Annotated in this window: 48 protein-coding genes, 1 pseudogene and 1 riboswitch (1 of these 50 running past the window's edge); of the genes and pseudogenes, 40 read left to right on the top strand and 9 right to left on the bottom strand. The window is 45.2% G+C overall.

Annotation, left to right across the window (positions count from 1 at the left end; genetic code table 11):
* The 5 genes in view from FGT79_RS07645 to FGT79_RS07625 are tightly spaced (at most 55 nt apart) and all read left to right on the top strand, a layout consistent with a single transcriptional unit that may run on beyond the window.
* Positions 1 to 123: the end of a transcription initiation factor TFIID gene (locus FGT79_RS07645; protein WP_138752978.1), read on the top strand. 2,310 nt of this gene lie to the left of the window's left edge; the window shows 123 of its 2,433 coding nt (coding positions 2,311–2,433); its start codon lies beyond the left edge, outside the window; it ends in the stop codon at positions 121 to 123.
* A gap of 55 nt (positions 124 to 178) precedes the next feature.
* The gene (locus FGT79_RS07640; protein ID WP_138752111.1) at positions 179 to 1,477 is read left to right on the top strand and encodes a vWA domain-containing protein; all 1,299 of its coding nucleotides are present in this window, start codon (positions 179 to 181) and stop codon (positions 1,475 to 1,477) included.
* A gap of 17 nt (positions 1,478 to 1,494) precedes the next feature.
* Positions 1,495 to 2,130 carry a beta-mannanase gene (locus tag FGT79_RS07635; protein ID WP_138752110.1) on the top strand — a complete coding sequence of 212 codons (636 nt, stop codon included), beginning with the start codon at positions 1,495 to 1,497 and terminating at the stop codon, positions 2,128 to 2,130.
* 15 nt (positions 2,131 to 2,145) lie between these two features.
* Positions 2,146 to 3,405, top strand: coding sequence for a TRAFAC clade GTPase domain-containing protein (locus FGT79_RS07630; RefSeq protein ID WP_138752109.1), 1,260 nt, complete (start codon positions 2,146 to 2,148; stop codon positions 3,403 to 3,405).
* Positions 3,405 to 6,185: a GAP1-N2 domain-containing protein gene (locus FGT79_RS07625; protein WP_138752108.1), complete on the top strand. Its 2,781-nt coding sequence runs from the start codon at positions 3,405 to 3,407 to the stop codon at positions 6,183 to 6,185. Before FGT79_RS07630 ends, FGT79_RS07625 begins: the two co-directional genes overlap by 1 nt.
* 112 nt (positions 6,186 to 6,297) lie before the next feature.
* Here FGT79_RS07625 and FGT79_RS07620 read toward each other — a convergent pair whose 3' ends face one another.
* Positions 6,298 to 7,149, bottom strand: coding sequence for an aldo/keto reductase (locus FGT79_RS07620; protein ID WP_138752107.1), 852 nt, complete (start codon positions 7,147 to 7,149; stop codon positions 6,298 to 6,300).
* A gap of 216 nt (positions 7,150 to 7,365) precedes the next feature.
* On the opposite strand from FGT79_RS07620, the gene FGT79_RS07615 reads away from it, so the two are divergent.
* Complete coding sequence (locus tag FGT79_RS07615; RefSeq protein ID WP_138752106.1) at positions 7,366 to 8,259, top strand: AraC family transcriptional regulator; 894 nt, start codon at positions 7,366 to 7,368, stop codon at positions 8,257 to 8,259.
* A 74-nt stretch (positions 8,260 to 8,333) separates the two neighbouring features.
* Here the strand turns inward: FGT79_RS07615 and FGT79_RS07610 are convergent, their stop codons facing one another.
* Together FGT79_RS07610 and FGT79_RS07605 are read right to left on the bottom strand one after the other, a co-directional pair.
* Positions 8,334 to 9,170 (bottom strand): amidohydrolase family protein, encoded by an 837-nt coding sequence (locus FGT79_RS07610; RefSeq protein WP_138752105.1) that lies wholly within the window; start codon positions 9,168 to 9,170, stop codon positions 8,334 to 8,336.
* 247 nt (positions 9,171 to 9,417) lie between these two features.
* Positions 9,418 to 9,960, bottom strand: a complete 543-nt coding sequence (locus FGT79_RS07605) for an NADPH-dependent FMN reductase (RefSeq protein WP_138752104.1) — start codon at positions 9,958 to 9,960, stop codon at positions 9,418 to 9,420.
* A 318-nt stretch (positions 9,961 to 10,278) separates the two neighbouring features.
* Here FGT79_RS07605 and FGT79_RS07600 point away from each other — a divergent pair, with 318 nt between their 5' ends.
* Together FGT79_RS07600 and FGT79_RS07595 are read left to right on the top strand one after the other, a co-directional pair.
* Positions 10,279 to 11,013 (top strand): Imm51 family immunity protein, encoded by a 735-nt coding sequence (locus FGT79_RS07600; RefSeq protein ID WP_138752103.1) that lies wholly within the window; start codon positions 10,279 to 10,281, stop codon positions 11,011 to 11,013.
* A gap of 21 nt (positions 11,014 to 11,034) precedes the next feature.
* On the top strand, positions 11,035 to 11,319 hold the full coding sequence (locus tag FGT79_RS07595) for a DUF2277 domain-containing protein (protein WP_138752102.1): 285 nt from the start codon (positions 11,035 to 11,037) through the stop codon (positions 11,317 to 11,319).
* Between the two features lie 64 nt (positions 11,320 to 11,383).
* On the opposite strand, the gene FGT79_RS07590 is transcribed toward FGT79_RS07595, so the two are convergent.
* On the bottom strand, positions 11,384 to 12,235 hold the full coding sequence (locus FGT79_RS07590) for an arylamine N-acetyltransferase family protein (RefSeq protein ID WP_171056112.1): 852 nt from the start codon (positions 12,233 to 12,235) through the stop codon (positions 11,384 to 11,386).
* Between the two features lie 433 nt (positions 12,236 to 12,668).
* Between FGT79_RS07590 and FGT79_RS32725 the strand changes: the two are divergent.
* The 9 genes and pseudogenes from FGT79_RS32725 to cntE form a co-directional block, all read left to right on the top strand.
* Positions 12,669 to 13,478 (top strand): annotated as a pseudogene (locus tag FGT79_RS32725) (histidine racemase CntK family protein); the annotation flags it as partial.
* Between the two features lie 51 nt (positions 13,479 to 13,529).
* Positions 13,530 to 14,342, top strand: coding sequence for a class I SAM-dependent methyltransferase (locus FGT79_RS07580; RefSeq protein WP_138752976.1), 813 nt, complete (start codon positions 13,530 to 13,532; stop codon positions 14,340 to 14,342).
* Positions 14,343 to 14,354: 12 nt separating this feature from the next.
* A complete protein-coding gene (locus FGT79_RS07575; RefSeq protein ID WP_138752101.1) occupies positions 14,355 to 15,656 on the top strand; it encodes an opine metallophore biosynthesis dehydrogenase in 1,302 nt (433 codons plus the stop codon).
* Positions 15,657 to 15,720: 64 nt separating this feature from the next.
* Positions 15,721 to 17,328, top strand: a complete 1,608-nt coding sequence (cntA, locus tag FGT79_RS07570) for a staphylopine-dependent metal ABC transporter substrate-binding lipoprotein (RefSeq protein WP_138752100.1) — start codon at positions 15,721 to 15,723, stop codon at positions 17,326 to 17,328.
* An 81-nt stretch (positions 17,329 to 17,409) separates the two neighbouring features.
* A complete protein-coding gene (gene opp1B, locus FGT79_RS07565; protein ID WP_138752099.1) occupies positions 17,410 to 18,342 on the top strand; it encodes a nickel/cobalt ABC transporter permease in 933 nt (310 codons plus the stop codon).
* Positions 18,342 to 19,229: a staphylopine uptake ABC transporter permease subunit CntC gene (cntC, locus tag FGT79_RS07560; RefSeq protein WP_138752098.1), complete on the top strand. Its 888-nt coding sequence runs from the start codon at positions 18,342 to 18,344 to the stop codon at positions 19,227 to 19,229. The genes opp1B and cntC overlap by 1 nt, the downstream gene beginning before the upstream one ends.
* Entirely contained in the window at positions 19,210 to 20,019 is an 810-nt protein-coding gene (gene cntD / locus FGT79_RS07555; protein ID WP_138752097.1) for a staphylopine uptake ABC transporter ATP-binding protein CntD, read from the top strand. The genes cntC and cntD overlap by 20 nt, the downstream gene beginning before the upstream one ends.
* Positions 20,020 to 20,766: an ABC transporter ATP-binding protein gene (locus FGT79_RS07550; protein WP_138752096.1), complete on the top strand. Its 747-nt coding sequence runs from the start codon at positions 20,020 to 20,022 to the stop codon at positions 20,764 to 20,766.
* Positions 20,767 to 20,811: 45 nt separating this feature from the next.
* Positions 20,812 to 21,999, top strand: a complete 1,188-nt coding sequence (cntE, locus tag FGT79_RS07545; RefSeq protein ID WP_138752095.1) for a staphylopine family metallophore export MFS transporter CntE — start codon at positions 20,812 to 20,814, stop codon at positions 21,997 to 21,999.
* 149 nt (positions 22,000 to 22,148) lie between these two features.
* Here cntE and msrA read toward each other — a convergent pair whose 3' ends face one another.
* Complete coding sequence (msrA, locus tag FGT79_RS07540) at positions 22,149 to 22,670, bottom strand: peptide-methionine (S)-S-oxide reductase MsrA (RefSeq protein ID WP_138752975.1); 522 nt, start codon at positions 22,668 to 22,670, stop codon at positions 22,149 to 22,151.
* 153 nt (positions 22,671 to 22,823) lie between these two features.
* A complete protein-coding gene (locus tag FGT79_RS07535; RefSeq protein WP_138752094.1) occupies positions 22,824 to 23,303 on the bottom strand; it encodes a GAF domain-containing protein in 480 nt (159 codons plus the stop codon).
* Positions 23,304 to 23,574: 271 nt separating this feature from the next.
* A riboswitch (cyclic di-AMP (ydaO/yuaA leader) is annotated at positions 23,575 to 23,734 on the top strand.
* A 129-nt stretch (positions 23,735 to 23,863) separates the two neighbouring features.
* On the opposite strand from FGT79_RS07535, the gene FGT79_RS07530 reads away from it, so the two are divergent.
* Positions 23,864 to 25,681 carry an APC family permease gene (locus FGT79_RS07530; protein WP_138752093.1) on the top strand — a complete coding sequence of 606 codons (1,818 nt, stop codon included), beginning with the start codon at positions 23,864 to 23,866 and terminating at the stop codon, positions 25,679 to 25,681.
* Positions 25,682 to 25,727: 46 nt separating this feature from the next.
* Here the strand turns inward: FGT79_RS07530 and FGT79_RS07525 are convergent, their stop codons facing one another.
* On the bottom strand, positions 25,728 to 25,943 hold the full coding sequence (locus FGT79_RS07525) for an alpha/beta-type small acid-soluble spore protein (protein WP_138752092.1): 216 nt from the start codon (positions 25,941 to 25,943) through the stop codon (positions 25,728 to 25,730).
* Positions 25,944 to 26,055: 112 nt separating this feature from the next.
* Here FGT79_RS07525 and FGT79_RS07520 point away from each other — a divergent pair, with 112 nt between their 5' ends.
* From FGT79_RS07520 to FGT79_RS07500, 5 genes are all read left to right on the top strand, one after another.
* Complete coding sequence (locus FGT79_RS07520; RefSeq protein WP_138752091.1) at positions 26,056 to 26,640, top strand: GNAT family N-acetyltransferase; 585 nt, start codon at positions 26,056 to 26,058, stop codon at positions 26,638 to 26,640.
* 79 nt (positions 26,641 to 26,719) lie between these two features.
* Positions 26,720 to 27,445 carry an MORN repeat-containing protein gene (locus FGT79_RS07515; protein ID WP_138752090.1) on the top strand — a complete coding sequence of 242 codons (726 nt, stop codon included), beginning with the start codon at positions 26,720 to 26,722 and terminating at the stop codon, positions 27,443 to 27,445.
* A 162-nt stretch (positions 27,446 to 27,607) separates the two neighbouring features.
* Positions 27,608 to 27,865, top strand: coding sequence for a hypothetical protein (locus FGT79_RS07510; protein WP_138752089.1), 258 nt, complete (start codon positions 27,608 to 27,610; stop codon positions 27,863 to 27,865).
* Positions 27,866 to 28,008: 143 nt separating this feature from the next.
* Positions 28,009 to 28,623: a cyclase family protein gene (locus FGT79_RS07505; RefSeq protein ID WP_138752088.1), complete on the top strand. Its 615-nt coding sequence runs from the start codon at positions 28,009 to 28,011 to the stop codon at positions 28,621 to 28,623.
* Positions 28,624 to 28,905: 282 nt separating this feature from the next.
* Positions 28,906 to 29,166, top strand: coding sequence for a hypothetical protein (locus tag FGT79_RS07500; RefSeq protein WP_138752087.1), 261 nt, complete (start codon positions 28,906 to 28,908; stop codon positions 29,164 to 29,166).
* A 61-nt stretch (positions 29,167 to 29,227) separates the two neighbouring features.
* Here the strand turns inward: FGT79_RS07500 and FGT79_RS07495 are convergent, their stop codons facing one another.
* Positions 29,228 to 29,773 carry a TetR/AcrR family transcriptional regulator gene (locus tag FGT79_RS07495; protein ID WP_138752086.1) on the bottom strand — a complete coding sequence of 182 codons (546 nt, stop codon included), beginning with the start codon at positions 29,771 to 29,773 and terminating at the stop codon, positions 29,228 to 29,230.
* Positions 29,774 to 29,971: 198 nt separating this feature from the next.
* Here FGT79_RS07495 and FGT79_RS07490 point away from each other — a divergent pair, with 198 nt between their 5' ends.
* The 10 genes from FGT79_RS07490 (at position 29,972) to FGT79_RS07440 (ending at position 45,037) form a co-directional block, all read left to right on the top strand.
* A complete protein-coding gene (locus tag FGT79_RS07490) occupies positions 29,972 to 31,021 on the top strand; it encodes an NAD(P)-dependent alcohol dehydrogenase (protein ID WP_138752085.1) in 1,050 nt (349 codons plus the stop codon).
* A gap of 99 nt (positions 31,022 to 31,120) precedes the next feature.
* Positions 31,121 to 32,329 (top strand): multidrug effflux MFS transporter, encoded by a 1,209-nt coding sequence (locus tag FGT79_RS07485; RefSeq protein WP_138752084.1) that lies wholly within the window; start codon positions 31,121 to 31,123, stop codon positions 32,327 to 32,329.
* Between the two features lie 121 nt (positions 32,330 to 32,450).
* A complete protein-coding gene (locus FGT79_RS07480) occupies positions 32,451 to 32,660 on the top strand; it encodes a hypothetical protein (RefSeq protein ID WP_138752083.1) in 210 nt (69 codons plus the stop codon).
* Positions 32,661 to 32,835: 175 nt separating this feature from the next.
* Complete coding sequence (locus FGT79_RS07475) at positions 32,836 to 36,717, top strand: discoidin domain-containing protein (protein ID WP_138752082.1); 3,882 nt, start codon at positions 32,836 to 32,838, stop codon at positions 36,715 to 36,717.
* Positions 36,718 to 37,386: 669 nt separating this feature from the next.
* Complete coding sequence (locus FGT79_RS07465) at positions 37,387 to 39,162, top strand: sensor histidine kinase (protein WP_138752080.1); 1,776 nt, start codon at positions 37,387 to 37,389, stop codon at positions 39,160 to 39,162.
* On the top strand, positions 39,155 to 40,237 hold the full coding sequence (locus FGT79_RS07460; protein ID WP_171056111.1) for a response regulator: 1,083 nt from the start codon (positions 39,155 to 39,157) through the stop codon (positions 40,235 to 40,237). The genes FGT79_RS07465 and FGT79_RS07460 overlap by 8 nt, the downstream gene beginning before the upstream one ends.
* Before the next feature lie 112 nt (positions 40,238 to 40,349).
* Positions 40,350 to 41,621, top strand: a complete 1,272-nt coding sequence (locus tag FGT79_RS07455; protein WP_138752078.1) for an ABC transporter substrate-binding protein — start codon at positions 40,350 to 40,352, stop codon at positions 41,619 to 41,621.
* A gap of 30 nt (positions 41,622 to 41,651) precedes the next feature.
* Positions 41,652 to 42,539 (top strand): carbohydrate ABC transporter permease, encoded by an 888-nt coding sequence (locus FGT79_RS07450; RefSeq protein ID WP_138752077.1) that lies wholly within the window; start codon positions 41,652 to 41,654, stop codon positions 42,537 to 42,539.
* Positions 42,536 to 43,393, top strand: a complete 858-nt coding sequence (locus FGT79_RS07445) for a carbohydrate ABC transporter permease (protein WP_138752076.1) — start codon at positions 42,536 to 42,538, stop codon at positions 43,391 to 43,393. The genes FGT79_RS07450 and FGT79_RS07445 overlap by 4 nt, the downstream gene beginning before the upstream one ends.
* Before the next feature lie 21 nt (positions 43,394 to 43,414).
* On the top strand, positions 43,415 to 45,037 hold the full coding sequence (locus FGT79_RS07440; RefSeq protein WP_138752075.1) for a glycoside hydrolase family 5 protein: 1,623 nt from the start codon (positions 43,415 to 43,417) through the stop codon (positions 45,035 to 45,037).
* A gap of 85 nt (positions 45,038 to 45,122) precedes the next feature.
* Here FGT79_RS07440 and arfA read toward each other — a convergent pair whose 3' ends face one another.
* Positions 45,123 to 46,637 (bottom strand): arabinosylfuranosidase ArfA, encoded by a 1,515-nt coding sequence (arfA, locus tag FGT79_RS07435; RefSeq protein WP_138752074.1) that lies wholly within the window; start codon positions 46,635 to 46,637, stop codon positions 45,123 to 45,125.
* Positions 46,638 to 46,791: 154 nt separating this feature from the next.
* On the opposite strand from arfA, the gene FGT79_RS07430 reads away from it, so the two are divergent.
* The 7 genes from FGT79_RS07430 to lacZ all read left to right on the top strand — a co-directional run bounded on the left by FGT79_RS07430 (position 46,792) and on the right by lacZ (position 57,535).
* On the top strand, positions 46,792 to 47,694 hold the full coding sequence (locus FGT79_RS07430; RefSeq protein WP_138752073.1) for an ArsR/SmtB family transcription factor: 903 nt from the start codon (positions 46,792 to 46,794) through the stop codon (positions 47,692 to 47,694).
* A gap of 51 nt (positions 47,695 to 47,745) precedes the next feature.
* Entirely contained in the window at positions 47,746 to 49,326 is a 1,581-nt protein-coding gene (locus tag FGT79_RS07425; RefSeq protein ID WP_138752072.1) for a response regulator transcription factor, read from the top strand.
* Positions 49,327 to 49,329: 3 nt separating this feature from the next.
* Complete coding sequence (locus tag FGT79_RS07420; protein WP_138752071.1) at positions 49,330 to 51,105, top strand: sensor histidine kinase; 1,776 nt, start codon at positions 49,330 to 49,332, stop codon at positions 51,103 to 51,105.
* 177 nt (positions 51,106 to 51,282) lie between these two features.
* Positions 51,283 to 52,584 (top strand): ABC transporter substrate-binding protein, encoded by a 1,302-nt coding sequence (locus FGT79_RS07415; RefSeq protein ID WP_138752070.1) that lies wholly within the window; start codon positions 51,283 to 51,285, stop codon positions 52,582 to 52,584.
* Positions 52,585 to 52,770: 186 nt separating this feature from the next.
* Positions 52,771 to 53,610 (top strand): carbohydrate ABC transporter permease, encoded by an 840-nt coding sequence (locus FGT79_RS07410; RefSeq protein ID WP_138752974.1) that lies wholly within the window; start codon positions 52,771 to 52,773, stop codon positions 53,608 to 53,610.
* Positions 53,603 to 54,427: a carbohydrate ABC transporter permease gene (locus tag FGT79_RS07405; protein WP_138752069.1), complete on the top strand. Its 825-nt coding sequence runs from the start codon at positions 53,603 to 53,605 to the stop codon at positions 54,425 to 54,427. The genes FGT79_RS07410 and FGT79_RS07405 overlap by 8 nt, the downstream gene beginning before the upstream one ends.
* Positions 54,428 to 54,502: 75 nt before the next feature.
* Positions 54,503 to 57,535 (top strand): beta-galactosidase, LacZ type, encoded by a 3,033-nt coding sequence (gene lacZ / locus FGT79_RS07400; protein ID WP_138752068.1) that lies wholly within the window; start codon positions 54,503 to 54,505, stop codon positions 57,533 to 57,535.
* Positions 57,536 to 57,671: the final 136 nt, after the last annotated feature.

Below are 57,671 nucleotides of genomic sequence, written 5' to 3'. Positions count from 1 at the left end.
GGCGGTTTTCATATGGAGGACTTGATGTACTACAGAAACGGCAAGGTTTATTACGAAACCTACCTGCAGAACGGATATGAGCTGCATGCGCTTGAACCCATCCTTCTGCCGCCGCTTCGCTGATGGGTATGATGAATAATCGCCGAGGTCGGCTAGCAAGCGGGAAGGATGCGGTCATATGCAACGGAAAATAAATATGCTTCTGTTATTGCTCTGCTTAATCGGGGGCGCAATCGGATTTGCAATCGGCGAGCTCATACTGGGCAAGCTGCCCGTAGGGTGGCCGCGATTCGTTACGGTGGGCCTGTATTTCGGCATCATTGCCTTGTGTATTGGATTGTTCTGCTTAATTGCAGAATTAATCGCGCCGCACCTGAATGGTTCGTCTTGGCGGCAGCGGTACACCGATTTATCATGGAAGCTGCTCTTGCCAGCTACACTTGTGCTGTTATTCATAGTCGGCGGGTTAGTCCAGCTTGTGTACGGTTTGCAATTCGGAGGCACGAAGCCGGTGAAGGATATTGTACTTGCCATCGATAATTCGGGCAGCATGCTGGAGACTGATCCAGATAACGAGAGGTATGCGGCTGCGAAGCAGCTCATAAACAACATGGAGAGCGATAACCGGGTAGCAGTCATCGTCTTTAACGATTCGGCAGAACTGCTTCAGCCTTTCGCCAGCGTGGGCAGCGAAGCGGAGAAAAATACGGTCAATGCGGCTATTGATGCACTTGAGCCTACGAACGGCGGAACAGACTTCAGTCTAGCTTTGGATGAGGCGATGAAGACGATTGCCAGCAATGATAATACGAAGCGCGGCACGATGGTCATTCTGCTGTCAGATGGTTTCAGCGAATCCAGTCTTGATACGCAAATCGCCGCCTATCAAGAGCAGCAAATAGCGGTTAATACGGTAGGTTTGAGCGTTGTTGATGCCAGAGGAGCTGCCTTGCTGCAGCAAATTGCAGATGCGACGGGCGGGAGCTATTACGATGTGACGGAAGCGAACGGCATTTCACTTGTGTTCCAGAATATTTACAATAAGCTGGATAAACAGACGCTCCTGACCGAGCGTACGGGCAAAGCGGCCGAAAGTACGTATTACACGGTTATGCGTATTCTATCGCTGACAATTATCGGTGCAGCTATTGGACTTGCGCTTGGCTTGCTGTTTGATAACCGTTATTTAGCGCTTAGCTTCGGGACGGGCGGCATCGTTGGCGGCCTGCTTGCAGGGTTCATTCTCGACGCTGGCTTATCTGGAGATTTCCTATCAGATGGGCTGTCTCGGTTAGCTGCTGTGTTAGTACTTGCCTTTATAATAGGATTGTTTACGCTCATCGTACCCATTCGAGACCATAACGTGCCCAGGTCTAGCGGTGGCGGTAACAGAATTAGAAGCCACATAAAAAGCGGTGCAGCGACAGCCTTAGACGGACGGGCTAGGAAAAACGGTAATCATGAATTCAAATCATAAGCGGGAGGCTGACAGCCATGCGATTTGTTGTTGCAGAGGACGGTGCTCCAGCCATCAGCGGCTTGACTCGCTTCATTGAGGAGGATCACTGCACGCTGCGCTGGAATTGGCCGAGCGGCATAGACGCGGTCTATATTGAAAAAACAGCTGTGGACCATTCAGAGGATGCATCGGAAACCAAAAGTGGACTCAAGCTCTATACAAGAGCGGAGTACAAAGCGAATAACGGCTATCACAGCCGTATTGATGGTTTTGGCTTAGTTGCGTTTACGGTATATGCCTGTCAAGAGAGCAGCGATGGTCCACGGCTGCTTGAGCAGCCGAATCAGGAGAATCGGATCGAGATTAGTGCGGGTAGAGCGAAGATTCATTATTCTGTAGTAAGCAGAAGCGGGCTGTTCCGGAAGTTTAAGTCGGTTCAAATTCAAGTGACAGCCGAGGTGCCGATTGCTAAGGAGGTGCTCTGTTACGTGAAGAAGCAGGGTGGCTATCCTGCGAGTAAGGATGACGGTGTATTATATCCGTTTGTCGCACCGTTCACGGCAGGCAGGAACATACTTCCAGCGATTGAGATTGGCAAACAGGAGTTTATTCGTTTGTTTTTCACTGACGGGCGAATACACGGGCAAATGTATGAACTGATTTCAGTATAGTAGGAGGTAGATTGCATGGGCCTATTTGATCTTTTCAAAAAAAAGACGGAAGCGAAGCAGCGTCCGTTATTTTATGATATTGTTTGTCCTTATTGCTTTAGCAAATTTACGCCGGACGAGGTTGTATTCCGCGCAGCTCATTCACGTGAGGATGACGAGGATTATGCGCTCGGAGAAGACGAGGAGCTGAACAAATACCGCGAACGCTTCGGACTAGATTCTGTTCATGACATGGAAGCAGTGCTCCATCCGAATGATGTGCCCGAGGAGCACCGGGTTTATTCGGACCATGTGTTGATCGGACTCAACGACCGTTACGGAGAGCTGACCCGAAGAAGACTTTGTCCAAGATGCCACAACGAGATACCCGTAACGGCCGGGAAGGTGCCGAGCAACATTATTTCCATTATCGGGGCGTCCCAGGTCGGCAAATCCGTCTATATGACGGCGCTCATTCATACGCTGCAGAACACAACGGCGGATCATTTCAATGCAGCCTGTATGCCGCTGAATGCAGAGATCAGCCGCAAGTTCCGCACCAATTACGAAGAGCCTCTGTTCGAGCGCGGCGACTTGCTGGCCTCCACGCAGAAGGAGAAGATGCAGGAGCCATTCATATTCCAATTTGTATTCAAGGATGAGACAAAGCCGCCGCTTACGCTCGTATTCTTCGACGTGGCAGGCGAGGGTATGGTGGAACAGGACTACCTCGGTCTTCACGGCCAGCATATCAAAAACTCAGCTGGCATTCTGCTGATGGTGGATCCGCTGCAAATCCGCTCGATTCGAGAGAAAATTAGAATGAACCTGGGCGACAAGCCGGGTGAGTGGGTTTCCCAATATGACGAGCCGCGTGATGTCGTGCTTACGATGTTCGGCGATTTCATCGCCTATCAGGACAACAATAAGACGGATATACCGACAGCGGTCGTATTGACCAAAAGCGACATGCTTCATTCATTAAAGGATGAAGATGGCGAGTATATTAAGTCCAATAGCAATATCTTCAACAATATGGTGCATCGCGATTATTTTAACTTAACTGAATTTGAAAATATTGATGGTGAAATTCGCCGTTTTATTGAGAAGGTTGATCGGCCATTCAAAGGGACGATGGACGTTTACTTTAAAGATACAGCCTATTACGCGGTATCGGCGCTCGGCAGCAATCCGGTTGACCAGAAGCTGCAGACGGTCGTAAGTCCGATCCGCGTGGACGAGCCCTTCATCTGGCTCCTTTATAAGCTGAATTTCATTGAGGGGAGAAGAGAATAGTGCGCGATTCTACGCCCTCTAGCAAGATCCAGCAGCAGATGTACGCACGGGAGAGACGCGGTATTTTCAGATCCACGGAAGGCTATGACACGATTGCCAAATCGAGCGGCTTAGATCCAGCTTTTATCAAAAAGACGCTTCATCCTTTATGCGTGTATGATGCGCCTGTTGAGCTGGCGGTACGCGGAGAGAAGGATGCTGCTCTTTATCCAGAGACGATGCATTTGCTCCACTTGGATAACGGCGATGTACTTCTTGGGCGGAGCATCTACCAGCTGGCAGACTTCACCGGGCTTCGCAGCGCCTTCTTTACTCATAACTATCTCATTCCAAGCAGCAGCAAGGATGCCAAGGCTTATACAAGCTGGCTGCATGCCGTATTCGAAGGCGGTTACGATATAGAGAAGGGCATGGAGCTGCCTGAGCTTGAGAGCCTTCCGGTTGAGACAGTTCCAGCAATCAGGCCATCCAATCGTTCTGTACTGTCGCTGCTTAACATAGTGGAGAAGCCGTTCAAGCAGTTGTTGTACGCCGTATTATCAGCCATTAGCGGGAAGAAAAAAGTGTATGTTGCGCTTGACGTGTCGATTGTAGAGCTCCCTCATAAAGCCAAACAGCTGCTCGGGGTGTTGTATGCAAGCTTGCCGTATGCATTCCGTCAGCAGCTTGGTTTCATCACTTATGCGAAGGAGCCTCAAAGCCGCAAATCGGTCCATCTCACTTTTGTAGAGCAAGGAAGCCTACGCCTTGGAGATCGCAGCATTGAAAAGGAGTTTACGTTCGATCTGGCGAGTGGCCGTATTCAGAATGCTGAACTGGAAGGTACCGATCAGCCATATTTGGATTTCGTATGGGATCGTTTGGATCGCCAAGACAGCTTGGACAGCTTCTTTCTATTTGCGGAGCAGATGCTGGAGGGAATGGGACAGGAACGCCGTACCGCAGCAGCAAGCTATCATGAGCTGAGTGTGATGTATCAGATTGAAGAGGGCAACGAACCGCTGTATGAGAAGCATAAACGGGCGGTGCTTCGCGGATTGCTCGAATACATGCAGCCCACAGGTGCTTTGGATTCTAAAATCCGCTTAAATGATTTGTTTCTATCTCGCTTTGACTATGAGTTCGATCATGTCCGGCAAGGCATCGTGCCTGATGCGTTTCTCATCGATCTGTTCAGAGACTATTATCTCATCGCTGGACCCGACATCGAGCGGAAGCTCATTCTATTCTATATCCATGCGCTTCAGGAAGCGATTAAACAGAACAAGCTTGAAACGGTCGAAGCTATCTATGCTGCTGTGGAGAGCGAACCAGCGTTAAGCAAAGCGTTGTTCAGTAATCTGATGTCTGTCCCAAAGCTTGCAAGCCTCTTGTTCATTCCCTTTCTGAAGAGAAAGCTTGATGCTGCCCCAGGCGTTAGAAGCTTGCTTGAGCTAATCGAACGCTGGTCAAGTGTTCATCCGGCGTTATTAGGCTATGAGCCGTTTCACACACTTGCCTGCGAACAGCTGACAGCAAAGCTGGAACGGGAACGGTTCTCTGTCCTAGCGGTAAGCAAGGCACTAGAGCAGCTTCAAAAGCTGAAGGAGGAAGCTCGTCTGCATGGCAGCAGGACAAGAACCGTTTACGCTGGCGAGGATATGTACGAGGAGCTTGAGCTTGTTGCCTATCGCGGAATGCTGACGGAGCTTCTACTAGATGATTTGACCACTAATGAGCTTGGGCAAGCCCAATTTCTTAATCATAAAGACCAGCTTAAACGTTGGGACAGAAGAGTGCAGGATCCTCGTCAGCAATCGGCAGCGAGCGTGCTGCAAGCCGTGTATGACTGGCTGATGCTGCCTGAACCGACTGATGAGGTTTTCAAACTATTGACACCGGCTGAGATCGACCGCGCACAGCAAGCAGGAAAACAGCTGATGGCAGCGAGGTCGGAGTTTGCCGAAGCGCCTCGTATCGTGCTTGCCTTCCAGAGCAGCGCGGATTTGGAGCAGCTTGATTATTCAGGGCTGCTGGACTACTTGCAGCGTCATGCGCCTAACAAAGAATGGCTATATCGTTTTTTTCAATGGTCGGAGAAGCAGCCTACCTTCATGAAATATAAAGGATTCGTGCCAGCCTATGCTGCGGCTATCGTTAGTTATTTCAAAAACCATGATCGAACTGCATTCAAAAAACGAGCCACCCGAAAACAACTGTTCGAGAAAGCGGGCTCATCCTTGACGACTGTCTATAAGCAAGCCGAGCGGGAACTTGCTTCACCGCTCGCCAAGCTTTTTCGGAAGAATCGAAAAGGGACGCTAATGGTGTCTGTAGCTCTACTGGGCATCGTTCTTGTAACAGCGGGTATTATGCTCACCTTCAAGGACAAAGCGGAGTTGTTGCCAGAGATTCAACCCACTGCTGATGTGAAGGTAGATCAGCCGGATACGATTGTATATGCGGAGAACAGCAATGCTGCTGAGGGAAAAGAAGCAACGACCTCTTTAGTCTTTCGGTTCAAGGATGCAGCAGCATGTGCAGTGTTTGCGCCAACCTCGTTAACGATAGAGGCTCCAAGCTCCACAGCTGATTTCTATATGGATCTATCACTCACCTCTAATTGTGGTGACCCAGCTAACGATATTGCGCCTACGGACAATCAGGCAGCAACCGATGGACTCGAAGGCTATGACAGCCAAGCTGTCATCGACTTGGGCAAACAGGTCGAGATTCCTGTCGACAGTGTAGTGAAGATCGCCGAAGTTGAATATACAGTGGTCATGCTGCAACCAGAATAATAATCATGGAGGCAGGATCATACGCTGCTTCATTATGTTCTTCATCAAAGGCAGATAGAATACCAAAAAGGCTGCAGCTAGTTAATCGCTGCAGCCTTATGTTTTTTATCGATCAAATATCAAGTGTACGTTCACCAATCCATTTCACCATTGCGGGATCGCGATGCGAGAAGAACTGGCTCTCTTTCGTATCTAATGCAGCAATCGACTCCATATCCTGCTGACTTAGTTCAAAGTCAAAGATATTGAAGTTTTCAATAATTCTTTCATTACGCACAGACTTTGGTATCACAACAACCTCTCTTTGCGTCAACCAACGTAACACCAATTGAGCGACGGACTTATTATACTTTTGAGCGATAGATACTAACACTTCATTCTGGAACAAGTTGTTTTTCCCTTCAGCAAAAGGTGCCCAGGATTCGATTTGAACATGATTATCTTTCATAAATGCTGCATTTTCAATTTGTTGATTGAAGGGGTGCGTTTCGACCTGATTTACTGCCGGAATAATTTCATTATGAATAATCAAATCGATCAGACGATCTTCATGGAAATTACTGACGCCAATTGCACGGATTTTTCCTTCCCGATACAACTCCTCCATAGCACGCCAAGAGCCGTAAACATCGCCGTATGGTTGGTGAATTAAATACAAATCCAAGTAATCCAACTGCAATCTTTGCAAAGATCTTTCAAATGCTCTTTTTGTGCGTTCATAACCAGTATCCTGTACCCAAAGCTTCGTGGTAATAAACAAGTCCTCTCTTGCTACGCGACTTCGCTTGATTGCTCGGCCTACGGCTTCTTCATTCATATAAGATGCAGCTGTATCAATAAGACGATAACCTGCAACAATAGCGTCATGAACGCTTTGTTCGCATTCATTTGGATCCGCAATTTGAAAAACACCAAAACCTAGTACAGGCATCTCGACGCCATTGTTCAACATTACTTTTTGCATAATAATCCTCCTGTGCTTTATGTTATTAGGTTTAAAGCATTTCAATATACCCATAACATTAACCATTGTGACAGCTTTATTATGCACCTAATGAAAAAGGGACCGGTATCACGATCATGTCAAATGTTTGCCTAATCCTCTCAGGACTACTTATGTAGCAGAAGGTTATGGACTATAATCGAATGTATAGAAGGTGACGGAACAGGGGAGGATTCAATGACTATAGCAATCATTAAGCAGCAAAATGAACTTGCCAAAATAATTAATCGTCATGCAAAAAACGAGGGTGTTCACCATACTGCTATTCCGTCTTTAGTGTTCGTACGCGACTCTAATGGAGCTGTACCACGTCATGGTGTCTACAAACCTTCCTTTTGCATCGTAGTGCAAGGCGCAAAGGAGGTCTTGTTGGGGCAAGATCGCTTCAATTATAATCCAGCAGATTATCTCATTTCATCCGTTCACTTGCCTGTTATTGCTCAAGTCACCGAAGCGTCGCTCGACGTTCCGTATTTAGGGTTCATACTTGAATTTACGGCGAATCAAATTCTAGAGATTATGCGTGATTCTGAAGTCCGAGTCGGACCGAAAGAAAATGCGAAGCGGGGTATGTTTGTTAGCCGGATGGAACTGCCTTTGTTAGACGCGGTCATCAGGATTGCTCGTTTGCTGGACAATCCGATGGATATTCCAATACTTGCTCCGTTGTTTATCAAGGAGATCCTGTATAGGGTTTTGCAGGGTCAGCACGGGAATAGACTCGAACAAATTGCAATAGAGAGCAGCGCCGCTCATCAAATAAATGAAGTTATCGAACATATCACGAATAACTTTGGTAAAGCGCTTCGGGTTGAAGTGCTTGCGGACATAGTGAATATGAGTGTCTCGTCGCTGCACAGGCACTTCAAAGAAATAACAGCCATGAGTCCTGTTCAGTTTCAAAAACAATTGAGGCTGCAGGAAGCTCGTCGCCTATTATTAACTGAATCAGCAGATGCCGGTGATGTTGCATTTCGAGTTGGTTATGAAAGTTCTTCACAATTCAGTCGGGAATATTCCCGAATGTTTGGTTTTCCTCCTAAACAAGACATAAATCGTCTAAAAGTATAAAAAGGTTCAAAATAGAGCAGTTGATAACAAAGAGGCAGCCCTTCCTAATGGATAGGGACTGCCTCTTCCTGTAATTAAACCAAGTTTAAGAGCTTGGCGCTATTCTCAAATAACACTTTATTCAACACGCCATCGTTCCAGTTGTGGCTGCGGAAATGTTGAATAGCGAACTCATAGGGAACGTTAGGGTAGCAGCTTCCATATAAGAGTCGATCAGATAATGTGAAGTTGGCGGCTTCAACATAAAGACTGCTGCCCGGGAAGCCGAGGTATACGTCTGGCGAGAGATAAATATTCGGACAATAGATCGCAGTTGCAATGGCTTCGCTTATGAAAGGCCAGCCAGCATGCGAAATAATAATTTTCAAATCCGCATATTTTTTTGCTGCTCGAACGAGCGCGCTTGGACGAGCATAGTCATAGTTCGGGGACGAGCCAAACAGGCCCAAAAATACGCTTAACGTAATAGAGAGCGGCAAGCGATGCTGCAAGGCGGCTTCATAAATAGGGTCCCATGAGGGATCATCAAGCGCAACGCCAGGTTGAATGACAGCTGGATTAATGGAAACACCATGGAAAAGGCCAAGTGCTGCATAGCGATGGATGGTTTCTACGGCTCCTTCTACTCCTGCGCCATCGGCCCCGATGAAACCGATGAAGCGTTTGGATGGTTGTGTGGTGAGAAATGCCGCAAGCTCCTCATTGGATGAGCCCGGCTCGTTGCCGCGTCCCATGATGACTGCGTGTGTAATGCCAAGCGCATCTTGCTCGGCAATGACTTGCTCCAGCGTCTCTGATCTTGTCGATTCGATGCCAGAAATGCCAAAATGCTTGGATATCGCGTCACGTCCCTCTGCAAATAATCCTTCCCATGCGGGAATCGGTGGCTTTATTCGAAAGTCGATTGTCATATCATTCTATTCCTCCTATTTAACTTGGATATAGAGAGTTTATCATTGCGACGAGATGCGAGTCTAATAGATTCATTCAATGCGAATGAAGAAATTACCTATTGTGCGCATAAATAAGCCTCAGCTCGATGTGTGAGCTGAGGCTTATGGTTAAAATATAGGAGAGCCTATCATTTCGCCAAATTTCTCTATATTTTCACGCGAAACGTTAGCTTAGCCGCCAGAGGACGGCTTCAGTCGTTTTCGCTTAGCTGCGTAATGTTTTCAGTGCGCCGCTCCAAGCGAGCACTTGATCGAGCATGCCGTTGACATTAGTTAGGTGCAGGTCAGCTGGCTTAAACACGCTGCCGTTCTCGAAGTCAGTGAATAATGATAGCGCCGGATGCACGCGAACGTCTGCTACAGACAATTCGCCTAAAATACCTCTGAGATGCTCTGCCGCACGTGCTCCGCCGACTGAGCCATAGCTTACGATGCCGGCAGCTTTATTGTTCCAGGCATCACGCGCGTAATCGAGCGCATTCTTAAGTGCTCCTGTAATGCTGTGATTGTATTCCTGTACGATAAATACAAAACCGTCCAAGCTGGCAAGCTTAGCGTTCCAAGCGGTCGCTTGCTCCGTTGCATCAGCCTCGCCTAGCAGCGGAAGCTTATATTCCGCAATATCTACGATTTCGTAGTTAGCGTCAGCACGCTGTTCTGCTACGCTCTTCACCCATTCCCCTACTTGCGGACTTAGCCGCCCTTGACGAGTACTTCCTAGAATAATGCCGATATTCAATGCTGACATTGCAATTCCTCCTCTAAAGTAGTGTGACGGTTAACGTATCTCTTACAATAGAATCGTAACCCAACTCTTGGGATCATGTATGCATCTGTTCATCAGTAGGTAAGTGTTGGGGCTTATTCCCAAGTAAGGTCTGTACGAGGAATATGATAGCGGTCTAAATACCGAATGTCAAGCTACTTACAAAAAGTTTGTATATACTAAGGATAGAATAACGGCTTTTGGTTGTAATATGGTGCTATCGGCTGTTTTAACGAGTCTAAGTTTCGATTATAGTTAGTAGAGATATGGCAATATGAATATAGAAATGAGGTTTTTCGATTGGAAAAGGAGTTCGTGAAGCAGCTTGATCTCTGGCATAAGAAGGATAAGCATCAGGACATCATAATAGCGATTACAGAGGTGCCGGAAGCAGAGCGTGACTATACGCTCGTTAGCTATTTGGGTAGAGCATTGAACAATGAAGAAAGATATGAAGAAGCCATTGCTTGCCTTCAATCTGTTCAGGGACAGGGGGCAAACGATCCATTATGGCATTATCGGCTGGGGTATGCTTATTATTATCAAGATCAAAGCGTCCAAGCTGTGGAAGCTTTCGAGCATGCCTTGAGACTGGACCCTGAGGATCGGGATATTCAAATGTTTCTGAGATTAAGCCGCAAAGATGCGGGGATACATATAGATACGGAGAGCGATGCAGCGGAATCTGATTCGCAGGAGGATCAGAAGCTGTCCCCCTTCAAGCTTGTGACACACGACAGCGGTAATATATCGTTAATATTGAGTGTAGGCAGCTATAAAAGAGAAGTATTCGCTTCAAGGTCGGAGGAAGGCTTCGAAGGCAACGGATATGATTGGGCATCATTAGCTGCCGTTTTTCTAGAGGAGCAGCAGCCTGAGCTGGCTGAGGTTATCCGTTTCGATCCCGAAGCGGATATGTTCGTTGCGTATACAAACCATAAAGAGGCGATGTTAAGCTTTGCTTCGGCCTTCAAGGAAGCTTGTGAGAATGATGTGCTCATCCATGATTTATTCTCGCGGGCAGAACTGGACTAAACCTAGGGAGGTGTGTCATTTATGTGTAGAAATATTAAAACGTTATTTAACTTCGAGCCGCCTGCTACGGAAGGTGAGGTGGAGGCTGCTTCACTGCAATTCGTACGGAAGCTATCTGGATTTCAAGCACCTTCCAAAGTGAATGAAGAAGCTTTCCACCTCGCGGTGCTTGAAGTTACGGCGGCAGCGCAGAAGCTGCTGAATTCATTGGTTACGCATGCGGAGCCTCGTGACCGCGAGGTAGAGCTGGAACGTGCACGTATCCGAAATGCCAAAAGATTCGGCACAGCACAATCAGAAGAATGAGCCTGGCGTGCGGGGCGGGCAGATTTCCAGCTAAACTTGCCCGCCAGCTTCCGTTTTAGTGACATTAGCTTTTTATTAATTTCCACGCTTCATGCTGTTCTCGAACTCGCTTCCACATCTGTTCCCGCTCTAGCTTGCTGTAATGCACAAGCTTCTCGCCGAATTGCTCGGCCATCACTTCAAACCAAAGTGCTTTCTGATTTATTTCGGTGCTGGAGATGCCGTTTTTTGTACGTCTTTTCCACACACATCCCCTAAGCTCCTGACCTTCCCATTCATGACGACTCCGGATAAGAAAAACATCATGCCAGGGCGACTCTTTAGAGGTGCTGTAGAAGTGGTGGTTTTCTTTAAAGCATTCGATATCTTGTAAAGCAGTCGGATCGTAATCAGCGCCAACGAAGAAGGCTTCTGGATCATGGACGAGGCGCCATCCGTTCTTCGCTAAGCTGGATGGCTCTACTTTGTAAGTATCGGGAGTACGCTCGTAAGTGGCAAAGAGAAGAGGCAGGGGTTCATAGAGCATATCACCAAGCCCAACATCGATAATCCATGTTTCTTCCTCAATACGAACACTTACACCGAGATGGAATGAGTTAATACGAGGCTCAGTCCCGATGGGCTGAACACCGCCCCGGTGCAGTGAAACGTCGAATCCTAATGAATGAAGAAGAGTGCTGAATGCACCATTCAAATGAAAGCAGTAGCCGCTGCGGCCTTGCAGCATAAGAGCAATCGATTGTTCGAAGTCAATGGCTGCGGGCTTCCCGCCGAATATATCGATGGTTTGCCAGGACTTCGTTCTCATATGCGCCTTATGAAGCTCGAACAAATAGGCTTTGGTTGGAGCCTCTATGTCAGTGATGCCGATTTGATTCAAATAGGACTTCATTTCTTGTTCATTTAGCTTGATCAATTCTGCTCACCTCAATTAGATAGTTGTACGCCACAGCTCCAAGTTCACTGTGGCTGCATCTAAAGCGTAATCGATATGAGATGACGCTTCAATAACCAAATAACCCTACTGTACCGGTACAGTAGGGTTATTAACCGTTATGGATAAAGAGAAGCACCCATTATGCAACCTGAAAGGATTGACCTGCAGCGAGTTGTTACCGTATGCATTGAATCAAGTTTTTGAAAAAGAGAGCAGATTTCCCACTCACTTTATCAGGCTCACGCATTAAAAATAAGCTGTGGAAAATAATAACATGGGTATTGACACCAGTTAACAATCTGCTATACTTTGGTTTATAAATCGTAATCGTAACTATTACTATTAATCACGACATCAATACATGATGATGAAAGGATAACGCTGCTGAAAATTCACGTAGAGGGTAGCTGCCATGACACAGGAAATAGAATTTGTAAAATGTAATCCGACCCAAAATATGACGATTCTCGTTAAAACAGAGCACTCTCCAAATGAGTATCCGCAAATTGCTTCAAAAATGATGTCCTATGACAGTGTGAATGCAGAACAAGTAGGATTTATACAAAAATCTACGCATACAGAGGCTGCTGCAAAGTTGCTAATGGCCGGAGGCGAGTTTTGCGGGAATGCATGTATGGCGTTGGCAGCTAATATGGCAGACGAGAAAGGATTAAGTCATAGTGAAACGCTTGAAGTAGCGTTGGAGGTTTCAGGTGCAGATCACTTAGTAACGTGTCAAGTGAATAGAAGGGGAAACCAATACAACTGTCAAGTAACGATGCCTATTCCCCATAAGATTGAACAGAGAATGATCCAGTTCGATGGTGAAGAGATGGATATGATTATCATCAGATATGCTGGATTTATTCATATCGTTATCGAGGTAGAGCAATTCAATAAAAAGAATAGAAAAAAAGCAAAAGCGCTAGCTAAGCTGCTTGGCTTAACTTTAGGGGCGAACTTAATCGCTATCCTGCTATATATTCCGAAAATGGATGAAATGGCCCCGCTTATTTATGTCCCTCATCTGGATAGCATGATTTGGGAGAGGGGATGCGGCTCTGGAACAGCCTCTGTGGGTGCTTATCTGGCTTGGAGAAATAAAGGGAGCATTACCGCTGATATTAAGCAGCCTGGAGGTATCATTCATGTAGATGCCCATTATCGGAATGAAAAGATCGTAAGTCTGAAAATTGAAGGATTAGTCGGAATCGCAGCACGAGGGAAAGCATTTATTGAGATGGAAAGAGTACCAGTTGCAGAGGTGGATAAGATGTACGCGATAGAAAAATTTCATCACGAATTGCGTGAATTTTCGGAAAAATTTAATGATTTAGCCATGAAATACGATAAATCCATTCATCGTTTTTCAGAGCTGGAGACGGTCATAGGCGAGTATTCGTCATTTGTAACAAGCAAGAGCAATAAAGAAATTTGGGAGCAGCTGGTGCAGCTAGACCTGAGTGATTGGAAAGAGCTTGTGATGGACGTTAGAAAGAAGTCTGCCATTTGTGTAGCTATTATGGAGAAATACCGTGCATGGAAGCTAATGGATGGCGAGGCTGGAATCGCCGATTATTTCAGAAATATAGAGGCATGTATTGAAAAAGAATTTGGCAGTTCTCAAGTTACATCAGACTCCAAAGTCATATTAGTGGGCTCAGGATCCTATCCGATGACACCATTATTCATTGCTCAGCGAACAGGAGCAGAGGTTGTTGGCATAGATATCGACGACGAGGCCATTATACTGGGGCAAAAGGTTGTAGACATATTAGGTGCTGATTTACCTATTCGATTAGTAAAAACACCTCTAGAACATCTCGCATTCACGAGAGAGGCAACCCACATCATATTCAGCTCAACCGTTCCAAATAAATATGACCTATTGGATCAATTGCATGCATACACGAATGAACAAGTCGTTGTAGCCATGCGATATGGTAATCAATTAAAGTCCTTATTTAATTATCCAATGGAAGAAGTCGATGGACGAAAGTGGAGTGTAGCGGATCATATACTTCGACCTGATGATGTGTTTGATATTGCTTTGTATAAAAAAACGCAGCGAGCCAAAACGCTGTAAGTGGAGGTTTATATGAGTGGTTTCAAACGAGTCTTGCTGTTAGGAACGGGCCCTGTATCTATTCAGCTTGCTATCACATTCAAAAACCAATTAAACAGCTGCGTAGCCATCGCGGGTCGGGCGTCTGTTCGCTCAAAGCATTTTTTTGCTGCAATGAACCAAAGCGGTCAACGGATTCGTGCGAGCATTCAAAACGAAAAGCATCGACAAATGGAAGGCGATTGTTACGTTGATCATGTTTTTGAAGGCTTTGACACCATAACGGGAGAATGGGATGCCATTATTGTTGCTGTTGCAACGGATGCCTACATCGAAGTACTGCAGCAAATGGATGATCGTCTATTGAAGCAAGCTAGCTGTATGGTGCTGGTATCACCAACGTTTGGCTCCAACAGTCTAGTCAATCATTATATGAAAAAGATAGACTCGGGTGCGGAAATTATTAGCTGTTCGACCTATTATGGTGATACACGCTGGATAAAAGATACACCGTCTAATCATGTTTTAACCACAGCGGTTAAGAAAAAGATATATATGGGCTCTACGCAGTTTCCTTCGGAAAATATGAATCAATTAGGAAAAGTATACGAATCATTGGGGATTGCACTTGAGAGGATGGAATCACCATTTGAGGCAGAAACACGAAATATTTCGTTATACGTACACCCGTCGCTGTTTATGAATGATTTTTCATTAAATGCCATTTTCGATGAGACTGCTGTTACGAAATTCGTTTACAAAATGTATCCGGAAGGGCCGATTACACCGCAATTAATACGTGAAATGCTCGCCCAATGGAAAGAAATGATGGATATAATTGGGAAATTGAGGGTTAGAAGCATAAATTTACTTCAATTTATGACAGATGACAATTACCCGGTGCGATTGGAAAGTTTATCGCGACATGATATCGAAAATTTCTATGATTTCGAAACAATTCAGCAAGAGTATTTGTTGTACATACGATACACCTCCTTGCTGATCGATCCTTTTTCTGAACCGGATCAGGAAGGCAAATACTTTGATTTCTCAGCTATTCCATTCAAGAAAATGTTTATGAATAGTGAAGGGTTTTTAGATATTCCAAGAATGCCGAAGGAGGACTATTACCGGATTAAAATCATTCAAGGAATTGCAAGGTATTTGGATTCGAGTTGTCCAACGATCGATAAACATATTCAAACCTATGAGAATAAACTAGAGAGGATTGCACAAGCTCGCAGTGGCGAGAAGCTAAGTTCAGCATTCGTTGTGCAACGCTACGATGAAGATTTGAAGATGATTTGCACTGAGATTGGGAAAAACATTGTTTAAATGGTATATGGAATTAAAGAAGACACAATAAAATCCATACATAGATTCATTAGGAGGAAGAAGAGTGAAAAAGGTAAACGTTTTTGCATGGATAGGCTTATTTATTTTTACAATCGTGGTACTGGCTGGCTGCAGCAGTGAGAAGGACGAAGCTGCGAATGGCGAAGCGAGGGCAGAACTTTCGTATGCCTCATCCAAAGATATTAATGATATGAACCCGCATTTGTATGCCGGTTCCATGCCAGCTCAAGGCATGTTATACGAATCATTAGTTGAAAACACGCAAGAGGGGATCAAGCCCCTGCTCGCGGAGTCATGGGAAATAGCAGAGGACGGTAAGTCGTATACGTTTCACTTGAGAGAAGATGTGGTGTTTCATGATGGCGAGCCCTTTAACGCAGAAGCAGTGAAACTAAATATAGAGGCAGTCCAGCATAATGCGGAGAAGCATGCTTGGATTAAGCTATCAACGAAAATAGTAAGCGTCAATGTCAAAGATGAGTTTACGGTTGAACTTCAGTTGTCGGAGCCCTATTATCCCACTTTGGTAGAGTTGTCCATGACTAGACCCTATGTGTTCTTGTCACCTAAGGATTTCGTAAATGGGGAAACGAAGGATGGGGTGAATGGCTACAATGGTACAGGTCCTTATAAGCTGGCTGAGCATCAAACCGATGAGTATGCTATTTTCGAAGCTAATGACAGCTATTGGGGCGGTTCACCTCAAATCAAGAAAATCACTTCTAAAGTGCTGCCTGCTGGAGAAACGACATTTCTAGCTTTGCAAAAAGGTGAAATTAACTTTGTATTCACGGATGATCGTGGAGCTGACAGTATAGATGTGGAAGCGATGGAGCAATTAGTGGAATCAAATGATTATCAGCTTGTTCGAAGTGAAGCGATGAATACGAAGATGATCGTAGCTAACAGCAGCAGAATCGATAATCCTGTAAGTGAAACGGCTGTTCGTGAAGCGATTTGGTATTCCATTGATCGAGATACGATTAGCAAGGATATTTTCAATGGCACGGAAGCAGCAGCGAATCGGTTATTCTCAGCTAATGTCAATTATGCCGATGTTGACTTGAAAGTACGAGATTATGATAGTGAAACAGCGAAAGAAGTTCTGGAGAAAGCGGGCTGGCTGCTGGAGAATGGCGCTGCTGTTAGAACGAAGGCGGGCAATAAGCTAGCTTTGAACTTATATTATGACACCAATTCAGCCTCGCAAAAAATACAAGCTGAATTCATTCAAAGCTCCGTCAAAGCGATAGGGATGCAGATGGATATAATCGGCGAGGAGTCTTCCTCCATTGCGAACAGAAGAGCAACAGGTGACTATGATCTGTTATTTAATCAAACATGGGGACTTGCATACGATCCACAAAGTACAATCGCTGCATTCACGTCCGAATCCGCCTATTACCATACGACAAGGGGGATAACGCAGGCAGATGAGCTGTACAAGAAGATAGATGAGGTTATGGTTTCGACGGATGAGGAGACAAGGAAATCCATTTACGCGGATATTATGACTATTGTTCATGATGAAGCCGTCTTTATTCCCATAACAAACGGACGTGTGACCGTAGTTGCGCCTAAGGGCCTGAATGACATTTCATTCAAGCAAACGCAATATGAGCTGCCCTTCGAGCGGATGTCTTTTGAATAAATGAAGCGACAAAAGGGGATTAATGATCCCCTTTTTATATTTGTGACTCCTTGAAGGAACAGGCTGAGAAAGGAACCGAATATGGGAAGCTATATGGTTAAACGAATAGGGATCGCTGTTCCCTTACTGATTATGATTTCATTTCTAACGTTTGTTTTAATTAATCTTTCTCCTCTGGACCCCGCCGTAGTTGTCTTGCAGGCACAGGATATTCCTGAGGTAACTGAGGAGTTAATCGCTCAAACGAATGAAAAGCTAGGCTTTAATCAACCGTTTATGATCCGATATTTGCACTGGGCAGCGTCCTGCTTGCAGCTAGACTTTGGCGTATCCTATGTTACTGGAGAAAGTGTATGGTTGACCATTGCACCAGCTTTTCTAAACACGCTGAAGCTTACGTTAGTATCATCTGTATTCATCATTGTGATGTCGATCCTATTAGGTGTTGCCTGTGCAATGAGGGAAGGGAAAATGATGGATAAGTCAGTGAGGGGTATAGCTTTTTTCTTAACAGCGATTCCGTCATACTGGCTTGCTTCCATTATGATTTGGTACTTTTCTGTACATTTGGATTTATTGCCGACGAGCGGGATGGATTCTTACCGAAGCTACATATTGCCGGTCATCGTATTGACGATAAGCTATGCGGGCATTTATTTCAGAACCGTCAGAAGTTCGATGTTAAATCAAATCAATGAGGATTATGTATTGTATGGCCGGGCAAGCGGTCTATCTGAGAAGAAGATTACCATGCACATTTTAAGAAATTCCTTGCAGGTGGCGATATCGATATTTGCTATGGCGATCCCTATCATACTGGGAAGCACAGTTGTGATAGAAAATGTATTTGCATGGCCAGGCTTAGGGCGATTAAGCGTGAAGGCTATACTGAGCCGAGATTTCCCCATCATTCAAGCGTATGTTCTGATTGTAGCAGTGGCGTTTGTGTTTTTTAATACGATTTCAGACATTATAAATGCGGCGATGAATCCTAAATTAAGAAAGGATCTCTAATGAATATATGGCTGAGCTTGAGTAAAGACAAGTTGGCGGTTATGTCACTCCTCATTATCGTTGCAACGCTTGCAGCGGGTATATTTGCTCCGCAATTTGCTCCACATGATCCGACGGAAGTGAACATGCAGCTGAAATATGCAGCCTCCTCATGGACGTACCTATTAGGAAACGATCATTTGGGAAGATGTATATTATCAAGGCTGATCTACGGCATTCGTCCCAGCGTATTATGGGTGTTAGTCGCATTAGCGATTTCTGTATGTATTGGAGCGGTAATCGGATTTATAGCTGGCTACTTCAGAGGAAAAATCGATGCATTCATGATGAGAATATGTGATGTGATGCTGTCGTTCCCTGGCTATGTGATGACATTAGCCGTTGTTGGCATTCTGGGTGCGGGTCTTGAGCATATATTGATCGCTTTCGTTGTCATGAAATGGGCATGGTTCGCAAGGGTCATTCGCACAGCAGTGATGCAATATTCGGATATGGACTATGTGAAATTTGCGAAAGCATCGGGCAGCAGTCATCTGACCGTGATCGTAAGACATATTGTTCCGGTTACCTTTGCCGATATCGCCGTTATTTCAAGTGGTTCTATTTGTTCGATGATCTTGCAAATATCGGGTCTATCTTTTCTTGGGCTGGGCATCCAAGCTCCGAATGCGGAGTGGGGTATGATGCTGAATGAAGCGAGGGGAGTGATGTTCTCCAGACCAGAGCTCATGCTGGCGCCAGGTCTTGCGATTATTATCGTGGTGTCAGCTTTTAATTTCTTATCAGATGCGCTTCAGGCGGCTATCAATCCCCAATTAAAGACAGCTCAACGGAAGCTGCAAGCAAGTGAGGTGAGAGTATCCTCTTATGAATCTATTAGAGGTTGAAAATTTGTGCATTTGGGATGCGGGCACGAATGAAACCATTGTCCACAATAGTTCATTTCATGTAAAGCAAGGAAGCTGCCTAGCTATCGTAGGGGAAAGCGGAAGCGGCAAGTCTGTTACATGCAGGTCCCTTATGCGACTGAATAAAGCTTGGATACGCCAATCTGGCGATATTCGCTTTAAAGGTGAGGACGTCAATCTTCTCTCTGCGAAAGAGATGCGAAAAAAAAGAGGCAAAGAGCTGTGTATGATTATGCAAAATGGAATGCGCGCATTTGATCCTTCTTGTGTTGTCGGTGTCCATTGCAAAGAGACACTTGGCGCACACTTCGACTGGAGCAAAAGTGAAATGGAAGCCAAAATGAAAAGGGCAATGGAAAGTGTCATGCTGAAGGACCCGATTTCGCTTCTGAATAAGTATCCGCACCAGATGTCGGGGGGAATGCTGCAGCGCATGATGATTGCACTGGCTCTTGTATTTACGCCGGATTTGATTATAGCCGATGAGCCCACAACCGCGCTGGATACCATCTCACAATATGAGGTGATTGAACAGTTACTCTTGCTGCGGGAGAACATGGGCACCTCAATGATCTTTATTTCACATGATCTAGGTGTCGTCCGAAAAATCGCCGACGATGTCTTGGTCATGAAGGATGGGGAAATTATTGAAAGAGGGCCTATCAATATGGTTTTCACAGAAGCACAGCATGAATACACGCAATATTTGGTGTCTACTAGGCGGGCACTTAGTCATCATTTCAAGAAATTAATAGGGGAGGAGCTATAATTGCTGAGCGTAAGTCATGTAGAGAAATCCTATAAAACAGGCGGATTATTCTCGAATGAAAGACAGGAAGTGCTGAGAAAGGTTAGTTTCGAATGCTCACATGGCGAATGTCTTGGGATTATCGGCGAGAGTGGAAGCGGGAAGTCAACGCTCGGACGTCTGCTGTTGGGCATTGAAAAGCCAGATCGCGGATCAGTTCTATTCGAGGGGGAAAATGTCTCGGATCATGCAGTGAGATTAGGTAATATAAGCGCTGTCTTTCAAGATTATACGTCATCCATTAATCCGTTTTTTACAGTTGAAGCTGCTATTATGGAACCGTTGCTTCAGCAAAAAAAGACTCGAGTTGATGCGAAAAGTAAAGTGGATCGTCTATTGAATCATGTTGGGCTGGATTCGTCTTATCGAAAAAAATATCCACATGAGCTGTCAGGAGGAGAGGTTCAAAGGGTATGTATGGCGAGAGCAATATCAACCGAACCAAAATGTATCGTACTCGATGAATCGATTAGTTCATTGGATGTATCTGTTCAAATTCAAGTGCTTGAATTGCTGAAAACGTTAAAAAGCATCTACAAGATGAGCTATATTTTCATCACACATGATATTCAGGCTGCAGCCTACATCTGCGATAGAGTCATTATTTTTAGAAGCGGCCAGATCGAAGAGATCGTGCCAATTGCAAAGCTAAAGGACGTTCAGTCCGACTATGCGAGAAAGCTGTTAAAGCATATCATCACTTTTTGAAAACATAGGAGCGGAAATGGTTCTACTACTTAGGAGGAGAAAATAGTGAGCGGAGCTATGTCTTGGCCTTTTCTGCGTCTGTATCTGTTAGCTCTTCTCTATTTCAGTGCTAATTCTATACTAAACGTTATAATTCCCCTGCAGGGAGGGGCACTTGGTGCGAGCAGCACAACCATCGGCTTAATCATGGGCGCTTATATGTTTACCACGATGTTTTTCAGGCCATGGGCAGGCCGTATTATTCAGAAGCAAGGACCGATAAAGGTGCTGCGCTTTATTCTTGTTATCAATGGTTTTGCTTTACTTCTGTATACGTTTACAGGCTTAGGGGGCTTTTTGGCCGCACGAATTTTACAAGGGATGTCGACTGCCTTCTTCTCCATGGCGCTGCAGATCGGTATTATAGATGCGTTGCCGGAGAAAGAGCGCTCCCAAGGCATTTCTTATTATTCTTTGTTTACCTATATACCAGGTATTATAGGCCCAATATTGGCACTAGGCATTTGGCAGACCGGGGGGATGGATTATTTTACGGTCGTTATGATTGGTATTGCCATTGTTACAGGCGTGTTTGGCTATAGCATCAAATTAGAAAAAGGAAAAGAGCAGCCTGCTGTGAATACGACAGAGGAACCAGTCAGTATGTTTGAATCATTTGGGCAACTGGTTAAAAATCCATTTCTTTTCAAATGCAGCGTACTGATGCTCGTTTCTTCAATTGTGTTCGGAGCGATTACGACCTTCATTCCACTGTACGCGCAGCAATTAAAAAGCGGGAACGCGGGTGTGTACTTCATGCTGCAGGCGGGAACCGTTGTTTTAGCCCGAATTGCTTTCCGAAAGAGAATTCCTTCAGACGGCAAATGGCATTCCACCTTTATGATGGGAACGATGCTGCTGTTAACCGTGGCTGCACTATGTGTCAGCATTTCTTTAACGGGTGGAGTCGTTTTTTTCTATGTGGGGGCTCTATTCATGGGAATCGCTCAAGCTATCCTTTATCCTGCTTTAACAACGTATTTGTCGTTTGTGCTGCCGCAGATGAATCGTAATGTATTGATTGGCTTATTCATTGCAATGGCTGATTTGGGCATTTCGCTAGGCGGTGTCGTCATGGGACCTGTCGCTGATCTTTCTTCATACGCTATAATGTATATGGTTTGTGCCATTTTAGGTGCGGTTATGATTGTTTTCGCTTATGATCGACGTCAAATGTTTGTTGGACAAGTATGAGTATGAGTGAAAAGAGCCGCTCTGATGTGCTCAGAGCCGCTCTTGATTCAAAATATAGGCAAGTACATCTTAAGGCTAATTATTCGCTATTTTTCTCGGAATGAAACGCGCTGTACCGCCAAAGGACGGATCTAATCGTTTCACCTTGTTTATTCTGTTTTCCAGTACTTGTCGATAATAGCCTCGCGGCCGGAATATATTCTAGATTCTTTATAGTATTCCGGGTTTTTGCGATGATAGTTTTGGTGGTATTCTTCAGCAGGATAGAAGACGGTTGCTTCTTCAATCTCGATAGCTATAGGCTTGTCAAAACGGCCGCTCTTACCTAGCTCCTCTTTGGATAGCAAGGCAAGCTCGCGCTGTTGCTCATTATGATAAAGAATAGCAGCACGGTATTGGCTGAGTCGATCATTACCTTGTCCAGTGGCATCGGTTGGATCAATCTGCGGCCAATACAGCTCAAGCAGTTTCTCATAAGGGAAGATAGCTGGATCAAACGTAATTTGTACGACTTCCAAATGACCGGTTTCTCCAGTTAATACTTGCTCGTAAGTGGGATTCTCCAGCGTTCCGCCCATATAGCCGGACAGAATGCCATGAATGCCTGGCTGTTCTTCGAAAGGACTTACCATACACCAGAAGCAGCCTCCGGCAAACGTTGCTTTTTGTATCATATGCTTTTCCCATCTCCTCAAACAACATGTGTAAAATTAAATTATAGACATCCATTATCTATTCGTCTACAACAATTGTTCAATGATCTTTGTTTTGCTCAGAGTTGGTTGTTAATCAGAAACGATCACTTTGCTTATAATCAGCTTATATTACAAGAACGCGGACAATCGCTGGACGAACTTTTCCAAGTAGTATTGATCGATATCATCGAAACGATCGAGTATTGGGCTATCGATATTCAGAACGCCAAACAATTCACCTTTAAGCAGGATGGGAATAACGAGCTCGGATTGAGAAGCGGAGTCGCATGCGATATGTCCAGGGAATTCATGGACATTTGCAACTCTAACAGTCGATTTCTGGCGTGCGGCTTTCCCGCATACGCCTCGGTGCAGTGGGATGCGGACGCAAGCAGGCAGTCCTTGAAACGGTCCTAAGACGAGTTCTTCATCCCGATATATATAGAAGCCAACCCAGTTGATGTTCTCTAAAAATTGATTAAGCAATGCGGACGCATTGGACAGGTTTGCAATCACATCGGTTTCACCCTCGAGCAAAGCGCTAAGCCGGCGAATGACTAATTCATAATTTTTCTCCTGCGATTCTTTGTACTGTTCAGTATGAAACATAATAAGGCTCCTCTATGATTTGATCCGTGCACGAGTGCACCTCTATTTTAGCGAAATTAAAGTTGATTTGCAAAAAAGCCCAGCAGCAATTGGATGAATTCAGAGATAGTGAAAGCATAATGATGATACGGAGAGAAAGAGAGTGATGTAAGCGGTTAAATGATTGTGCGTTATTTGATTTCACATTAATTTAACCGTATATGCTCATTTACAATGGCTTTGCATAGGAGTATGATTCAGAGCGTAATCATTGTATCCGATTAATTGCAACAATCCTTAATCGCTGAATTCTGAAAAAGAACCGGGGGAACCAAAGAGTGTGATCCATGTGATCTATGCTCAGGGGTGAATCATTTGGCCTTTGCCAAGTGTAGGGCGACTTTTGCGCCCGAATCCGTCAGCTAACCTCGTAAGCGTCCAAGAGAGGAATTTAACGTCAGCCATCCACGTTTTTTTGGAAAAGCTGCGGGAGAGTCCTTACTTTCCTGCGGCTTTTTTTTGTTGCTATTTATTGGATATTTGAGTCATCATCATTCAAGTGTAGGAAATGGGGAGCCATTATGGTAAGCAGGTTCAAACGGATTCTGATCGGACGTCCGATGAAAAGTTCGGAAATCGAAGGGGAGAAGCTCAGCAAGCTAAAGGCACTTGCAGTGTTGTCCTCGGATGCATTGTCGTCTGTCGCATACGGCACAGAGCAAATATTAATTGTGCTGATGGTTGCGGGATTCGCCGCGGTTTGGTACTCTATTCCGATCTCAATTGCCGTGCTTGGTTTGCTGCTCGTGCTTATTCTCTCCTACAGGCAAACGATATTTGCTTACCCTACAGGCGGTGGCGCTTATATTGTTGCGAAGGATAACCTAGGTGTTTCTACTGGTTTGCTTGCAGGCGGATCGCTGCTGGTTGATTATATTCTGACGGTTGCAGTCAGTACGTCTGCGGGGACAGATGCTATCACTTCAGCGTTCCCTTCACTCCATGACCATAGAGTTTCTATAGCACTTGTGATGATCGTGATCTTGACCATCATTAATCTTAGAGGTATTACAGAGTCTGCCTCCGTGCTGGCTTTGCCCGTTTACTTATTTGTTATCGCGATCTTTGTTCTTATTTTATCTGGGGTCATTAAATTTATAGCTGGCGGCGCGCATGCAGCCGTCCCGGAGCTTGGCGCTACTGTGTCGAACATTAGCTTGTTCTTACTATTAAAGGCTTTCAGCTCGGGCTGCTCCGCATTAACAGGCGTGGAGGCTATGTCCAACGCGATACCGAATTTCAAGAAGCCTGCCGAGCGCAATGCGGCTACGACGCTTATTATGATGGGAACCATACTTGGTGCTATGTTTATCGGCATAAGCCTGCTAGCCTATTGGTATGGTATTATGCCGAATGAGAAAGAAACGGTTGTATCGCAAATTGCCAATGCAACCTTTGGCAGAGGCGTTATCTATTACATTATTCAAGGTGTGACAGCACTCATCCTATTTCTGGCTGCGAATACGGCGTATGCAGCATTCCCGCTTCTCGCTTTCATGCTGGCAAAGGATAAGTATATGCCGAACATGTTTATGGCTCGCGGCGATCGCTTAGGGTTCTCGAACGGGATTATTATTCTTGGCTTATTATCTGCGTTGCTCGTTATTGCATTTCATGGCAACACCGAAAATTTAATTCCATTATATGCGGTAGGCGTGTTCATCCCGTTCACGCTCTCTCAACTGGGAATGATGGTACGCTGGATGAAGCTGAAGCCGGCAGGCTGGATTACACGCTTCATCATCAACACGGTGGGTATGCTGACGACGCTTGCGATCACTATGATTTTTATTTTCACGAAATTCAGTCATGTATGGATGGTGTTTATTTTTCTGCCGCTGGTCATTTTCCTGTTCTATGGCATTCATCGCCATTATATGAACATGGCAGCAGAGCTGCGGATCAATATGTCTGCGGATAAGCCGGTTATAAAAGGCAGTACAATCGTTGTCCCAGTCGCAGGTATTACCCGTGTCGTCAATCATTCACTGAGCTATGCCAAATCATTAACGGACAACGTTGTAGCTGTGTATGTCGGATTCGATGATGATGACATTGAACGGATGGAGAAGAAATGGGAGGATTGGAACCCTGGCGTACGGCTGATTGTGCTTCGTTCAAGCTACCGAAGCATCATAAGGCCTTTAATGAAGTTTATTGATACGATCGAATGGAAAACGTCAGAAACCGATCATATTACCGTTCTCATTCCACAGTTTATTACGAAGCATTGGTGGCATTATTTCCTCCATAACCAAACAAGCTTAATGCTGCGGGCCTATCTGTTCTCGCAGAAGGATGTCGTCATTGCGACCGTTCCCTACCATTTGCGGAAATAGGTGCATAAGAAAAGCCCTCCAGCGATTGGAGGGCTTCTCATCGGAATTAGAAATTACGTTGACCTAATTGTTGTTCTGCGATTTGAACGAGCTTTTTCGTAATGTAGCCACCAATTGAACCAGCGTCGCGTGTGGAGAGGTTGCCATTGTAGCCATCTTGTGAGAATGCTACACCTAGTTGCTGCGCAGCTTCCGTTTTCAACTGTTCAATCGCGCCTCTTGCTTGCGGTACAACTAATGTATTCGAGTTTCTTCTGCTCATTGCAATCACTCCTTCATGGGATGTAAGGTTATTATGTGGTGTGAATTGTAAATGTATACAGACAAAAGAACAATATATTTCAGAAGTTTATGACGATAAGGAGAATGAACGAATGCAAGGACAGCTTGTTTATATAAGGCCGCTTGCTATCGGTGATTCAGAGGCGTTACATGCGCTTAGGAACAGGAATAGATCTTTTTTTGAACCCTTTGAACCGATACGTCCAGCCAGCTATTTCACTTTGGAACAACAGAGAGCCATGATTGAATGGAGCATAAAAGCAGCCGGGGAAGACCAGAGTTATGTGTTTGGCGTGTTTTTACAGGAGACAGCTGGTTTAATTGGTCGGATTGAGCTGTCTGGCATTGCACGCGGTCCGTTCCAGAATGCCAATCTCGGCTATTTCATGGACCAAGCACATAACGGAAGAGGTTACATGTCCGAGGCCATCGCTTTAGTGTTGCAATATGCCTTCTTAGTGCTCCGACTTCATCGCATTCAAGCAGGTGTCATGCCGCGTAATTTTCCGTCCATTCGTGTCCTTACGAAGGCCGGCTTCCGATATGAAGGGCTGGCGAAGAAGTATTTGCAGATCAATGGAATATGGGAGGATCATGCATTATACGCTATAACGGTGGAGGATTATACGGAGCGTACGGCCGCTTCTAACGAAGTTTCTGATCATAAGTTTTCATGACCTGTTTCAATCCCACATATCGTGTTTATTACTCTAATAGAATGATTCTATATAATGAGATAAGGGGAAGTGATGGTCAATGAAAAAAACGGTCATGATGTTGTTCAGTTTTGCATTGGTTTTTATCTTAACAGCGGGAGCAGGAGGTGCGCCAAGCGCCGAGGCAGCAACGAATAAACAATTTTTGTTCATTTCTACGAACCAATCGTATTACGGTGAATTAAAAGACGGCCAACCTCATGGTAAAGGCACAATGTCGTGGTATTCGTCTAAAACCTATTCTGGTGACTGGGTCAACGGCAAGCGGACCGGTCAGGGTACATATGTGAATCGCTACAAGGAAGATGACAATAGTATTGTTGTTACATACAGCGGACAATGGAAAAATGATCTTAAAGTAGGCAATGGTTCCTTGAATACGAAAATAACGAATGTTCTTGGCAAAGTTGAATATCACAAAATTCAGTTCGGGACATTTGCGAATGATCGATTCGCTGCTGGATACTCTGTTGCGCATACGAAGTCAGAGCCTGCTTACAGCTACAATTACAAGGATGCTAGTCTGAACTTGCAAATTTCGGGGACGAACGTGAATATGAAGGATGCATGGAAAAACGGAAAGTTCCCTTTGATTCAGTACACGAAAGGCAATGTTAGCAAGCATTACTCCGTTGCCTTCGATGAGAACCCATCATTGGTGAAGCAAAACAAAGCAACTCTAACTTATTTGAAAAACCTGCAGTCACAGATTAATCCTCATTTAGTGAAATTTGAGGCTTTGGCTAAGCGCGTTCCTTTATCTTAATGCCAACTGAAAACGGCAAGCTTGGAATTTCCAATGCTTGTCGTTTTTTTGTTACGAAGCACTGTCAAGTACTATAGAAATATAGTACTAGGTGGGTACTGCTGTCTTGTGTATAGTTAGGCTACAGACCGACTAATCATCGGCAGGAGGGACGTGGGAACGATGATAAGAAGTGAGCTGATTCAGAGGGCAGAAATCTTGAAGCAGCATGAGGATTATGCCTATCAGACCGCTTACTACTTGCTCGAAGACGAGGCTCTCGCTGCACGAGCAGCCACTGATGCGCTCGCGGAAATGATGTTTGAGGCTGTTTTCTTCTCGCAGGAGCAAGTGCTTCGGCAACAGTTGATGAAACGTAAAGTAATCCGCAAATCTTTATCAGCGAAAGCTGCAGTGCTGAACCATACACTGTGTACGTGATGCTCACGCCATACCTTAATCGTACATCCATTAGCACGTATTCCTATTTTTCTAAGCCGAACAGGTATGATATAGTTTTGGGTAAGGGTTTATGATCGATACGGCTCGCTTGAATGAGCGACAGTGAAAGGAGCTGCACCCGCTTGATTATCGATTTAACGTATGCGATTATGGCTGAAATGCCTGTTTATCCGGGTGATGAAGAAACGAGCTTAACGCATACGCAGCAATTCGGCAGGGATGGTTATAATAATCATCAGCTATCTATTAACATGCATGCAGGCACACATATCGATGGGCCTATGCATTTATTGGACTTGAATGAGTACATAAGTGATCTCCCCATTGCTACATTTGTAGGGGAAGGCATCTTGCTCGATGTTAGCGGAGTAGATCACGTTGAATACAAGACGGAGTATGAAGCAATTATTCAAGAAGGGCATATTGTAGTTGTATATACGGGATTCGGCAAGCATTACGGTGAGGAAGCCTATTTTACGGACTATCCAGTCTTATCTCCAGCTTTCGTCGAGCTGCTAATTCGCAAAAAGATTAAAATGCTTGGCTTGGATACGCCCTCGCCTGACAAATTTCCGTATGCCAGTCATAAAAGGCTGTTCAGTAATCAAATACCGATTATAGAGAACCTTGCCCATGTCGATCATCTGGTGGATGTGAAAGCTTTCGAGATCATTGCGCTTCCACTACGTATTCAAGCAGATTCTTCCCCAGCCCGTGTCATTGCCATAGTAAGATAGGCAGGCAAGCTGTGATTTCATCAGATCAGATTAAGCAGGCATAAGTTGAAAAGCAAAGGGATTAAGGGAATGGTTCTAGAGCCCAGTGAGAAAACAACGCTGTAAGTTTCTTTATCCTGATCAGCAAACCAATCAAGGAGCCCGTTCCTACTCACAGTAGTGTGAAGGAACGGGCTTTTTGTTGGAAAATAATTGGTATTCGACTGCGCGCTTCGACAACTTTATAACTTTGCTGAGGCTATACTAAATAGGTGCTATTTCATCGACAGCGGAGGGTTGCTCATGATTAATACGAGTATCAAGAAAAGAATTGTTTGGTTCATTAACAGCGAGATTGAGCGTGTATTAATGAATCTAAAAACGGGAGCCGTTAACAAAGAAAACGCCTTGGGAAGCTTCAATACCCTATATCAGATCGCCTCGTCGACGAGAGATGCTGACTCGATGGTTAACTTATGTGAAATTATCGAGAAGGTCAGAAAATCCAATCATCGAACGGGCTTATTTCATTTTACGGAATACCGTAAGGAATCGTTTTATTGATTGCATTTCATAGGCGCTTTCAAAGAAAGAGACCGATTCGGTCTTTTTTTTGTTTTCAATATTATAAGTTCCTTTCCAAAAGCACTCCGACTTTTTCAGCCATGACCTTTGGGGGATAAGGCATATTGTTCTTGATCCACCATTCTACAACAGCAACATAAGCATTTGCTACAAACTCCACGACAATTACTTCGCTCTGACCTTCATTTTTTCCTTTTGTCAAATCCACGTCTTTTTTAAATTCTTTAATATTATGTTGAACGAATTGGTTGCGGAAATAGGGAGCACCTTCACTCGCTAACATAGTAGAGAAAAACAAAAAGTTTTCTTCGAAATACTCCATACAATGCTCAGTTGATTCTATCCAATTCATTTGAGGTTCTGATTCGCAAAAGGAACTCATGTTCGAGATGTGTTCTTTAATAATTTTATCCAGCAAATCGAATTTGTCCATATAATGGAGGTAGACAGTTGCACGATTAATGTTTGCTCTGTCAGCTATGTCTTGAATGATGATACTCTCGAACCTTTTTTCTGACATTAATTCTAGAAATGCTTTTTTTATGGCTTCCTGTGTTCTAGCAACTCTTCGATCTACTTTGGCCATCGAATAAACAACCTCACTTCTCACCAAGTTGGACGACAATTTATGTGAATTTGTTGTGTAAGCAATACTAATGTTCAAATTAACGAGTTAAAACCCTTGTTTTAATAGCTCATGTATTTTAGATTATAGTCAGATGTCGAAAAAACATCAAATGTAGTATTTAGTTAAACCATCATAGACGAAGACAGGAGAATTAATATGATTCAAGTAAATGCACGGGCTGTTTACGATTCGGAAGGTCCGTTTAAATTGACCACCATCGAACGAAGGGAACTCGAGCAGAAAGATGTTCTTATCGAGATTAAATATGCGGGTATTTGCCATTCTGACATCCATTCAGCTCGCGGCGATTGGGGAGCTGTTCAATATCCTCTCGTTCCGGGACACGAGATTGCTGGGATCATTACACAAATTGGAACAGAAGTGACCAAGCATGCTGTCGGTGACCGCGTCGGGGTAGGCTGCATGGTTGACTCGTGTGGAGATTGTGTAAACTGCAATAAAGGAGTAGAGCAGTACTGCTTGAATGGAATGACTGGTACCTATGGGGCAATGGACAGATATGGGCACTATACACAAGGCGGCTATTCTACCCACATAGTCGTGACTGAGGATTTTGTGGTGAAAATTCCGGATCGTTTGGAGCTTGACGTTGCTGCTCCACTTTTGTGCGCCGGGATTACTACGTATTCTCCTTTGCGCCATTGGGGGGCAGGTCCTGGGAAAAAAATTGCTGTTGTTGGTCTCGGGGGACTTGGTCACATGGGTGTGAAGCTTGCTCATGCAATGGGCGCAGAGGTAACGGTATTGTCCCAAACCTTGAAGAAGAAGGAAGACGGTCTGCAACTGGGCGCGGACAATTATTATGCAACGAGCGACCCGGAGACATTCAAGACATTAGCAGGTACGTTCGATCTTATCATAAATACAGTGAGCGCTGAGATTGATGTGAATGCGTACCTGTCATTGCTGGCATTAGACGGCACTTTGGTCAACGTCGGCGCACCAGCAGAACCATTGTCTGTTCACGTTATGTCACTTATCGGTCATCGGAGATCGTTTGCAGGATCGATGATCGGCGGGATTCGTGAAACGCAGGAGATGTTGGATTTTTGTGCCGAACACAACATTGCCCCTGAGATCGAGGTTATTAAAGCCAATCAAATTGATGAAGCTTGGGTACGGGTTCTAGCATCTGATGTTCGATATCGGTTTGTCATTGACATCAGCACGATGGAGAATGAATAATTGTTATTTCGTTGAAATAAAGGGCACGCCTACATGGGTGTGCCTATTTATTGGTTTGTGTATTTTCATCATAAGAATCGACAGGAGATTTGCGTTAATATGACCAAAAATAAAAATCATGCGATTGGATTGGCGCTATTGCTGGGCTTATTTTCCACGTTGGGCCCTTTTACAATCGATATGTATTTACCCGCTTTCCCGGAAATTGTGAAGCAATTCGATACCACTGCTTCGCTAGTTCAGTTTAGTCTGACGGCTTGCTTACTCGGACTTGGCTTCGGTCAACTCGTGATGGGTTCGCTGAGTGATGTACATGGTAGACGGATCCCATTGCTAATTTCAATGGCTATTTATGCCGTTTCTTCAATAGCCTGCGCATTCGCGCCTAATATCATGCTGTTAATTGTATTTCGGTTTGTTCAAGGCTTTGTCGCTTCGGCGGGTATTGTTATCTCTCGCGCGGTTGCGCGCGACTTGTACAGAGGCAATGAGCTTACGAAGTTTTTCTCATTGCTTTTGCTTGTCAGTAACTTAGGACCACTTGTGGCTCCAGTTGCAGGCAGCGGCGTTATTTCTATGTCTAAATGGACAGGTGTTTTTATCGCTTTGGCATTGCTGGGAATTTTCTTATTAATCATGACCAAATGGCGTTTGCAAGAAACCTTGCCTACTGAACGTCGCAGCCCTTCAAATGTCTCACATCAACTGCGAAGCTATGGTGTGCTCTTGCGGGATCGTCAGTTTTTAGGCTACATGCTGGCACAGGGTATTATGATAGCCGGCGTTTTTGCGTATGTATCAGGGACACCGTTTATCTATCAAAATATTTATGGAGCTACTCCAACCGAGTTCGCTCTGCTCTTTGCATCGAATGGAATTAGCCTAATCATCGGTTCACAGCTTGTTGGACGTTTGTCACATCGTGTGTCCGAACACACCTTTCTATTATTTGGCCTATGTCTTGCCTTAGTGGCGAGTATCGCTGTAATAGTGGTTTCGCTCATTCAAGGACCGCTTATCACTTTGGTGATACCTTTATTCCTATTTGTTAGCTCGATTGGCATTACATCAACGGCAGCGTTCCCGCTTGCCATGGAGAGTCAGGCTCATAACGCGGGCAGTGCAGCCGCGCTTCTCGGTGTTGTTCCTTTCGTACTCGGAGCTGTCGTTGCTCCTCTAGTGGGCATAGCTGGTGAAGATACAGCTGTTCCGCTTGGTGTCATTCTGTTCGTATCGAGTGCAGTTGCCATGCTTGCTTATTTCTTATTGGTAAGGTCCAAGATGGAAGTAGCTCATAAATCTTCGTAAGAAATTCAAATAATAGTAGGGTACTGACGATATTGCTTCTGTCAGTGCCCTTATTTGTATTTCCTAGGAAATAAGAACTATGTAATCGTGGGATTAGGGACTGGCACTAAGGAGAGAAATTATGGATCTTGTTTTTGGTGAAGAGGGACTGAATCTGGACATCGTTCGGTATAACTTCGGAGGCCGTTCAATCGATTACGAAATCGACAGCAGCATGTTAGCTGCGGGTTCTTTTTTTGAGACTATAGACGCTGGTATTCCTAATCACTTGGAATTGCATACATTTTCCGTAGGAATGCATCTTATAGCTCTGGCTTATCCCTCTCTATAATGAGAATGTGCGTTAGAAAGGAGGGAGCACCTTTATGTTGTAAATGTTCACGAGGGGAAGAGCGTACTAATCAAACAACGAATGCGGCGCTGCTATCTCTCTGAATGAAAACGCTATCATTTTTAGTGCAAGTACATGCGTTTTTCGTTTCAACATCCGATTAAGGAGGAGTATAATGAATAAAAAGTATGCTGTATGGCCACTCATTCTAACGATGCTGTTTTCAAGCTTCTTCCTCGCTGCCGGTCCAATCGGTCCCGCATTCGCTGCTGGAGGACCCAACCTGACGCTTGGCAAAAACATAACAGCTAGCGGCCAATCCCAATCCTATAGTCCGAATAATATCAAAGACAGCAATCAAGCTACTTACTGGGAAAGTACGAACCAAGCATTCCCGCAATGGATTCAAGTTGATTTGGGCGTTTCTACAAGCGTTGACCAGGTTGTTCTAAAAGTGCCGGCTGACTGGGGTACTCGAACCCAAACGCTGTCTATCGAAGGAAGTACGAACGGGACAACTTTTACGAACCTTGTTGGCTCGACAGCCTATGTCTTTAATCCTTCTTCGGGGAATAACTCCGTTACAATCAACTTCTCGGCTACAAGCACTCGTTACTTGCGACTTGTTGTAACTAACAATACTGGCTGGCCTGCAGCGCAAATTTCAGAATTTGAGATCTATGGCAGCGTTGGTCCAACGCCTACACCTTCAGCAACACCAACGCCTACTGGTACGTATCAGGCTGAATCAGCTGTGCTTTCCGGCGGGGCAAAAATCAATACGGACCATATCGGATATTCCGGCACTGGCTTTGTTGATGGTTACTGGACGCAGGGTGCTGCTACAACGTTTACGGTAAATGCAGGAGCTGCCGGCAATCGAAATGTAACATTGACCTACGCGAATGCAAGCGGAAGCTCCAAAACAATCAGTATTTACGTCAATGGGGTGAAAATAAGACAAACTTCGCTGCCAAGCTTTGCTAGCTGGGATGACTGGGGTACTAGCATAGAAGTGCTTCAATTGAATGCCGGCAGCAACACCATTGCTTATAAATATGATGCTGGAGATTCTGGGAATATTAATCTTGATCAAATCACGGTAGCATCCACAACAACCGCTACGCCTACATCAACTCCACAGATAACGCCTACTCCAACACCAACACAAATACCTACATCGACGCCAACGCCAACGCTTGCTCCGACTCCTACGGTTTCTCCAACTGCAACTCCGTCAGTACCTCCAGGCGGGAACCTTGCAATCGGTAAACCGATTCATGCTGCGACGATCACACAATCCTTTATTGCTGCCAATGCAAACGATAACGATGCAGCTACCTACTGGGAAGGCGGCAGCTCAAGTATTCTGACACTTGATCTTGGAGCGAATCATGACATTACCTCCATTGTTTTAAAGCTGAATCCTTCATCAGCTTGGAGCACACGTACACAAACCATTCAAGTGCTAGGGTCTAATCAGAACACAACGACCTTCAGCAGTCTGGTATCAGCACAATCATATACGTTCAACCCAGCCACTCAGAATACGGTAACGATTCCAATCACGGCTACGGTGAAACGCATACAACTTAACATTTCAGCTAACTCAGGGGCCGCTGGAGGACAGATCGCTGAATTCCAAGTATTCGGTACGCCTTCACCAAACCCTGATTTAGTCATAACAGATGTCATTTGGTCACCGTCATCGCCGATCGAAACAAGTGCTATTATTCTGAACGCGACTGTTAAGAACATAGGCAATGCAAGCGCAGCAGCAAATACAGCCAACTTTTATTTGAACAATTCGCTTGCGGGAACCGCTTCTGTCGGATCGCTGGCAGCTGGCGCTACGACAACGGTTTCTGTAAATGCCGGAACGAAAGCTGCAGCTGCTTATACGGTAAATGCCAAAGTAGATGAGAGCAACGTCATTATTGAACAAAATGATGCTAACAACAGTTTTACAGCTACATCTTCACTTGTGGTCGCTCCTGTTACAAGCTCCGACTTGATCGGAACGACTTCATGGACGCCTAGCAATCCAGTCTCGAGTAATGCGGTAACCTTCAACGTTAACCTTAAAAACCAAGGAAATATCGCTACTGGCAGTGGTGCTCATGGCATTGCGGTCGTTTTGAAAAATGCTGCCGGCACAACGATTCAAACCTATAATGGTGCTTACACCGGTACTTTAGCGGCTGGCGCATCAGTCAATGTCGCTATTCCTGGAACATGGACAGCAATTACCGGCAACTACACTGTATCCATCACAATTGCTGCCGATACGAATGAATTGGCGGTCAAGCAGACGAATAACACAAGCTCGAGCAATCTGGTCGTTTATTCCGCACGCGGAGCAAGCATGCCGTATAGCCGTTATGATACGGATGATGCCACTAGAGGAGGCGGTGCCAGTCTGCAAGCTGCGCCAACCTTCGATCAAACACTGACGGCTTCAGAAGCTTCCGGCCAGCGTTATGTTGCACTGCCTTCCAATGGCTCATACTTGCAATGGACAGTAAGGCAGGGTGAAGGCGGGGCAGGTGTTACCATGCGATTTACGATGCCTGATTCAACTGATGGAATGGGACTGAGTGGTTCACTAGACGTTTATGTAAATGGTGTCAAAGCGAAAACCATTCCGCTTACTTCTTATTATAATTGGCAGTACTTCTCAAGCGATCAACCTGCGGATACGCCAGCCGGAGGTCGCCCGTTATTCCGCTTTGATGAAGTGCATTGGAAATTAGATTCCGCTTTGCAGCCAGGCGATATCATTCGCATACAGAAAAGCAATGCTGATAGCTTAGAATACGGCGTAGATTTCCTAGAGATTGAGCCAGTTCCTGCTGCCATAGCAAAACCGGTGAATGCCGTGTCCGTAATCGAGTATGGCGCAATAGCGAACGATGGCTTGGATGACCTTGCTGCCTTTGAAGCAACGGTAACTGCCGCTGTGGCAACTGGAAAAACACTGTATATTCCTGAAGGAACCTTTCATCTCGGGAATATGTGGAAAATCGGTTCAGTCAGCAACATGATTGATGATATTACCATTGCTGGAGCGGGTATCTGGCATACGAATATTCAGTTTACCAATCCGAACTCAGCTTCTGGAGGCATCTCGTTCAGAGTGGAGGGTCAGCTTGATTTCGGCAATATCTACATGAATTCAAAGCTGCGCTCACGGTATCATGAGGGTGCCATCTACAAAGGATTTATGGACAATTTAGGTAAAAATTCGAGGGTCCACAATGTGTGGGTTGAGCACTTCGAATGTGGATTCTGGGTGGGGGACTATGCGCATACGCCTGCTATTTATGCAGATGGCCTCGTTATCGAGAACAGTCGTATCCGTAATAACCTAGCAGACGGCGTTAACTTCGCGCAGGGAACGAGCAACTCCACCGTACGCAACAGTAGCGTACGCAATAACGGGGACGATGGTCTGGCTGTATGGACGAGTAACGTCAACGGTGCGACTGCAGGTGTGAACAACACCTTCTCGTTTAACACCATCGAGAATAACTGGCGTGCGGCCGCCATTGCATTCTTCGGTGGAAGCGGACATAAGGCTACTAACAACGTCATTATCGACACGGTGGGCGGCTCTGGCATACGAATGAACACGGTGTTCCCGGGCTACCATTTCCAGAACAATACGGGCATTCTATTCGCGGATACTACCATTATTAACAGCGGTACCAGCAGAGATCTCTACAATGGCGAACGTGGCGCGATTGATTTGGAAGCCTCCAATGATTCCATCAAAAATGTGACCTTCACGAATATCGATATTATTAATACACAACGAAGCGCGATCCAATTCGGTTACGGCGGAGGATTTGAAAACATCGTGTTCAACAACATTACTATTAACGGTACTGGAGGAGACGGTATTTTAACCTCGCGGTTCACTTCACCGCATCCTGGAGCAGCGATTTACTCCTATACGGGTAATGGCTCTGCGACATTTAACAACTTAACGACAAGTAATATTGCCCATCCGAATGTCAATTATATTCAAAGTGGGTTTGGACTAATCATTCAATAAATATAAGCTGGTACCCATACACTCGACACTTTGAAAAAAGCGTTCGTGTATGGGTATCTTTTTGTATACTAGAGTCTATAGTTGAGATGAAAAAAGATGACTCCTGTACATGATTGTACAGGAATCATCTTTTAGTCGTTCTATTATTATTTCGTTTTTTTCTTTTGTGCTTTGGAAATATACGATCTTCCACTTTTATGGCTTCTATGACTTTTGTGGCGTTTATGGGAACGGTTCGAGTTGTTGCTATCCTGTTCGCCAGCAACTTCATCTTGATAGCAGTATTGGTAAAGGTGCTTCTCGCAAGGGACGCAATGATGGCGTGTTACGACGTTAATTTGGTGGACGACCTCTACGATTTGCGGGTGGAACACGTCATTCACAACAGTGACTGGAGGATCATACACCCGAACGGTTGGACAAAAGGGTTGGCAAGACATTTTTCATTCAGCTCCTCTTCTAGTAGTCTTCTATACAATATGAAACTCCCTTATATAATGCTTGTGCTAGAGCCTTGCGAGACATATGACGAGTCAAGCCATTTGAGGGGGATGGACATTGGCATATATCAATAAAATGCAATGCTGAACGCTAATAAAAGACAATGAAAGCCGGCTTTGATTTGGTACACTGGAAGAGGGAAACTCGTTTAGCAAAGGGGAAAAGAAAATGAAGCGCACCAGCATACGCTATAGGCTGATGGTATTGATGATATGCTTGACAACATTGCCAGTACTGACGGTCACGTGGATCGCAATGAACAATACCCGGAGCTCGGTAGAGAAAGAAATTATAGAAGCCAATCGCTCCCGGATGCTGTCTGCAGATCAATACTTAGATGAAGTTATTCGGCAAATCGAAGTGTTGTTCTATTCCCTTCAAGTCAATCAGCCGCTGCTCGACGGGTTGAATATGCTCGACAGCCAGAGCGGCGCTGCACAGTTCCGAACGCAGAAATACATGCAGGACACGCTGACACAGGCCTATTATGCCAATTCCAAAAAAATCGACGAGCTGGCGTTATATACGCACGAGAGCCAGAAGGTGTATTCGGTCAATAATGAGAGCAGCGGCCTTAGCTATTCGCTCGATATTCGGACAGGAAGCTGGAGCCGGATGTTGAGTGCGCCTATCCATATGTATTTCAAGGAATCTGGTAATGGTATATATGCATTCCACAGTATAAACCGATTCGCAGATCGTCATTTACTAGGTGGGCTGTCGGTTCGGATTAATGAAGAGGTATGGAAGAGCGTTGGTGCCATTTTGCAATCGGAGGCGAACAGCTCGGTGTTCCTAGTTAACGACGAAGGGGAACAGCTCACTGGAGCCGCTCCGTTGCAGGGTATGAAATCCTTTGCCGAGCTGATCGGTCTCGAAGGAAGGTTGAATAAGGAATTACAGATCAAAAAAACGGACAGTCATTATCTCTTTATTAAACGCGTGGATGATGGAGAGCTTGCATTGATCAAAGCACTTCCGATAACCGCCATTACTGAGAGCGCTAACAATACTGTCCGAGCAGGCATCGTTACAGGATTGTTATTTGCACTGGCCTCGATTCTATTGTCCATTATGGTCTCATTACGGATTACAAGACCGATCGTCCGTCTGGCGAGAACGATGCGTATGGCGTCTATTCAGCAGTTCGAACTTACCTCCGTAAGCAATGATGAGATCGGGCTGCTTGAGCGAGGCTATAACTCGATGATGCAGCGGATGAAGGAGCTTATAGAGAATGAATACCGCAAGGAAATTGAAGTGAAGGATGCGCAGCTTATGGCGCTCCAAGCGCAGATAAATCCTCATTTCCTGAACAATACGCTTAACTTAATTGGCGGCATGGCGCTAGTTAAGGGTGCGCCGGAAATTTATAAGCTGACGAACGTCATCGGTGACTTGCTTCGATACTCCATCAGCTCAGGTAATGACGCTGCCGCTTTGGATGATGAATTGAAACATATACGAAATTATTTGTTCATTCAAGAGCAGCGCTTTGCGGGGCGCTGCACCGTTAAGATGGAATATGACGGAACAGTCGCAGGTATAGAGCTGCCGAGGTTTACGCTTCAGCCACTTGTGGAAAATGCATTCGAGCATGGGCTTCAGCCCAAAGAGGGCAATTGGGAAATTTTAATCCGGGTAAGTGTAAGGCAGAATGACTGTATGATCATGATTAAGGATAACGGAGCAGGCATGGATAAGGCGCGTCTAAGCGCAATTAGGAACAAACTTCGCGAGAGCTTCACCATAAGGGAGGAGCCGCCTGATGACGCTAAGGGGAAGCCGAGAAGCAGCAAAGGCATCGGATTAATGAATGTCAATGCCAGACTGAAGCTGCACTATGGAAAACGTGCAAGCCTGCGTATATTCAGCCGCTCTAATCAAGGAACCATTATTGCAATCAAACTGCCTGTGCCAAGGAGGGAAGATGCTCATGCATAAAGTACTTATTATCGACGACGAGCCTTGGTCGAGGACGGTTATTAAGGCACTTGGTCAGTGGGATACGATGAATCTATCGGTTGTTGGCGAGGCGGAAGATGGAAAGTCTGGTCTGCGTTCCATGGAGGAGCTTTCCCCGCACATCGTTATTACGGATATGCGGATGCCTGGTGTAGACGGAGTTGAGCTGCTGGAGCAACTCAATCAGAAATTCCCACAGGTGAAAATTATCGTGATGAGCGGCTACGATGATTTTGCCTATATGAAGCAGGCGATCCGCTCGAAGGCCGTCGAATATTTGCTCAAGCCAGTTGATCCAGATGAGCTGATTGCTGCGCTGCGCAAATGTGTAGCAGAACTGGAAGCCGTTGCTAGCAAGGAAGAGAAAACGAGGACCTCTCCACTGCCGTTCCCGACAACGGTGCAGGCTGATCGTTATTTATCGCTGAAGCAGCGGGCGCTTGCAGCCTTGTTCGAGCTGAACAAACCGGCTGTGCTGCAGGCGCTTGGGAAGTTGGAAAAGCTGCTGGAGGAAACGTTTCCCGCGGGAATAGGCCCTGAGCAGATAGAGAGACTGAGTGAGGATTACACAGACATGCTGGCGCAGTTTTTGGATGAGTATGAATCGGAATATCAGCCGCTCATTCGATGTTCCATAAGGAATTATTCGAATGGCAGCGAAGCGTTAGCAAGCATCGGATTGGCGTACAGCGAGATCATTGACCGAATGGAAGCGTCTTTGAAAAAGAGAGGCAATCTCCTCATAGCTGAGGTGAAAGCCTATATGGATAAACATTTTTTGGACCCGATTTCGCTTGAGAGCGTTGCTCAGCAGTTCTATATAAGCAAAGAACATCTGAGCCGTACTTTCAAAGCTGCACTTGGAGAAACCATTACCGATTACATCATCGGGAGGCGAATGGAACACGCAAGGAAGCTGCTGCAGCAGCCGCATATTTCTATCAAAGAAGCGGCGCAGCTAAGCGGGTATACGGAGCTTCCTTATTTCCACCGCGTCTTCAAGAAACATTTCGGCATTACGCCAGGTGAGGCGAGAAACAATAAGCCGGAATAAAGCGCTATCAATATTATGCAATAAAAGCCGCTAATCGGCTGTAATGATTCAAGACTCCCGTCTGCCTATACTGAAAGAAGAAATGAACTGAATCAATTAGGGGGATTTGAGTATGAAGAAAAAGCTGGTTCTAGGCTTGGCAAGCGCGATGCTCGCTATGACACTGTCGGCATGCGGGTCGGAGGAGACGAACACGGTTAACAGTGACAAAGTAGCGCAGAAGGTGGAATTAAAAGTACAGATCGGTTCACCGAGATTTAAGGACCAATTCGAGAAATATTTCGAGCAATTCAAAGCGAAGGAGCTTGCCGAGAAAAATATAGAGGTCACGATCGATCTAGAGATGCCAAATCCTGATCAAGCGAAGCAAGTGCTGCAGGCAAGATTGGCGTCTGATGATGCACCTGATATATTCGACGTCCATGCCAATGATCTGACCACCTATGATAAAGCTGGATATTTGGAGGATTTGACCGGACAGCCAGCGACCGAAACCTTGTATGACACGGTTAAGAACACGGTTATGAATGAGGGTCGCATCATGGCACTGCCGCTTGAGAGCTTGTCATGGGGCTATCTGTACAACAAAAAAATATTCAGTGAGCTTGGTCTGACCCCACCCCAAACGCTTGATGAAATGAAAGCGGTTGTAAATAAGCTGAATGAAGCCGATAAAAAGCCGTTCCTGCTCGCATTTCAAGAATCCTGGGTACCGCAGCTGATGACCGCATTGTCCTTAGGCGGACTCATATCGTCAGAGCATCAGGATTGGATCGAGAAGATGAATAAAGGCGAAGCGTCGTATGCGGACGTATCAGATATATTTAACATTATTGATCTTATTATGGAGAATGGTACGGCCAAGCCGTTTGAAGTTGGCAATGAAGCGGGTTCCACCGATTTCGCGAACGGAAAAGCAGCGATGTGGGTACAAGGACCATGGAACGCGGAGACGCTTCTGAAAGTCAATCCCGAGCTTGAATTTGGTGTAGCTCCGCTGCCAGTCAGCAATAATGAGGCGGGAACGATGATCAATCTGTCGACCTCCACTACATTAGCCGTTTCCAAAACAAGCAAAAACAAAGAGGTAGCGCTTGATCTGCTGAACTACTTCTACGATGCGAAGGATTCATCGGCCTTATTCCAAGAATTGAAATTCAACCCGGTATCCAGTGTGCACCAATACGAAGTATTCCCTTGGGTTAACGAAGCATCGGAGTATGTAGCCAAAGGCAAAGCCTATCAAGATCTCAAGCTGCCTAACGGTGTTACCGATGAACAAGCAAAGCTGTTGCAGAGCTATTTTGCGAAAGAAGTAACGAAGGAACAATTTATAAGCAGCATGGACAAAGCATGGGCTACGGCAATCAAGAGCGCGCAATAAAGAAGGCCATGACCGATTGGAGTGACGAGGATGAGCACAATCAGGAAAAACAAACAAACGGTCATTCTTCTAGCTTTCGTGCTGCCGGCTCTGCTGTTCTATGGGGTATTCACAATCGCTCCGGCTTTCGGTGGCGTGTGGTACAGCTTGACGAATTGGAACGGACTGAATCCCACCTATGAAATGGTGGGATTCGCCAATTATGCCGAAGCGCTGACGAATGATCCAACCTTCATAAAGTCGGTAGGTTTCACATTCAAGTACGTTATTTATATGGTGATTCTGCAGAACGCCATCGCTTTGACACTTGCCGTATTTATAGAATCACGGAAGAGGAGCAAGGTACTGTTCCGAACTATTTTTTTCATGCCTAATATGCTTAGTCTCATTATCGGCGGTTTCATGTGGGTGTTTATATTCACAAAGGTGCTTCCGATTCTAGCTGAACATACGGGGATAGCATTAATAGATCAATCATGGATAGGTGATCCCGCTTATTCTTTTTATTCCATCATTATTTTATCGCTATGGGGCGGAGTCGGCTACCAGATGGTCATTTATATAGCTGCACTGCAAGGCGTTCCGGCTTCGCTGCGTGAGGCGGCTGCCATTGATGGTGCAAGTAGTGTGCAAGCCTTCCGTTACGTGACGCTTCCGATGATTTATCCAGCTGTAACGATTGGCATATTTCTTACACTGAGCTCTTCGTTTAAAGTGTTCGATGCGGTTTATGCGCTTACGGGCGGAGGACCAGGTAGATCGACTCAGGTGATTGCTCTTAACATTGTTGATGAAGCTTTCCGATTCAACCAGCGTTATGGCTATGCAAGCGCGAAAGCAATAATCTTGTTTATTATCGTCTTAATACTGACTGTAATCCAGCTATGGGTGATGAAGAAGCGGGAGGTGGAGGCATGATTCCTCAGCGTAAATCGATTCTCACAACGACGGGAAGCCGCGCAGGCAATGCTTTTATTTTCCTCTTCCTTATTGCTGCGGCCGTCATTACGTTGTTTCCGATTTATATGGCTGTTCTGAATTCGTTGAAATCGGATGGCGAAATGCTGAATCAGGTGCTTGCTTTTCCTTCATCCGTCTCGTTCGCTAACTATGCGGATGCATACAAGAAAATTGATTTCTTGCGAAGCTTCGTTAATACGGTTGTCGTGACGCTAATTGGCGTGTCCGGCATCATCGTATTCGCATCTATGGCCGGCTACAAAATGTCGCGAACGCCTGGCAAGCTAAGCCGATTCTTATTTAGTTTGTTTGTATTATCCTCCTTGATCCCGTTTCATTCGATTCTCATCACACTTGTGAAAATCGCCAAGGAACTAAAGGTGCAGGGCACGACCTATGGGCTTGGCTTTATCTATATCGGTCTTGGCGTAGCGCTTGCGATTTTCCTATACCATGGCTTCGTCAAATCCATTCCTAGAGATTTGGATGAAGCGGCCGTCATGGATGGCTGCGGAGAGCTGCGGCTGTATGGAAGGATCATTTTCCCGCTGCTGCTGCCTATAACCGCAACGGTCGCGATTCTCAATGCGCTGTGGATGTGGAATGACTTTCTGCTTCCGCTGCTGATGCTGACGAAATCCGACTATTATACGCTGCTGATTTCTACGAATATGCTGTTCGGCGAATACAATAACGATTGGTCAGCGATCTTAGCGTCACTAGTTCTAACTATGCTTCCGATTATGGCTGTCTATTTGGTGCTCCAAAAATATATTTTGAGCGGCATAGCGGAGGGTGCGATTAAAGGTTAATGCAGAGAGGGTGACGAGAAGTTGAATAAGAATGAAGAAGTGAGCGGATTCCTAAGAGCTTCCGGTCAAAAGCTCATAAACGGCGATGGCAGGGAGATCGTGCTGCGTGGCGTCGGATTGGGGAGCTGGCTGCTGCCAGAGGGATATATGTGGAGATTCCCTGATGAGGGTGACCGTCCTAGACGTATTGAACGAATAATAGAGGAGCTGGTAGGCTGCGAGAAAGCGGCTGAATTCTGGCATATTTATTATGATCGCTATACGTCGGAAGCGGATATTGCGCAAATGGCCGCCGAGGGGTTTAATTCCGTTCGAATTCCGATTAATGCGAGATTCCTTATCGAGGAGGGTGAGGAGCTTCACCTGCGGCCAGGCCGCTTGGAGCTGCTTGACCGTGCGATCGGCTGGTGCCGAAAGCACTCCCTGTATGCAGTCCTGGATCTGCATGGAGCACCAGGGGGACAAACGGGAACTAATATTGATGATTCGGCGAATGATTTGCCTGAACTATTCTTGAATGACCACAATAGGCGATTGACTATTCAGCTCTGGAGGCTGCTTGCCGAGCGGTATAAGGATGAATGGATTGTGGCGGGTTACGATTTGCTGAACGAGCCGCTTCCGAATTGGTTCGCGGAATACAATGAACAGATTATGCCGCTGTACCGAGATGTCGTGCAAGCTATTCGAGAGGTCGACGATCAGCATATGATCATTCTCGAAGGCGCGCACTGGGCAACCGACTGGTCGATTTTTGAAGAACGGATCGATGATAACCTGATGCTGCAATTCCATAAATATTGGAATAACCCCGATACGGAGAGCATACAGACCTTCTTGGATAAGCGAGAAGAGCTTGACGTACCTATCTATATGGGCGAAGGCGGAGAGAACAATTGTGATTGGTTTACCGGGGCGTTCCGCTTATATGAGGACCATGATATCTCATGGAATTTCTGGACGTGGAAGAAGCTGGACTGTACCAATTCACCGTGCTCGGTCAATTTGCCGAAGGATTGGCAGCTGCTCATCGATTACATGCAGGGCGGCAAGCTGGATGCACAATCGGCTGAACGGATTTTATGGGCGTATTTGGACAACTTGGCTATTGAGCGCTGTACTTATCATTCAGAGGTCGTTCATGCGTTGTTCCGTAGAGCGCCCGTTAGCATTCCGGCCATATTCTACGGTTACAGAGGTGCGGGAGTAAGCTTCGGCAATCTTGAGCGAGTGGAGAGCAAGACTGGCTTCCGGCAGATGGATGGGATAGATATCCGTTTCGTAGACAGTGAAAGAACGGTTCCGAATTTCCAGCATATGAAGGGTGAGTCATGGCAGCTCGATGAGCTGCTTTATGTTAGGTTAGCTGCTTCCGAATGGTTGCAATATGAATGGACGGTGCAGACTGGTACGATGACTTCTCCTGCGGTGTACAGCTTAGAGATTGAAGTTCGGGGGAACCACGGTGCTAGGCTGGCGGTTACACTTAATGATGATTTCATTGGTGCTCGGCAGCTTGAAGATGAGAATTGGCACATCATTCGGATGCAGACTGCGATCCAACTTGAAGGCATACAAAAAATAGGGCTGCGTGCGGAAGGACAATCCGTCGACATTCTTAGGGTGAATATCATGAAGCTATAGGTTTCTAAGTATGGGGGATTAATATAGGAGAATGGAAAGAACCGCCGGGACATGTCCCAGGCGGTTCTTTCTGTTTATTAGTCGATTAATGGGATGCTTGTATCTTAAGCCGAATAACGTTCCATGAAGCTCTGCCAAGTACTGCTGACACATTGCCTTGATCCGCCTTGGCGTTGCCGTTGTTATGGGGAACAACATGGGTTGGATTTGCTTTCGTATTCGTGGCTTTCAAATCATCATGCTCTAGAACAATATGCTCGATAAGGCTAACATCACCGAAGCTGCGCAAGTCTACGTCAAGGGCTAGTCCTTCTGTTAGATGACGGTTAACAGCGAAGATCGTTACTTCGTTCTTCTCTTCGTTATGAACGCTGATAGCTTCAAGATAAGGCACGTCAGTGAAATCCTTAGCATCATATTTCGGCGAAGAGATGATCGGCTGAAGTACGGTTCCTCTGCCGTGAACGGAAGCGTGCAAGTATGGATAGTAGGTTGTTTGCAGCCATACTGGACCGCCGTTCTCGGTCATAATTGGTGCAATCACATTAATTAATTGCGCAAGACATGCCATTTTTACGCGATCCGCATGTTTCAATAAAGTAATGGCAAAGCAGCCTACTGCAAGCGCGTCTTCAAGCGTATAGACATCCTCGAATTCAGGTGGTGCGATCTGCCAACGCTCATCAGCGCGGCTTGTTCCAATTGAATTCCATACATTCCACTCATCAAGGGATAGCATAAGCTTCTTCTTGCTGCGTTTTTTGGCTTTGATGTAATCACAAATTGCCGTTACATCATAAATGAATTGATCCATATCAAGCGATTTGGCAAGGAAATTCGCACTGTCGCCCTTATTGTTATTATAGTAGGTATGCAGGGACAAAAAATCGACTTGCTCATAAGTGAGATCAAGTACGGTAGCTTCCCAATCTGCAAAAGTATCCATTCCGCTGGAGGAGCTGCCGCAAGCAACGAGCTCGATTGTTGGATCTACCCAACGCATCGCTTTTGCTGTTTCATTCGCCAGTCTGCCATACTCAACAGCTGTCTTCGCACCAATCTGCCAAGGACCGTCCATTTCGTTGCCCAGACACCAGGTTTTGAATTTATGTGGTTCTTTATAACCATGCGAAATGCGAAGATCACTGTAATAGGAGCCGGATGGATGATTGCAATATTCGACTAGGTTGCGTGCTGCATCAATGCCGCGCGTACCGAGATTTACAGCCATCATGACTTCAGTGCCGGCAAGCTTAGCCCAGTCAGCGAATTCGTTCGTTCCTACTTCATTTGTCTCTGTTGTCCACCAAGCCAGCTCGAGCAGACGCTTACGCTCGGACTTGGGTCCAACTCCGTCCTCCCAGTTGTAGCCGGATACGAAGTTTCCACCTGGATATCGAATAATGGGGACGTTAAGAGCACGAATAGCCTCTAGCGCGTCCAATCGAAAACCGTTGGCATCGGCTGTTGGATGACCGGGCTCATAGATACCGCCATATACCGCTCTGCCCAAGTGCTCAATAAATGATCCGTATAGTCTTGGATCCACTTCGGAAACCGTAAAGTTTTTGTCAATAAGCATCGTTGATTTTAAAGTCATATTAAAGTCCTCCTCAATCGGATTAATAAATGAACGAATTCAATTTAGTTGATATTCTCTATTATTTTTATCATAATGAGTAAATACAATCAATATGTGAAACATTGAAATCATTAGGATTAGCTAAATTGCTAATTGAAGAAGCGGGTGAACCATGTATTTAACAACAGATGCAGATTCGCTGCGTGTATACGAGGCGCTCGCAAGCGAAGTGCGATTACAAATTATTGATCTTTTGAATAAGAAAGAAATGCATATTAAGGAGCTTGCAGCGGAGCTTTATCTAAGCAGCGCCATCGTAAGCACGCATGTCAGCAAGCTGCAGAAAGCAGGGTTAGTCAGCTATCGCATGCGTAGAATCAATGGCGGTACCTATAAGTATTGTTCTCTCTGTACAGAGTTTCTGCAAATTAAGTTGTCTCGATTCGTGTCAGCAGCAAGAAAATTCTCAGAAATCACTTTGCCGGTTGGACACTATACGAATATTGAAGCGGCACCTACATGCGGGCTTGCCTCAACGGAGAAAATGATTGGGCATTACGACAATCCTGCCTATTTTCTCGATCCGGAGCGGGTGAATGCAGGCATTCTTTGGTTTACACGAGGATTTGTGGAATATAAAGTTCCGAATTACTTATTCAAAGATCAATTAGTGAAAGAAATTGAAATTTCGATGGAAATTGGTTCAGAAGCACCGTATATTAATGATAATTGGCCTTCAGACATTCAATTTATGATAAATGGTACTTATTTAGGCACTTGGACAAGTCCCGGCGATTTTGGCAAAATGAGAGGACGCTTCTCACCCGATTGGTGGCAAAATGATGTGAATCAATACGGCTTGATGAAGGTGCTTCGGATAAATGAGCATGGCTGCTTTGTCGATGGGCTGCAAATATCGGAGCTTTCGATTCAGCAATTGCCGTGGGAAGGGTCTCATTGGACCTTCACCATTAGTGCGGATGATACGTCGCAAGGAAGAGGCGGCCTCACGCTTTATGGGAAGGGATTCGGCAATTACGACCAAGACATTGTGATACGTAGCTATTACGAATAAATAGTGAAACAAAAGCCTGTTCATAAACGGATAACTAGCGGAGGTAAAAGCATGGCAATCGCATGTCGCGTATTAATAGTAGATGACGAATTACTAGTCAGACAGGGGATTAAGCATCTGTTGAATTGGGAGCATGAAGGCTTCCAAATTATTGGTGAAGCATCTAATGGTAAAGAAGCGCTTGAGCTTATTGAACGTGAAGAGCCGCATATTGTCATTACGGATATCGTCATGCCTGTTATGGGCGGTGAAGAGTTGACCCGGGCAATCAAGTCAAGATATCCGCAAATAGAAGTAATCATATTGAGCAGTTTCGGCGAATTCGATTATGTCAGATCGACCTTTCAAAGCGGTGTTGCCGATTATATACTGAAACCCAAGCTAGAAGCGTTCCAGCTTTTAGATATCGTGAAGCGAACAGCAAGGAAGATTCCGTCTCTCAAACTTGAAGAGGAAGGGGAGGCTGACAGCGGTCAAACCATTCCTTGGATGCTCGATAAACTCCTCTCCGGCTACGAGTTCGATCTGGATGAACACGTGGTTGCGCAAGCTTTCCCGCATGACAGCTTTCAACTGATTGGCGCTGATCTAATGCAAGCGCAGGGAAAAGGAAACGAGTGGCATGAGGAGCAGCATTGGCTTGATCGATTGGGAGCAGAGCTTGAACAGGAGCTGCACGGGGCAGTCTACACGAAGCTGCCTACTGACTCGAATAATATCGTCATGCTTGTTAACTTGAATAAAGCGGATAAGGACAAAATAATCAGACTAGGTAGGAGATTGGCTGTAAACTCAGAAGTGCAGCACGCAGCACCGATCTGGACGATTGGAGAACCATTCACTCGTCTGGAAGAGCTTAGCGCGAGCTTTAAGGAGCAATATCTTACGCTGAGCAGCTATCGTTTTTTCCTGCCAATATCCCAGCATTTAATTGTCTATAATGAACTTCCGCCTAATGATGGTGAAGTAGAGAGCTTCAATATGAATCATTTCTCTGAGCTGATGAGCCGTAGACAATTCGATGAAGCGTTTGAAGCGCTTATAGAGCATGTGAACAGTTTGGCAGCCCATTATAAAACGGATGTATTTGAATTCAAATCGTTTGTTGGCAACGTTATTTTTAATATAACGATATTGCTTAGTCGCTTAGATTCAGATATGAAGAAGCTGGAAGAAGCCAAATATACCTATTTCAAACAGATCGGCGAAGCCAACCACGCGAATGAGGCTATAAGTCTGCTGCATGCTTTCCTATCAGAGGCAAATGACGTTATTGAGAAGAGGTCTGCTGCAGGCAGCAACTCAAACATGACGCAGCTTCTTTTGTTTATTAGAGAGAATTATGCGGAATCACTAAGCCTTACGGAGCTGGCTAAGCATTTTCACTTTAATCCTTCCTACCTGTCGAGTTACTTCACTGCGCATAACAAGGAAGGGTTTAGCGAATATTTGAACAAGATTAGAGTGGAGAAAGCAGCAGATCTGCTGCGTGACTCTGCGGTATCCATATCCGAAATTAGCAGCATGGTCGGGTATTCCGATCACAGCTATTTCACTAAAGTATTCAAGAAGCTGACAGGCCTGTCACCGAGCCATTATAGAAAACAATATACAACTAAGAAGAGGGATTAGGCGATGAAAGGATTTCTGAGCAAGTTCAAGTATCACGGATTGTTTATCAAAATGTTTATGGTAACGCTAGTCAGCATCGTTTCCGTTGCGCTGTTAACCTCGCTCGTTACGATTCAAATGTCGGAGAGGCTATTTATGAATACGTTCAGTATTACGAATTCAAAAATAATTAGTCAAATCAAAGCGAATTTCGAATCTTTCAACTATTCGGTCGTCACTGCCACGAACAATGTGCTGCAGAACGGTGTCATCAAAGGTTTTCTTACGAGTCCTGAAATGAATACAATCGGATCACTGAAAAGCTACTATCAGGCGAATCAACAGATGGAGCGAATTCAATCCAACGTAGCAGCCTACCCTGTCACAATGACCATTACCGGTATTAATAACAAGAGTTATTCCACGGATAGCTCTTATTGGCCGAACTCGCTGTATAAACTTCAGAACAGCGAGTTGACGATGAATACACTCGTTTATCCAAAGCGTTTGCTCTATCAACTCGACATAGAAAATATAAGCGGTTCATTCGATGTAGATCCTGTAATCGTTGCATCGAGAGCACTAATGGAGAGAATTAGCGGCAATCAATACGGCATTCTTTATTTTGCGATAAGGGAAAGTGATTTTAAGCGTTTTTATGCAAGCTTTACGAGCGGGGGTAACGATGTAGCCATTCTAGATCGTTCAGGCACAGTCGTTTCAAGTAATCGCCAAGAGCTTATTGGCCAAGAAAATCATGATTTGCTTCGTTATGCGCAAGAAATGGAACAACAAGATTTGAAATATATGGACGTAAATGTGCTCGGGAAAAGCAGCTTAGTGCTGTCCGAATATTTACCCGTCTATGACTTTTATTTAGTTAATATGATCGATAAAAAAGAGGTACTCAGCGAGATGGTCGATTTCAAGACTGTCGCGCTTATTTGCGTTGGCATTGTGCTTGTTGCACTTATTATTGTCTTTCTCATTTCACGGCGGTTAACGAAATCGCTGACGCTTCTCGCAAGACAACTGCCAACAATTGCGGAAAATAACTTTGATAATTACATTACGGTAACGGGAAGCTATGAGATCAAGGAATTGGGCAAAGCCTACAATTATATGCTGGATGAGCTGAATGATTATATTAAGAAGCTTATTCAGACACAGAAGGATCAACGCAACGCAGAACTTTCGGCTTTGCAAATGCAGATAAACCCACATTTTCTATATAACACACTGGCATCGGTCAAAATATTAGTACAGCAAGGCAATAAAGAAAAAGCAGCATCTACGATAAACTCCTTAATTTCGCTCCTGCAAAATACAGTGAGTAATATTAGTGAGACGATTACGGTCGCTCAAGAGCTTGTTAATTTGAAAAACTACGTTTTTATAAACCATGTGCGATACGGCGATCAGATCGCGGTTAATTATTTCATAGCAGATGATTGCTATGGATACCATGTACCTAAACTCATTATTCAGCCGTTTATCGAAAACGCATTTTTCCATGCTTTTCAAGAGCGTAAAGACGGACATATTTATGTATTGATTTCGCGAGAAGAACAGACACTCGTATGTGAAGTAGTAGACAATGGCATCGGTATGGAGGGATATGATCATAATAACCCCGCGCATACTTCAATTGGTACAAGTCACTTTTTCTCTGGAATAGGCATTCGGAACGTGCATGACAGAATCAATCTGCTTTATGGTGAGGATTATGGAGTCGAGATTGTTAGCCACATAGGAGAGGGTACCCGGGTGAAAATTAGAATCCCACTCCAAAAGACCTAAAGAAAGTACCAAAATACAAATTATTTTTCAATTACATAATAACGAGCAGAAAGGTAACAATAGAATGACAAATCCACACAAATATTTTGCTAACGAGTCATTTTAATGAGTTGTTATACTGATATTCGTTAGCCGGTAAAAGTTTTAGAAAAGTTTACTAAAAGGGGTTGTATGGAATTGAAAAAACTACTCGCGGTTGCACTTGCCAGCTTCGTATTGCTGACAGCATGCTCAACCAAAGAAAACAATGTTCCTGACAACGGCGGCGCTGCTGCTGAAGGAACCAAAGAGGTTACGGTATGGGCATGGGACAAAGCGTTCAACATCGGCGCTATGGAACGTGCAAGTGAAGCTTACAAAGCTAAGAATCCTGATTCTGAGCTTAAAGTGAACATTGTGGAAAACGCACAAGCTGACATCATTCAGAAATTGAATGCAGGCTTGAATGCAGGTACAACAAAAAGCTTGCCGACAATCGTTTTGATTGAAGATTACCGTGCACAAAGCTTCTTGCAAGCTTATCCAGATGCTTTCTTCGATCTAACTGATTTCATCACACCAGGTGATTTCGCTGATTACAAAATCGGGCCGACTAGCTTCGATGGCAAACAATACGGCGTACCATTCGATTCCGGCGTAGCAGGTTTGTATGTAAGAACGGACTACTTGGAAACTGCAGGCTACAAAGTAGCTGACTTGCAAAATATCGATTGGAAGAAATTTATCGAAATTGGTAAAGCTGTAAAAGAGAAAACAGGTAAAGCAATGCTTACACAAGATCCGAATGATCTTGGTCTTATCCGCATGATGGTTCAATCTGCAGGCTCTTGGTATCTGAAAGAAGATGGAACTACTCCTAACCTTGCAGGTAACGCAGCACTTAAAGAAGCAGCAGAAACGTATAAAGAGCTTATGGAAGCTGACATTGTTAAAGCTAACTCCGATTGGAGTCAATTCGTCGGCGGATTCAATAGCGGTGATGTAGCATCTATTCCTACAGGTAACTGGATTACGGCATCCGTTAAAGCTGAAGCTTCACAATCAGGCAAATGGGCAGTTGTTCCGTTCCCTAAATTGTCGACTACAGCAGGCGCTGTGAATGCTTCCAACCTTGGTGGCAGCTCATGGTATGTTATGAACGTTGATGGAAAAGAAGCAGCAGCTGAATTCCTGAAACAAACTTTTGGTTCTGACGTTGATCTTTACCAGAAGCTAGTTACTGAAATCGGTGCAATCGGTACGCTTAAAGCAGCAGCAGCTGGCGAAGCATACCAACAAGCAGATGAATTCTTCGGCGGCCAAAAAATCGTTGAAGATTTCGCGAAATGGACAGAACAAATTCCTAACGTTAACTATGGTATGCATACGTATGCGATAGAAGATATTCTAGTCGTGGAAATGCAAAACTATCTTAGCGGCAAGGCAATCGACGACGTGCTGAAAGATGCACAAGCTCAAGCCGAAACACAAGTAAAATAAACGAGAACATACGGCTAAGAAATAAAACCTGAAACTTCTCCTTCTCCTGCTAGGCAAGCAATTGATCAGGCTATGAGGCAGGAGAAGTTTCTGTGGTTTTATTACCGTCAAGAAAGGGGTTAGGCTAACGTGAAAGCAGCGCAGCCTGGCGTGAAAATTCGCACTAGAGCTAATTTGACCGGATGGATGTTCATCATTCTGGCGGTCATTATGATTGCGGCGTTCTATTTCTATCCAATGATTCAAGCGTTGCTCCTATCATTCAAATCGGGCAAAGGGATGAATCTCCATTTCGTCGGAATTGACAACTATGTACGACTATTCAGCGATAAAACGTTTATTGCAGCAGTAAAGAATACATTTATTTATCTGATCATTCAAGTTCCAGTCATGATTGTACTAGCTATGTTTATATCCGTATTGCTTAATGACAGTAAGCTGAAGTTTAAAGGGTTTTTCCGTACGGCAATCTTCTTGCCGGCCGTTACATCGCTTGTTGCCTATTCCGTTATCTTCAAATATTTGTTTGCAACGGAAGGCTTAGTTAACAAGATGTTGACCAATCTTCATTTGATCGCTGCGCCGATTCAGTGGATTACCGATCCTTTCTGGGCGAAAGTGACCGTTATTATCGCAATCACATGGCGCTGGACTGGCTATAACATGATATTCTACTTGTCCGCGCTTCAAAATATTGATCATTCCATCTATGAGGCTGCAAAAATTGACGGTGCATCGTCTACGAGACAGTTTTTTGGTATCACCGTTCCATTGCTCAAGCCAATCATATTGTTTACATCTATTACGTCAACAATCGGAACGCTGCAATTGTTCGATGAGGTTGTTAATATTACGAAGGGCGGACCGGGTAATGCATCCATGTCCATCTCGCAATATATTTATAACCTTTCGTTCAAATACTCAGCTGATTTCGGTTATGCGGCAACTGTTTCCTATTCGATCGTAATTATGATCATTATCTTGGCATTCATTCAGTTCAAAGCGGCAGGTGATAAAAATGGATAAGCTTAAGCGTGTATTAATATATGTGTTTCTAAGCGTGCTTGCATTCGTTTCGATCTTCCCGTTTCTTTGGATGATTATCAGTGCTACGAACAAATCAGCAGACGTAACGCAAGGAAGATTGCTTCCCGGCGGTCAGCTTATCGAGAATGTGAAGATGCTGTTTAACACGGTAGATATCGTACCCGCTCTATTGAATTCTGCGAAAATTTCAATTTCGACGACCATCCTTTCGATGCTCATTGCTTCATTGGCTGGTTATGGCTTTGAAATTTACCGCAGCAAAGCGAAAGATGTCGTGTTCACGATTCTATTGCTTTCTATGATGATTCCGTTCGCGGCGATCATGGTGCCTTTGTTCCAAATGTTCGGAAAAATTTCACAGACCGTTCCGTTTATCGGTTTGGATACGTTGTCGGGTGTTGTCTTGCCAACATTTACGACGGCATTCTTGATTTTCTTCTTCCGGCAGAATACGAAGATGTTCCCGCGGGAACTGCTTGAAGCAGGCCGAATTGACGGACTGAACGAGATCAGCTTGTTCTTCCGAATCTTCGTGCCTACGATGAAAACAACATATGCTGCAGCAGGTATTATTACATTTATGTCTAGCTGGAATAACTACCTTTGGCCGCTTATCGTCTTGCAGTCACCGGAGAAAAGAACGGTTCCTATGTTAATTTCAAATCTAGGGTCCAGCTACACTCCTGATTATGGTATTATAATGACAGCCATCGTGATCTCGACCATTCCGACAGCACTGGTATTCTTCTTGATGCAGAAGCACTTCGTAGCGGGAATGACCGGTTCAGTGAAATAGGTAAACGAAAAGTCAGGTGGCAGCGTACGAGGTACGCGTCTCCTGGCTTTTACATGACTTTAAGGGGAAATCGCAATGACAACAACGAAACCAAGTATTAGCTGGCTCACAGATGTAAGCGTATTTGCGGTGAACCGATTGCCTGCGCATTCCGATCACCGTTATTACGAGTCGATAGAGGAAGCAGCTGCAGACACGACTATGGCATTACGTCAATCCTTGAACGGCAGCTGGAAATTCGCTTATTCCACTAAGCCGGCGGATCGTCCGGACTCGTTCTATCAAGCAGGATATGACTGCGATGGCTGGAGAAACATCGAGGTGCCTGGCCATATTCAATTGCAAGGGTTCGGCAAACCTCAGTATGTGAATACGATGTATCCGTGGGATGGCCACAACGACATTCGTCCTCCGGCTATTCCAGAAGATCACAACCCAGTAGGCAGCTATGTGAAATATTTCTCCGTGCCGGCTCAAATGCAAGGCAAGCCTGTTTATGTGTCCTTCCAAGGCGTGGAATCGGCTTTCTATCTTTGGCTGAATGGCGAATTTGTTGGTTACAGCGAGGATAGCTTCACACCTTCCGAATTTGATTTGACTCCTTTCCTAGTAGATGGAGAGAACAAGCTCGCTGTAGAAGTCTATCAGCGGAGCACGGGCAGCTGGCTGGAGGATCAAGATTTTTGGCGTTTTTCAGGTATCTTCCGGGATGTCTATTTATATACAGTTCCTAACATCCACGTTAGTGATCTATTCGTGCATGCAGAGCTTGATTCAACGTACACGAACGGGAATGTACGTGTTGATCTGAAGCTTGCGGGAGCGCAGCCATCACGATTAGCATTGGAGCTAAAGGATGCGAATGGACAAACGATCGCTTCTGTGAGCTCCGAGCAGGTAGAGAACGGCAAAGCGTCGTTGACTCTAGATGCAGGCCAAGTAATGGCATGGAGTGCGGAGAACCCTTATTTGTACACTCTTTATATTACAGTCTATGATTCCGAAGGTAAGCTTGTTGAAGCTATTCCACAGAAGACAGGCTTCCGCAGCTTCGAGATGATTGACAAGATCATGCATATCAACGGCAAACGAATCGTATTCAAAGGCGTTAACCGTCATGAGTTCAACAGCCGAAGAGGTCGCTCGATTACGAAGGAAGATATGATTTGGGATATTGAAACGCTCAAACGTAACAATCTCAATGCCGTTCGTACTTCTCATTATCCGAACCAATCTCTATGGTACGAGCTTTGTGATATTTATGGCGTGTATGTCATTGACGAAATGAACCTCGAAACACATGGCTCATGGCAGAAGATGGGCGCAGTTGAGCCATCTTGGAACGTACCGGAGAACAAGCCGGAGTGGCAGCCAATCGTAATGGACCGTGCGATTTCTATGGTCGAGCGAGATAAGAACCATCCGTCCATTCTTATTTGGTCGGTTGGGAATGAAGCGTATGCGGGTGAAGTGCTGCTAAATGTTTCTAATTATTTCCGTGAGACAGATCCAAGCAGACTCGTTCACTACGAAGGTGTATTCCACAATCGCACATACGATGCTACCAGCGACATGGAAAGCCGCATGTATGCTAAGCCTGCTGATATCGAGCAGTATTTGAATGAAGATCCACAGAAGCCTTACATTAGCTGTGAATATATGCATGCGATGGGTAACTCCGTTGGCGGCATGCACAAATATACAGAGCTTGAGCAGAAATACCCAATGTATCAAGGCGGCTTCATTTGGGATTACATCGACCAGGTTATCGTGAAGAAGGATCGTTACGGCAAGGAGTTCTTGGCCTTCGGCGGTGATTTCGACGACCGCGCAACGGACTACAACTTCTGTACGAACGGTATTGTGTTCGCAGATCGCAAGGAATCGCCTAAAATGCAGGAAGTGAAGTTCCTTTACCAGAACATCAAGCTTATCCCAGATTCGAATGGCGTGAAAATCGTCAATGAAAACCTATTCGAGGGTACGGATGCATATGAATTGGTTCTTACCTTGCATCTTGAGGGCAAGGAAGTATTCAGCAGCACACAAGATGTAGCTGTAGCTGCACAAACAGAAGCATATGTGAAGCTGGAGCTGCCGAGCACAGAAAAGGCTGGCGAATACGCGCTGCATGCGGCACTTCGCTTGAAGGAGCGTACACTGTGGGCAGATGCTGGTCATGAAGTATCGTTCGGTCAATATGTGTTCGTTACGGAAGCAACTAGTGCTCCAGCACAGCCAGAAGGTTCACTTCGTGTAGTTGAAGGCGATGTGAATATCGGCGTTCATGGACGTGATTTCAGCATCATGTTCTCGAAGCAGGCAGGTACACTCATTTCGGTTAACTACTCAGGCAAAGAAATGATCGCTATTCCGCCGGCTCCGCTGTTCTGGAGAGCGACGACAGATAACGATAAAGGCTTTGCACTTGGGTTTGATTCCGGTGCTTGGTTCGCTGCAAGCTTGACACGCAAATGTATCAGCGTAGAGCTTACTCAGGAAGCAGGGAGCGCGACTGTTACGTTCAGCTACAAGCTGAGCATCAGCGCAGATGTGCTGGTAACTGTTGCTTACAAAGTACTGCCTGATGGCAGCTTGAATGTGAAATCGCGTTATCAAGGAGCAGAAGGCTTGCCTAAGCTGCCAATATTCGCGTTGTCGTTCAAGGTTCCAGCCGATTATAACCATTTGGATTGGTATGCGATGGGCCCTGAGGAGAATTATATTGACCGTGCGTTCGGTGCTAGACTGGGCGAGTTCCAGAATGATGCTGCTGACAATGTGTCAGGCTACGTTGTGCCACAGGAATCGGGCAACCGTACTGGCGTGCGCCGCGTAAGCATCAGCAACGACTACGGCCAAGGTATTCGCATTACGGCTCCTGCGAAGCAGCCGGTTGAATGTAATATTTCGCCATATACAGCTTTCGAGCTGGAGAGCGCATATCATCATTATGAGCTGCCGAATGTTCATTATACCGTTGTTACGGTAGCAGGCAGACAGATGGGCGTTGGCGGAGATGACAGCTGGGGAGCTCCAGTACATGGAGAGTATTTGATCCCTGCGAACCAAGAGCTTGCTTTTGAATTTAATATCCAGCGTTTGTAGGCTGGAAATACAGAGAATGGCTGTACAAGCTTAGGAGCTTGTACAGCCATTCTTTTGTTTGTATGGGAATTGAGATGCAGAGCTCGCACGTTAGCTGAAAGCGCAACTATGCTCTTACAGCAGCCAAATAACCCGA

It is taken from the genome of Paenibacillus sinopodophylli (genome assembly GCF_005930355.1).
In the GTDB taxonomy this organism is placed as follows: Bacteria; Bacillota; Bacilli; order Paenibacillales; family Paenibacillaceae; genus Pristimantibacillus; species Pristimantibacillus sinopodophylli.
The sequence above is the reverse complement of the archived record's forward strand: the minus strand, read 5'-3'. Positions and strand labels throughout refer to the sequence as shown.

Coding starts and splice junctions, on each gene's coding strand:
- FGT79_RS07640 (WP_138752111.1), top strand. CDS start 179: ATGCAACGGAAAATAAATATGCTTCTGTTATTGCTCTGCTTAATCGGG.
- FGT79_RS07635 (WP_138752110.1), top strand. CDS start 1,495: ATGCGATTTGTTGTTGCAGAGGACGGTGCTCCAGCCATCAGCGGCTTG.
- FGT79_RS07630 (WP_138752109.1), top strand. CDS start 2,146: ATGGGCCTATTTGATCTTTTCAAAAAAAAGACGGAAGCGAAGCAGCGT.
- FGT79_RS07620 (WP_138752107.1), bottom strand. CDS start 7,149: ATGCAAAAAGTAATGTTGAACAATGGCGTCGAGATGCCTGTACTAGGT.
- FGT79_RS07615 (WP_138752106.1), top strand. CDS start 7,366: ATGACTATAGCAATCATTAAGCAGCAAAATGAACTTGCCAAAATAATT.
- FGT79_RS07610 (WP_138752105.1), bottom strand. CDS start 9,170: ATGACAATCGACTTTCGAATAAAGCCACCGATTCCCGCATGGGAAGGA.
- FGT79_RS07605 (WP_138752104.1), bottom strand. CDS start 9,960: ATGTCAGCATTGAATATCGGCATTATTCTAGGAAGTACTCGTCAAGGG.
- FGT79_RS07595 (WP_138752102.1), top strand. CDS start 11,035: ATGTGTAGAAATATTAAAACGTTATTTAACTTCGAGCCGCCTGCTACG.
- FGT79_RS07580 (WP_138752976.1), top strand. CDS start 13,530: ATGTACGCGATAGAAAAATTTCATCACGAATTGCGTGAATTTTCGGAA.
- FGT79_RS07575 (WP_138752101.1), top strand. CDS start 14,355: ATGAGTGGTTTCAAACGAGTCTTGCTGTTAGGAACGGGCCCTGTATCT.
- opp1B (WP_138752099.1), top strand. CDS start 17,410: ATGGGAAGCTATATGGTTAAACGAATAGGGATCGCTGTTCCCTTACTG.
- cntC (WP_138752098.1), top strand. CDS start 18,342: ATGAATATATGGCTGAGCTTGAGTAAAGACAAGTTGGCGGTTATGTCA.
- cntD (WP_138752097.1), top strand. CDS start 19,210: ATGAATCTATTAGAGGTTGAAAATTTGTGCATTTGGGATGCGGGCACG.
- FGT79_RS07535 (WP_138752094.1), bottom strand. CDS start 23,303: ATGTTTCATACTGAACAGTACAAAGAATCGCAGGAGAAAAATTATGAA.
- FGT79_RS07530 (WP_138752093.1), top strand. CDS start 23,864: ATGGTAAGCAGGTTCAAACGGATTCTGATCGGACGTCCGATGAAAAGT.
- FGT79_RS07525 (WP_138752092.1), bottom strand. CDS start 25,943: ATGAGCAGAAGAAACTCGAATACATTAGTTGTACCGCAAGCAAGAGGC.
- FGT79_RS07520 (WP_138752091.1), top strand. CDS start 26,056: ATGCAAGGACAGCTTGTTTATATAAGGCCGCTTGCTATCGGTGATTCA.
- FGT79_RS07515 (WP_138752090.1), top strand. CDS start 26,720: ATGAAAAAAACGGTCATGATGTTGTTCAGTTTTGCATTGGTTTTTATC.
- FGT79_RS07510 (WP_138752089.1), top strand. CDS start 27,608: ATGATAAGAAGTGAGCTGATTCAGAGGGCAGAAATCTTGAAGCAGCAT.
- FGT79_RS07500 (WP_138752087.1), top strand. CDS start 28,906: ATGATTAATACGAGTATCAAGAAAAGAATTGTTTGGTTCATTAACAGC.
- FGT79_RS07495 (WP_138752086.1), bottom strand. CDS start 29,773: ATGGCCAAAGTAGATCGAAGAGTTGCTAGAACACAGGAAGCCATAAAA.
- FGT79_RS07490 (WP_138752085.1), top strand. CDS start 29,972: ATGATTCAAGTAAATGCACGGGCTGTTTACGATTCGGAAGGTCCGTTT.
- FGT79_RS07485 (WP_138752084.1), top strand. CDS start 31,121: ATGACCAAAAATAAAAATCATGCGATTGGATTGGCGCTATTGCTGGGC.
- FGT79_RS07480 (WP_138752083.1), top strand. CDS start 32,451: ATGGATCTTGTTTTTGGTGAAGAGGGACTGAATCTGGACATCGTTCGG.
- FGT79_RS07475 (WP_138752082.1), top strand. CDS start 32,836: ATGAATAAAAAGTATGCTGTATGGCCACTCATTCTAACGATGCTGTTT.
- FGT79_RS07465 (WP_138752080.1), top strand. CDS start 37,387: ATGAAGCGCACCAGCATACGCTATAGGCTGATGGTATTGATGATATGC.
- FGT79_RS07460 (WP_171056111.1), top strand. CDS start 39,155: ATGCATAAAGTACTTATTATCGACGACGAGCCTTGGTCGAGGACGGTT.
- FGT79_RS07455 (WP_138752078.1), top strand. CDS start 40,350: ATGAAGAAAAAGCTGGTTCTAGGCTTGGCAAGCGCGATGCTCGCTATG.
- FGT79_RS07450 (WP_138752077.1), top strand. CDS start 41,652: ATGAGCACAATCAGGAAAAACAAACAAACGGTCATTCTTCTAGCTTTC.
- FGT79_RS07445 (WP_138752076.1), top strand. CDS start 42,536: ATGATTCCTCAGCGTAAATCGATTCTCACAACGACGGGAAGCCGCGCA.
- arfA (WP_138752074.1), bottom strand. CDS start 46,637: ATGACTTTAAAATCAACGATGCTTATTGACAAAAACTTTACGGTTTCC.
- FGT79_RS07430 (WP_138752073.1), top strand. CDS start 46,792: ATGTATTTAACAACAGATGCAGATTCGCTGCGTGTATACGAGGCGCTC.
- FGT79_RS07425 (WP_138752072.1), top strand. CDS start 47,746: ATGGCAATCGCATGTCGCGTATTAATAGTAGATGACGAATTACTAGTC.
- FGT79_RS07420 (WP_138752071.1), top strand. CDS start 49,330: ATGAAAGGATTTCTGAGCAAGTTCAAGTATCACGGATTGTTTATCAAA.
- FGT79_RS07410 (WP_138752974.1), top strand. CDS start 52,771: ATGTTCATCATTCTGGCGGTCATTATGATTGCGGCGTTCTATTTCTAT.
- FGT79_RS07405 (WP_138752069.1), top strand. CDS start 53,603: ATGGATAAGCTTAAGCGTGTATTAATATATGTGTTTCTAAGCGTGCTT.
- lacZ (WP_138752068.1), top strand. CDS start 54,503: ATGACAACAACGAAACCAAGTATTAGCTGGCTCACAGATGTAAGCGTA.